Annotated in this window: 47 protein-coding genes, 4 pseudogenes, 1 riboswitch and 1 other annotated feature (1 of these 53 cut by a window edge); of the genes and pseudogenes, 27 read left to right on the forward strand and 24 right to left on the reverse strand. The window is 58.3% G+C overall.

Annotated elements, in window-relative coordinates; all coding sequences use genetic code 11:
* Positions 1 to 553 carry the start of a glycosyltransferase gene (locus CYG48_RS17920; protein WP_245450589.1) on the reverse strand. It extends 881 nt beyond the left edge of the window, so the window shows 553 of its 1,434 coding nt (coding positions 1-553); the start codon lies at positions 551 to 553; its stop codon lies off the left edge, out of view.
* On the opposite strand from CYG48_RS17920, the gene CYG48_RS17925 reads away from it, so the two are divergent.
* The 4 genes from CYG48_RS17925 to CYG48_RS22935 all read left to right on the forward strand — a co-directional run bounded on the left by CYG48_RS17925 (position 540) and on the right by CYG48_RS22935 (position 2,976).
* A complete protein-coding gene (locus CYG48_RS17925) occupies positions 540 to 1,592 on the forward strand; it encodes a glycosyltransferase (RefSeq protein ID WP_245450590.1) in 1,053 nt (350 codons plus the stop codon). The two genes, CYG48_RS17920 and CYG48_RS17925, sit on opposite strands and share 14 nt — an antisense overlap.
* A gap of 139 nt (positions 1,593 to 1,731) precedes the next feature.
* Complete coding sequence (locus tag CYG48_RS17930) at positions 1,732 to 2,070, forward strand: VanZ family protein (protein ID WP_245450591.1); 339 nt, start codon at positions 1,732 to 1,734, stop codon at positions 2,068 to 2,070.
* 212 nt (positions 2,071 to 2,282) lie between these two features.
* Complete coding sequence (locus tag CYG48_RS22930; protein WP_445304363.1) at positions 2,283 to 2,480, forward strand: transposase; 198 nt, start codon at positions 2,283 to 2,285, stop codon at positions 2,478 to 2,480.
* 67 nt (positions 2,481 to 2,547) lie between these two features.
* Positions 2,548 to 2,976: a transposase gene (locus CYG48_RS22935; protein WP_445304372.1), complete on the forward strand. Its 429-nt coding sequence runs from the start codon at positions 2,548 to 2,550 to the stop codon at positions 2,974 to 2,976.
* 8 nt (positions 2,977 to 2,984) lie between these two features.
* Here the strand turns inward: CYG48_RS22935 and CYG48_RS17940 are convergent, their stop codons facing one another.
* Together CYG48_RS17940 and CYG48_RS17945 are read right to left on the reverse strand one after the other, a co-directional pair.
* A complete protein-coding gene (locus CYG48_RS17940) occupies positions 2,985 to 4,490 on the reverse strand; it encodes an O-antigen ligase family protein (protein WP_118851945.1) in 1,506 nt (501 codons plus the stop codon).
* 51 nt (positions 4,491 to 4,541) lie between these two features.
* Positions 4,542 to 6,197: a glycosyltransferase family 39 protein gene (locus tag CYG48_RS17945; RefSeq protein WP_118851946.1), complete on the reverse strand. Its 1,656-nt coding sequence runs from the start codon at positions 6,195 to 6,197 to the stop codon at positions 4,542 to 4,544.
* Positions 6,198 to 6,338: 141 nt separating this feature from the next.
* On the opposite strand from CYG48_RS17945, the gene CYG48_RS17950 reads away from it, so the two are divergent.
* On the forward strand, positions 6,339 to 7,457 hold the full coding sequence (locus CYG48_RS17950; protein ID WP_150132734.1) for a hypothetical protein: 1,119 nt from the start codon (positions 6,339 to 6,341) through the stop codon (positions 7,455 to 7,457).
* Between the two features lie 78 nt (positions 7,458 to 7,535).
* On the opposite strand, the gene CYG48_RS17955 is transcribed toward CYG48_RS17950, so the two are convergent.
* The 3 genes from CYG48_RS17955 to CYG48_RS17965 all read right to left on the reverse strand — a co-directional run bounded on the left by CYG48_RS17955 (position 7,536) and on the right by CYG48_RS17965 (position 10,304).
* Entirely contained in the window at positions 7,536 to 8,795 is a 1,260-nt protein-coding gene (locus CYG48_RS17955) for a glycosyltransferase family 87 protein (protein ID WP_245450634.1), read from the reverse strand.
* A 65-nt stretch (positions 8,796 to 8,860) separates the two neighbouring features.
* Positions 8,861 to 9,346, reverse strand: a complete 486-nt coding sequence (locus CYG48_RS22940) for a GtrA family protein (RefSeq protein WP_118851949.1) — start codon at positions 9,344 to 9,346, stop codon at positions 8,861 to 8,863.
* A complete protein-coding gene (locus tag CYG48_RS17965) occupies positions 9,273 to 10,304 on the reverse strand; it encodes a glycosyltransferase family 2 protein (protein WP_118851950.1) in 1,032 nt (343 codons plus the stop codon). The genes CYG48_RS22940 and CYG48_RS17965 overlap by 74 nt, the downstream gene beginning before the upstream one ends.
* 301 nt (positions 10,305 to 10,605) lie before the next feature.
* Between CYG48_RS17965 and CYG48_RS17970 the strand changes: the two genes are divergently transcribed.
* The 3 genes from CYG48_RS17970 to CYG48_RS17980 all read left to right on the forward strand — a co-directional run bounded on the left by CYG48_RS17970 (position 10,606) and on the right by CYG48_RS17980 (position 14,770).
* Entirely contained in the window at positions 10,606 to 11,739 is a 1,134-nt protein-coding gene (locus tag CYG48_RS17970) for a glycosyltransferase (protein ID WP_118851951.1), read from the forward strand.
* A gap of 162 nt (positions 11,740 to 11,901) precedes the next feature.
* On the forward strand, positions 11,902 to 13,410 hold the full coding sequence (locus tag CYG48_RS17975) for a hypothetical protein (protein ID WP_245450635.1): 1,509 nt from the start codon (positions 11,902 to 11,904) through the stop codon (positions 13,408 to 13,410).
* A gap of 121 nt (positions 13,411 to 13,531) precedes the next feature.
* Entirely contained in the window at positions 13,532 to 14,770 is a 1,239-nt protein-coding gene (locus CYG48_RS17980; protein ID WP_118851952.1) for a glycosyltransferase family 4 protein, read from the forward strand.
* A 256-nt stretch (positions 14,771 to 15,026) separates the two neighbouring features.
* Here CYG48_RS17980 and CYG48_RS17985 read toward each other — a convergent pair whose 3' ends face one another.
* The 4 genes from CYG48_RS17985 to CYG48_RS22805 all read right to left on the reverse strand — a co-directional run bounded on the left by CYG48_RS17985 (position 15,027) and on the right by CYG48_RS22805 (position 22,441).
* Complete coding sequence (locus CYG48_RS17985) at positions 15,027 to 16,367, reverse strand: HlyD family type I secretion periplasmic adaptor subunit (RefSeq protein ID WP_118851953.1); 1,341 nt, start codon at positions 16,365 to 16,367, stop codon at positions 15,027 to 15,029.
* 11 nt (positions 16,368 to 16,378) lie between these two features.
* Positions 16,379 to 18,529, reverse strand: a complete 2,151-nt coding sequence (locus tag CYG48_RS17990) for a type I secretion system permease/ATPase (RefSeq protein WP_118852833.1) — start codon at positions 18,527 to 18,529, stop codon at positions 16,379 to 16,381.
* 11 nt (positions 18,530 to 18,540) lie between these two features.
* On the reverse strand, positions 18,541 to 20,604 hold the full coding sequence (locus CYG48_RS17995; RefSeq protein ID WP_118851954.1) for a hypothetical protein: 2,064 nt from the start codon (positions 20,602 to 20,604) through the stop codon (positions 18,541 to 18,543).
* 118 nt (positions 20,605 to 20,722) lie between these two features.
* Positions 20,723 to 22,441: a hypothetical protein gene (locus tag CYG48_RS22805; RefSeq protein ID WP_199925342.1), complete on the reverse strand. Its 1,719-nt coding sequence runs from the start codon at positions 22,439 to 22,441 to the stop codon at positions 20,723 to 20,725.
* Positions 22,442 to 23,061: 620 nt separating this feature from the next.
* Between CYG48_RS22805 and CYG48_RS18005 the strand changes: the two genes are divergently transcribed.
* From CYG48_RS18005 to CYG48_RS18015, 3 genes and pseudogenes are all read left to right on the forward strand, one after another.
* The gene (locus CYG48_RS18005; RefSeq protein WP_118851955.1) at positions 23,062 to 23,877 is read left to right on the forward strand and encodes a response regulator transcription factor; all 816 of its coding nucleotides are present in this window, start codon (positions 23,062 to 23,064) and stop codon (positions 23,875 to 23,877) included.
* The gene (locus CYG48_RS18010; RefSeq protein ID WP_245450636.1) at positions 23,822 to 24,355 is read left to right on the forward strand and encodes a hypothetical protein; all 534 of its coding nucleotides are present in this window, start codon (positions 23,822 to 23,824) and stop codon (positions 24,353 to 24,355) included. Before CYG48_RS18005 ends, CYG48_RS18010 begins: the two co-directional genes overlap by 56 nt.
* A gap of 421 nt (positions 24,356 to 24,776) precedes the next feature.
* Positions 24,777 to 25,334 (forward strand): annotated as a pseudogene (locus CYG48_RS18015) (IS66 family transposase); the annotation flags it as partial.
* Positions 25,335 to 25,761: 427 nt separating this feature from the next.
* On the opposite strand, the gene CYG48_RS18025 reads toward CYG48_RS18015, so the two are convergent.
* Positions 25,762 to 26,664: a methyltransferase domain-containing protein gene (locus tag CYG48_RS18025; protein ID WP_199925343.1), complete on the reverse strand. Its 903-nt coding sequence runs from the start codon at positions 26,662 to 26,664 to the stop codon at positions 25,762 to 25,764.
* Positions 26,665 to 27,468: 804 nt separating this feature from the next.
* Between CYG48_RS18025 and CYG48_RS18030 the strand changes: the two are divergent.
* Both CYG48_RS18030 and CYG48_RS18035 read left to right on the forward strand, forming a co-directional pair.
* Positions 27,469 to 28,542: pseudogene (locus tag CYG48_RS18030) on the forward strand (IS3 family transposase).
* Positions 27,597 to 27,713: a sequence feature (AL1L pseudoknot), on the forward strand. (Overlaps the previous pseudogene by 117 nt.)
* 208 nt (positions 28,543 to 28,750) lie before the next feature.
* A pseudogene (locus CYG48_RS18035) lies at positions 28,751 to 29,401 on the forward strand (IS3 family transposase); the annotation flags it as partial.
* A 123-nt stretch (positions 29,402 to 29,524) separates the two neighbouring features.
* On the opposite strand, the gene CYG48_RS18040 reads toward CYG48_RS18035, so the two are convergent.
* On the reverse strand, positions 29,525 to 30,217 hold the full coding sequence (locus tag CYG48_RS18040; protein ID WP_118851958.1) for a LysE family translocator: 693 nt from the start codon (positions 30,215 to 30,217) through the stop codon (positions 29,525 to 29,527).
* A gap of 108 nt (positions 30,218 to 30,325) precedes the next feature.
* Here CYG48_RS18040 and CYG48_RS18045 point away from each other — a divergent pair, with 108 nt between their 5' ends.
* The 7 genes and pseudogenes from CYG48_RS18045 to nrdF all read left to right on the forward strand — a co-directional run bounded on the left by CYG48_RS18045 (position 30,326) and on the right by nrdF (position 38,409).
* On the forward strand, positions 30,326 to 31,492 hold the full coding sequence (locus CYG48_RS18045; RefSeq protein WP_118851959.1) for a helix-turn-helix transcriptional regulator: 1,167 nt from the start codon (positions 30,326 to 30,328) through the stop codon (positions 31,490 to 31,492).
* Positions 31,493 to 31,662: 170 nt separating this feature from the next.
* Positions 31,663 to 32,445 (forward strand): annotated as a pseudogene (locus tag CYG48_RS22845) (HAD family hydrolase).
* Between the two features lie 399 nt (positions 32,446 to 32,844).
* Positions 32,845 to 33,714, forward strand: coding sequence for an urea carboxylase-associated family protein (locus CYG48_RS18055; RefSeq protein ID WP_118851960.1), 870 nt, complete (start codon positions 32,845 to 32,847; stop codon positions 33,712 to 33,714).
* Positions 33,715 to 34,169: 455 nt separating this feature from the next.
* Positions 34,170 to 34,389, forward strand: a riboswitch (cobalamin riboswitch).
* Positions 34,390 to 34,643: 254 nt separating this feature from the next.
* Complete coding sequence (nrdH, locus tag CYG48_RS18060; protein WP_118851961.1) at positions 34,644 to 34,868, forward strand: glutaredoxin-like protein NrdH; 225 nt, start codon at positions 34,644 to 34,646, stop codon at positions 34,866 to 34,868.
* Between the two features lie 11 nt (positions 34,869 to 34,879).
* Complete coding sequence (gene nrdI, locus CYG48_RS18065; RefSeq protein ID WP_118852835.1) at positions 34,880 to 35,272, forward strand: class Ib ribonucleoside-diphosphate reductase assembly flavoprotein NrdI; 393 nt, start codon at positions 34,880 to 34,882, stop codon at positions 35,270 to 35,272.
* 17 nt (positions 35,273 to 35,289) lie between these two features.
* Entirely contained in the window at positions 35,290 to 37,416 is a 2,127-nt protein-coding gene (gene nrdE / locus CYG48_RS18070) for a class 1b ribonucleoside-diphosphate reductase subunit alpha (RefSeq protein WP_199925361.1), read from the forward strand.
* Positions 37,417 to 37,434: 18 nt separating this feature from the next.
* Complete coding sequence (gene nrdF / locus CYG48_RS18075; protein WP_118851963.1) at positions 37,435 to 38,409, forward strand: class 1b ribonucleoside-diphosphate reductase subunit beta; 975 nt, start codon at positions 37,435 to 37,437, stop codon at positions 38,407 to 38,409.
* A gap of 185 nt (positions 38,410 to 38,594) precedes the next feature.
* On the opposite strand, the gene CYG48_RS18080 is transcribed toward nrdF, so the two are convergent.
* Positions 38,595 to 39,464: an SDR family oxidoreductase gene (locus tag CYG48_RS18080; protein ID WP_118851964.1), complete on the reverse strand. Its 870-nt coding sequence runs from the start codon at positions 39,462 to 39,464 to the stop codon at positions 38,595 to 38,597.
* A 122-nt stretch (positions 39,465 to 39,586) separates the two neighbouring features.
* On the opposite strand from CYG48_RS18080, the gene CYG48_RS18085 reads away from it, so the two are divergent.
* Positions 39,587 to 40,477, forward strand: coding sequence for a LysR family transcriptional regulator (locus tag CYG48_RS18085; RefSeq protein WP_118851965.1), 891 nt, complete (start codon positions 39,587 to 39,589; stop codon positions 40,475 to 40,477).
* 117 nt (positions 40,478 to 40,594) lie between these two features.
* Here the strand turns inward: CYG48_RS18085 and CYG48_RS18090 are convergent, their stop codons facing one another.
* The gene (locus tag CYG48_RS18090) at positions 40,595 to 41,668 is read right to left on the reverse strand and encodes a phosphatase PAP2 family protein (RefSeq protein WP_118851966.1); all 1,074 of its coding nucleotides are present in this window, start codon (positions 41,666 to 41,668) and stop codon (positions 40,595 to 40,597) included.
* Between the two features lie 295 nt (positions 41,669 to 41,963).
* On the opposite strand from CYG48_RS18090, the gene CYG48_RS22945 reads away from it, so the two are divergent.
* A complete protein-coding gene (locus tag CYG48_RS22945) occupies positions 41,964 to 42,203 on the forward strand; it encodes a DUF6894 family protein (protein ID WP_118852836.1) in 240 nt (79 codons plus the stop codon).
* A 500-nt stretch (positions 42,204 to 42,703) separates the two neighbouring features.
* On the opposite strand, the gene CYG48_RS18100 is transcribed toward CYG48_RS22945, so the two are convergent.
* Positions 42,704 to 43,519, reverse strand: coding sequence for an SDR family NAD(P)-dependent oxidoreductase (locus CYG48_RS18100; protein ID WP_118851967.1), 816 nt, complete (start codon positions 43,517 to 43,519; stop codon positions 42,704 to 42,706).
* Positions 43,520 to 43,620: 101 nt separating this feature from the next.
* Here CYG48_RS18100 and CYG48_RS18105 point away from each other — a divergent pair, with 101 nt between their 5' ends.
* Together CYG48_RS18105 and CYG48_RS18110 are read left to right on the forward strand one after the other, a co-directional pair.
* A complete protein-coding gene (locus tag CYG48_RS18105; protein WP_118851968.1) occupies positions 43,621 to 44,514 on the forward strand; it encodes a LysR family transcriptional regulator in 894 nt (297 codons plus the stop codon).
* A 168-nt stretch (positions 44,515 to 44,682) separates the two neighbouring features.
* Entirely contained in the window at positions 44,683 to 45,399 is a 717-nt protein-coding gene (locus CYG48_RS18110) for a haloacid dehalogenase type II (RefSeq protein ID WP_118851969.1), read from the forward strand.
* A gap of 269 nt (positions 45,400 to 45,668) precedes the next feature.
* On the opposite strand, the gene CYG48_RS18115 is transcribed toward CYG48_RS18110, so the two are convergent.
* A complete protein-coding gene (locus CYG48_RS18115) occupies positions 45,669 to 46,460 on the reverse strand; it encodes a phytanoyl-CoA dioxygenase family protein (protein ID WP_118851970.1) in 792 nt (263 codons plus the stop codon).
* 494 nt (positions 46,461 to 46,954) lie between these two features.
* Between CYG48_RS18115 and CYG48_RS18120 the strand changes: the two genes are divergently transcribed.
* Both CYG48_RS18120 and CYG48_RS18125 read left to right on the forward strand, forming a co-directional pair.
* Entirely contained in the window at positions 46,955 to 47,179 is a 225-nt protein-coding gene (locus tag CYG48_RS18120) for a DUF2798 domain-containing protein (protein ID WP_199925344.1), read from the forward strand.
* Positions 47,180 to 48,307: 1,128 nt separating this feature from the next.
* Positions 48,308 to 49,267 carry a c-type cytochrome gene (locus CYG48_RS18125; RefSeq protein ID WP_118851972.1) on the forward strand — a complete coding sequence of 320 codons (960 nt, stop codon included), beginning with the start codon at positions 48,308 to 48,310 and terminating at the stop codon, positions 49,265 to 49,267.
* Here the strand turns inward: CYG48_RS18125 and CYG48_RS18130 are convergent, their stop codons facing one another.
* From CYG48_RS18130 to CYG48_RS18165, 8 genes are read right to left on the reverse strand one after another with little or no spacing between them, the layout of a single operon-like run.
* On the reverse strand, positions 49,268 to 49,594 hold the full coding sequence (locus CYG48_RS18130) for a c-type cytochrome (protein ID WP_445304365.1): 327 nt from the start codon (positions 49,592 to 49,594) through the stop codon (positions 49,268 to 49,270).
* A 58-nt stretch (positions 49,595 to 49,652) separates the two neighbouring features.
* Positions 49,653 to 50,546, reverse strand: coding sequence for a cytochrome c oxidase assembly protein (locus tag CYG48_RS18135; protein ID WP_118851973.1), 894 nt, complete (start codon positions 50,544 to 50,546; stop codon positions 49,653 to 49,655).
* Positions 50,534 to 50,815, reverse strand: a complete 282-nt coding sequence (locus CYG48_RS18140; protein ID WP_118852838.1) for a hypothetical protein — start codon at positions 50,813 to 50,815, stop codon at positions 50,534 to 50,536. Before CYG48_RS18140 ends, CYG48_RS18135 begins: the two co-directional genes overlap by 13 nt.
* Before the next feature lie 26 nt (positions 50,816 to 50,841).
* Complete coding sequence (locus CYG48_RS18145) at positions 50,842 to 51,444, reverse strand: cytochrome c oxidase subunit 3 (RefSeq protein ID WP_118851974.1); 603 nt, start codon at positions 51,442 to 51,444, stop codon at positions 50,842 to 50,844.
* The gene (ctaD, locus tag CYG48_RS18150; RefSeq protein ID WP_118851975.1) at positions 51,441 to 53,354 is read right to left on the reverse strand and encodes a cytochrome c oxidase subunit I; all 1,914 of its coding nucleotides are present in this window, start codon (positions 53,352 to 53,354) and stop codon (positions 51,441 to 51,443) included. The genes CYG48_RS18145 and ctaD overlap by 4 nt, the downstream gene beginning before the upstream one ends.
* On the reverse strand, positions 53,351 to 54,328 hold the full coding sequence (coxB, locus tag CYG48_RS18155; RefSeq protein ID WP_118851976.1) for a cytochrome c oxidase subunit II: 978 nt from the start codon (positions 54,326 to 54,328) through the stop codon (positions 53,351 to 53,353). The genes ctaD and coxB overlap by 4 nt, the downstream gene beginning before the upstream one ends.
* 8 nt (positions 54,329 to 54,336) lie before the next feature.
* The gene (locus CYG48_RS18160; RefSeq protein ID WP_118851977.1) at positions 54,337 to 54,930 is read right to left on the reverse strand and encodes a c-type cytochrome; all 594 of its coding nucleotides are present in this window, start codon (positions 54,928 to 54,930) and stop codon (positions 54,337 to 54,339) included.
* Positions 54,931 to 54,957: 27 nt separating this feature from the next.
* Positions 54,958 to 57,360, reverse strand: coding sequence for an FdhF/YdeP family oxidoreductase (locus CYG48_RS18165; RefSeq protein ID WP_118852839.1), 2,403 nt, complete (start codon positions 57,358 to 57,360; stop codon positions 54,958 to 54,960).
* Between the two features lie 82 nt (positions 57,361 to 57,442).
* Here CYG48_RS18165 and CYG48_RS22590 point away from each other — a divergent pair, with 82 nt between their 5' ends.
* A complete protein-coding gene (locus tag CYG48_RS22590) occupies positions 57,443 to 57,589 on the forward strand; it encodes a hypothetical protein (RefSeq protein WP_199925345.1) in 147 nt (48 codons plus the stop codon).
* Positions 57,590 to 57,671: the final 82 nt, after the last annotated feature.

Here is a 57,671-nt window from a genome sequence, read left to right on the forward strand (position 1 = left end):
CCGCGAGATAGGCAAGGTGGACGAGGAGCCGTCCCTCTGAACCTCTTCCGAAAGAGAAAGCGCTTGCGGCGGCTCGAAAGAATGACGCGGGGCGCATGCATAGCACGCGGATTAAGCTGAGAGCGGCAGAGCCGGGTGCGGTTTTCAACAGCTGACGGGTGTTGGCCGCCTCCCGGAGATCCTCAGGGTTTTTCAGTTCGCCTTTGAAAGGACGCACGGCATATCGCCGAATGCTATGTCCCCTCTCTTCCAAAGCCGTGATTTCACGCCGGATGAACGTGTGGCTCGGTGCTGGATATTGATTGGTGAAATACGCGATACGCATCTCCCTGGCGGCTCTCCTGTTCGGCAGTGTCGTTCTGCCATCCAAGTATAAGCCATGAGTCGCCACCCGCTCAGTTCCACAAACAGACATCGCGGGCGAAGCCGCTTCCACCAAAGGGGTAAGTTTACAGGTATGGCAGAGAAAAAGGACTATCCGGCTGGCCCGGCGACCTTCAGTAATGCCGGATTTCGAATGACCGCATCGAGGTAACGCAATGGATGCTCTCAAAATGCCTGCCTCACGGAAAGACGGTAGCTCTGCCGGCATCGGCATCGTGGTCATCGGCAGAAACGAAGGGAAGCGTCTGCTCAACTGCCTGCGATCCGTCAAGGATCACAGCCGCCATGTCGTCTATGTGGACTCCGGTTCGTCTGACGGAAGCGTCGACGCTGCCACATCGCTTTGCGCGAGGGTAGTTTGTCTGGACATGACGACGCCGTTCACTGCTGCGCGCGCGCGCAATACCGGCTTTCATGCTTTGATGCAGATCCGGCCGGAGACGGAGTTCGTCCAGTTCGTGGATGGGGATTGCCGGCTGGATCCGAAATGGCTTGATGAAGCGGCTACATTTTTGGCAGCCCATCCGGATCTAGCACTGGTCTTCGGCCGTCGCCGCGAGATCTACCCAAATGTAACCATCTACAATACCCTGTGCGACCGCGAGTGGGACGGCCCGGCGGGTGAAGCTATCGAATGCGGCGGTGACGTGCTGATCAGAACGAGTGCCCTGAAGGATGTCGGCGGCTACCTGGATGATCTGATCGGTGGGGAAGAACCGGAACTGTGCGTCCGGCTGCGAACCGCAGGCTGGAAGATCTGGCGGCTTCCGGTGGAGATGACGCGGCACGATGCCGCGATCACCCGCTTTAGCCAGTGGTGGCGCAGAAGCGTCCGTTGCGGACATGCTTATGCACAGGTCTCCAGCCTCCACAGTCGATCGCCGTTCCGGATCTGGAGTCGAAATGTCAGACGCAGCGTTGTCTGGGGCGGATTGATCCCTTTCATCGCCGTCGGCGGCTGCGCCCTGCACCCGGCAAGCCTCGCTCTCCTCGCAATCTACCCGCTCCAAGTGATCCGTCTTGCGAGACGCGCGACGGCAGAAGATCCCATACGGTGGCAACAGGCCGCGTTTGCGGTGGCGGGTAAATTTCCGGAGTTTCAGGGGATCGTCCAGTTCCACCTCAATCGACTACTCGGCCGTCACCAGATACTTATCGAATACAAAGAGCCTCTTCCGGCACTGGATCAGCCCTGCCGCTTGGGGTGAAGCCGCGTTCATTGCATCAGGCGGCCTCTGATGATTTCGAAACGTTTCGTGACGCTCTTGGCGAAGAAGATTGCGTGCCGGGCCCAACTCATCGCAGCACCTACAATTGGTTTAAATGGTGATAATAAGGATATTCAAATTGCTGGCGTGGGCCGCTTTGGCGTTGATCGTCTTCGTGACGGTCGCCCCCATCGAATTCAGACCACATGATCTCTTGCCCGTGGAAATAAACCGGGTACTGGCGTTTGCCGTTATGGCGATGCTCTTCGCTGTTGCCTATCCAAGACGTATTCCGCTCTTGGCCGTGACGCTGATCGCTTGCGCGGGGTTGATCGAAGCTATGCAGCTTCTTTCGCCGTCACGTCATGCTCATTTCAATGATGCCGTTGTGAAGGCAAGCGGAGCCGTACTCGGTGTCGGCATTGGCTGGGCGCTAAACCATCTGGTGAGGACACGGCGCCTCCGATTATCGCAATAGCGGTACCGCCAGCTCTCCATGCTGCTCTGATGGTTGACGTGGAACTTCGATCCACTGAAGCAGTGGTGCTAGGGTATGTACTCATAAAAGGGGTTCCTTGTGAGGACCGTTCACGATTCAAACTTCGAGGGAGGTTTTTGCATGGCACGGTTCGACCTTACTGATCGGGAATGGGTGCTGATGGCGCCGCTTCTTCCCAATAAACCCGTGGCGTGGCGCGGGCGGATGATAGGCGCGTTCTGAACGCGATCTTCTATATCTTGCGAACCGGCTCACCGTGGCGTGACCTTCCGGAGCGATACGGCCCTTACACGACGGCCTACAATCGCTATAACTGGTGGGCCAAGGCGGGCGTGTGGCTGCGGGTCTTTGAGGCGCTCGCAGCCACACGCCCCGGTCAATGTAGTTGATCGATTCCTCCATCGTGCGCGCCCACCAACACGCCGCCGGTGGTAAAAAGGGGGCCCCGATCACGCCATCGGCCGCTCTCGTGGAGGATTGACCACCAAGCTTCATGTTGTGGTCGACGAACGGCGCTTGCCGGTTCGGCTCGGGTTGACGCAGGGGCAGGCTTCTGACAAGGCCGCCGCGCCCTGCCTACTCGAAGGGCTTCCTTCGGCGTCTGTCGTCATCGCCAATCGTGGTTACGACTGGCAGCACCCTAATCGACCTCGTTCGACAACGCGGCGGCGAGGCCCACATCCCAACCCAGCGCGACCGCAGGGTCCAAAGGTCAGTCGACCCAAGCCTCTACCATCCGCGCAATCTTGTCGAACGCTTCTTCTGCAAACTGAACACTTCAGAAGGCTCACCACCCGCTACGACAAGCTCGCTGCTAACTTCCTTGCTGCAGTCGCTCTCGCCTCGGCAAGACTGTGGATGCGTATTTATGAGCCCACTACCTAGCGCATCGGCTATTGCCGGAAGCCGCTCAGGACCCGCATTTCGAGAGCGGGAGTACGAATAACCTCTCTGCGCAGCCTCGGCAAAGCTGCGCAAATCCCCGCGAATGCCCAGTAGATGGACGGAATGACCGATACGCTGCTGACCGTCACGATCGTGAACAACATGGCTACCAGCAGAGCAAAGAGACCCGCGTAGTTGATGCTTGGCTCGTGTGACGTCGGGCTTGCCGCCCTGGTGAAGAGTGAGGCGCCCAGTGTCAAGAAAAAGATGACGAAGAGAAACAATCCGACAAGGCCAAACTCCAGGGCGATCTGCAGATACGAGTTGACGACGTCGATGATCCCCTGCCCCTGAATCATCCTTTGCATCTCCGGCTCCTCCAGAAATGTCAGAGAGCCGAAGAAGGGGTACCGCTGGATGACGATCAATGCATTTGCCAGAAGGTCGGACCTATAGGCTTCGCTTCCCGGATCGCTGGAGCCGATGAATGGAAGGAGGTCGATAAAGCGGCTGAATCGCGCCGGCCAAGCATAAGCCGCGCCGGCAACCAGCGGCATGGCGCAAACTAAGACCTTCAAGGCAGTCTTGGGATAAGCCGCAAGCGCCACAAAGGCGAAAACCGCAGAGCCCAGCCAGGGGCCTCGTGAGAGGCTGGACATCAGCCCGACCAACAGAATACCCAGTCCTACGTAAGTCCATTTGGAGAAACTGAGCCTCGTCCTGAGGGTCATGAGGCAGCCGATGCCCGCCATGCACGCAAACCCAAACGCGATTGGCTCTATGGCCGTGGCGGAGGCGCGCAGCATGCTGTCTCGGAGAAGATACGGTGTGGCTACGATGACTTCCCATTGCTGGACGACCTGATTGTAGAGGCGCCATCCCTTCCGCATTTCGAAGGCTCCCACCGCAGCAAGCGGCATTGCCGCGACTGCGAACGCAAGAAGCGCCCTGTTCAGATCTTTGGCCGATCGGATCCCGCGGCTGAACACGAAATACGGAAGCAGGATCACTGTAAAATAGCCGAGCATCCCCCGGAGGACCGAGCTCAGCCCATAGCGCCAGGACAGCGCAGAAAGCAGGACGTAGTACGACACGATACATGTATCCAGGAACGTGGCCTGGCGGTTCTTGGCGTCCATCCACAGGTGGTGGGCAATGGGCAGGAGGATGAGTAGCGCGAGCAGTTTCGGCGGGTTGAGTTCGATGATAGAGTTGAAGACGCCGGGTATTCCAAGCCCCATCGACACGCATGGCGCGACAAACATCAATATGATGTAGAAAAAGATCGGCTGCTTGGCGCAACGATGGATATAGACGCTCACCAACAGGATCATGGCAACGAACGCCAGGAAGCTGCTCGACAGAAAGGTTGCAAAGGTCGTGGCGATCCAGCAATTCCGCCACCGACGGAATTCGTCCTTGTCGACGAGCGGCCCGGCAATTTTCTCGGCGACGAAGAAGACAGGAATCGAGAGCCCCAGGATGTAGATCAGCGCTCGCGCATATTCAGGCATCGTGAGACCCTTGCCCTGTACCACGGAAAGCGGCAGTCGCGTTGACGGGGATCAGAGCCCGGACCTTCGACACTGGATTGCCCGCTGACTCGAAGCCGAAATCTCATTCACGACATGATAGCGGGAGCCGTCCTCGCCTATTGAGGCACACCCGCCTTCCGCAGGATTGAGCACCCAGAACGCCGGCAGTTTAGACGCCGGCTCTCCAGCGAAAAACGGGTAGACGGTGCGATCGGCAATCCGGATGTGGTCCGTTTGGCCGAACAGCCCGAGGCTCGTCGCACCCAAATCCTCAAGCTTTTGCTTCACGCGCAGCATACCGTCGCGAACGGGCGGCTGAACCTCAAGAGCACTGCGTCTGGTGTGGTCACCATCGAGGTATCGGGTAACGGCCCAGAACACCGAGGGGCTTCCGGCCAGAATAACGTCGTTCTCAGAGGACGCAGTTTTCAGTTCGGTCACGATCTCTCGATAGCCGCGCTTCTCGAAGTTTATCGTGTAGTTTACTCCTCCTGCGAGCATCGTGAGGATCATCGCGGAGATCCAGACACGGGGCATCCTCGCTTTTCTGCGGAACGCCGTGTCGGCGCAGAGAGCCATGGCTATCGCGAGGAAGGGGAGGAAAAGGCCGATTGTCCGATAGATAAAGACGGGCTTGAAGAGCACCGAGATTCCAAACAGCGTGAACAGAGGCAGCAAGACGAGCATGCCGCAAAGCATTCGAGCGCGAGGTTCGACGAGGGGAACGAACACCAGCAGCGGAAGTGCAACAAGGCCGGCAACCGTCGGCCATGGAAACTCTGGCCCCAGAAGGGTCATCGTCAGATGGATACCGATGGTCGGGACATCGAAAACCGCTATCCCCTCTGTTCGCCTGATGGCACCAATTACCAGCGGGTAAATCGCCGTAAGTGCAACCGGCACATAGGACCCCACGAGAAATATAGCGTTTCTGCGGGACGTCTGGCCGTAGAACTGGATGAGGGCATGAAGGAAAATAAAGAAAGTCACGAAGAAGCCGAGCCCATGCGTAAGTGTCGTCGCGACACCAAGGCAGGCCACCGCAAAAAGTCTGGCCCTTGAGCTGGCGCCGTGGCGTACGATCGTCTGAAGCACGTACCAAAGCGTGATCGCCAGGATCGCGAACATCGGATACATGCGAACATTCTCGGCAAAAAACAGCTGCAGCGGCATCAGGGACTGTATCGCGGCCGCCCAGAGCCCAACCCTCTCGTCATAGATGCGCCTACAGCATTCGAAGATGACCACGACAGAGACGATACTCAGAAGCGTCGAATTGAGGATATACCAGCGGTCGCTGTTTGCTATTGCGCCCCAGAAATGCAGCTGCACGTAATAGAGTGGTGGATGCGTGTCGAAGCGCAATCCCGTCAGGAACAGGTCAGCCAGCGGACTTTCGGCAAGCGCGACCGAGAATATCTCATCTTCCCACAGTGACGCTTCGAGGAGCAGGTTGGCGATCCTGAGGATGGCGCCCGCCAAGAGCAACCCGACGAGGATGATGAGGGCGAGATGTTGGCTCGCGCCATCCTCCAGTGATGTCGCAGTTCTTCCAGCGACCGCGGGTCGATTGCGTCCCATCGATGTTCCTAGCCCTCGACCCGATGTCATACGGTTGATGATCGAAATCGGTCCGATATCATATGCGCGCTTCAGCATCCGCAGCCCCCACAGGTTCTGCGTCATCCTAGCCCGTCAGCGCCGCTTCTGCCCATTTATGCTTTTTGATGGATAGCCACATCCGAACGTACACCTTTTGAGCATGTCGTCGCTAGGTCTTCTGGCCTGTAGTCTTTCCTCATCTGAAGAGAGCCGACGGAGAAGGCCGTGACTGTTACCTTGATGAGTTTGCGAAGCTGCACGATGGGAATGGTGTTGGTGTGCCTTGCGTCACACGCGGCGCAGGCGCAGGACGGGAAGCCACAGAACTTCGCGCAGGTCCTCTTCACGGGTCACAGCCTGATCGACAACCCCATGCCTGATTGGGTGGAACTGATCGCCAGGAGCAAGGGCAAGACCCTGGCTTGGGAAGAGCAAATCGTCCTCGGATCGCCATTGAGGGTCCGCACCCGGGGCGACAACGCGGAAAGCTCAGGATGGGATGGGTACTCCTATGGGAAAAACCGCCACGGTGACGGGATGAACGTAGCCATGGAACTGCGGAAGCCGACACATGTGAAGACGGGGCGTCCCTATGATGCACTGGTGGTTGCAGAAAATCACGGTTCGCTGGGCTCCATCGTCTGGGAGAACGCGATCGGATATCTTCGCCATATCCACGACCGCCTGCTTGATGGAAATCCGAACGGAAAGACCTTCTACGTCCACACATGGCTGCAAATCGACACGAGCAATCCAGGGATCTGGATCGAGCACGAAACGAACTCTGCCGCCGCTTGGCAATGCATCACGGAGAAGGTGAAGCTGACGTTGGAGGCGGAGGATCGCCCGGCGAGGCTTTCTACGGTGCCGGCAGGTACTGCCCTGGTTGAGCTGGTGCAACTCGCCCTTGCTGGTGATCTGCCTGGCGTGAGGGGAACTGATGAGCAGAAACTCAGATCCATTTTTAGGGATGACGTCCATCTGACCGATGCGGGGATATATCTCGTCTCGGCCGTACACTATGCGACGATATACAATCAGTCGCCCGAGGGCGCAGCGGCCCCTCCAACCGTTCCCCGTGCGCTCGTGGCACCGTTGCAGAAGATCGCATGGAAAGTAGCACAGGATCTCGCGGCGAAGAACAAGACCAGAGCCCTAGACATGAAGGAATGTCGGCGCGTCATCTCCGAAAAGATTTGCAGGACCTACTGGACGATGAATCGCGAACCGCACGAAGTCCAGCCGTGCCAGTTATTCTTCGCAAAATCCTATCCCGAGTTCGGGGGCAATCCCTTTGTGTGGCCGGATCCTTATTGGAAGGCGCTGCCGAAGCCATCGCTATGACGGCGCTCTTCAAGTCCGACGCAACAGCGTGTTGACCGCGGCCGACCTGTCACTCCTGATTTTCATTCCAGAGCGATATTAGACATCCGGGCGCGGCTGCAGTCTGCTGGTCGCGCTCCAATATTCCCAACGGCTCGCGCCCAGCAGCATCTGGCGAAAAAACAACACGGTCAACACGGCGACAGGCAATGTCCGGAAGTGCGATGCTTCAGGAAACGGGAACGCCCTGGCCACGACCTGTTGTGGAAAACAGATGAGCGCCATCATGACCACGAAAAACAGAAGTTGGATAGGATGCGAATGCCGACTGGGCCAAAAGAGAGCAAATACAGGGAGGATGAAGGCAATGTCGATCGGACGCGAGAACACCATCATCTGCACGAGCAGAATGGTACCCAGTGCCATTGGCGCGAAGGGAGAGGCCTTGCTGAAGACCCGCAGATAGACCAACGCCAGTGCGCCAATCGCTGTCGCCACGGGTAGAGGAATATCGACGCCATACAGCGCGACTAAACTGGGCAAGCCCATGATCGTGCCGCTGCCCAGCATGTTCTCCGGATAGTGCTGGTAGGCCGCAAGAGCAGTGATCCATCCCGTGATGGATGGGGCAAGACCGACTTTAGCGAAGGCGTAGGCGCTCAGGAAACCAGCGGCGGCGGCGGCAACGGCAAGCACCTTCCATTGACCGTGAAGGAGTAACCAGAAGAAAAGCAGCGCCGCCATCTGCGGCTTAACCGAAACTATCGCAAGCAATACCCCCGCAAGAACAGTATTGCAACGGTCTAGGAAGCGGAAGGCAACCCAGACAAACAGGGCGATCAAGAGCGAGATTTGTCCTAGCCAAACGACTCCCCAAACTCCGGAACTTCCAAGCACGAGCGCGATTGCCCAGAAGTGGTTCAGTCCGACGTCACGGCTGTCTGACCCGCAAACACGGCGCTCGGTTTCGACAACCACGAATGCCAGCGCCATGGAGACGGCGATGTTGATAAAGACGAACAAGATCGACGATACCGAGAGCGACGGAATAGCGACCACGGCTGCGAACGGCGCGAAATGTGGCGGATAAGGAAGGCCAGCCAAAGCCTCGACGCCGGAAAGCTCCTTTATGAGCGGACCGAAGCACTCTAGGTCGTACATGTTGCCGCCGCTTAGCAAGCAGGTGCCTCCGGCATAGTACCAGTTGAAATCGCTCATCCAGGAGCCGCTTTTACCGAAGCCGATCACGGCTACGCCAATGAACGATGAAATTCCGAGCAGTGCGGCCAGGGGAGATAGCGCGTCCGCAATCGAGAACAGGGAGCCCTTTTGGATTGGGGGGACGGTGATCTTAAGCATCTTCAAGCCGACTCCTTGCGCCGCTTTCCGCCGGGCGGGTGGCGCCGCGGTGGTGCAAGCTGAATCTATGATCTCGGACTTCGGCTCGTTTCCGTAAAAACGATCAGGTTTGAGACCGAATAGTTCCAGGCGAACGTTACGAGCGTGGCTGCGATCTTCGCCGAAACCGTGCCCACAAACGGAAGTGATAGGACGACAACCAGGGTATTTATGGCGAGCCCGACGAGACCTGTTGCTAGGAAGATGATCGGGCCTACGACACGATGCGTCTGCCTGTCTCGGAACGTCAGGTGCCTGTTGATCACGTAGCTTAGAGCGATACCCGAGGCGTAGGAAACAATGTTGCACGCTGACGCCGGCAACGGAGAATAGCTGAGCAACAGGAAGAAGATCGTGAAGTCGGCGAGCGTGTTTAGCAGGCCGACGGCCGCGAACAATGTTAGTCTGATAGCGTGTTTCAACGTCAAAAGCCTGCAGCTAACTCGGGTTCCCGGAGACCAAGTTGATATCACGCCCAAAATCGGTCCGTTCGAAATGGGAAAAACTGCCATTCGTCTCGTGACCAAGCAGGTCTTGCACCACGTAGAGCGGGCGTCGCTTCGCCTCCATATAAAGGCGCCCGAGATACTCGCCGACGATGCCGATCACGAGCAGTTGCGCTGCGCCCAGTAATAGGACCACAGACATGAGGCTGGTCCAGCCTGTGATCGCATTCCCCATGAGCCAGCTTCCGATGGTGTAGATCAGGCTGGCAAACGCGAAGAACCCCGATACGAACCCGAAGTAGGTGGCCGTTCTCAACGGCAGAGTGGAGAAACCGGTGATTGCGTCTGCCGCAAAACGTAACATTCGCGAGAGCGGATATTTCGTCTCTCCGGCAAAGCGGGGCTGCCTTTGGTAGGCGATGGGTACCTGCCTGAAACCGATCCAGCTGACCATTCCGCGTATGAACCGGTTGTGTTCCGGCATGCTGAGAAGGACGTCGAGCGCGCGACGGCTGATGAGGCGGAAGTCTCCTGTATCAACGGGAATCTGCACGTCCACGACCTTTGCAAGCAATCGGTAGAACAAGGATGCAGTCAATCGCTTGAACCAGCTTTCCCCCAGTCGCTCGGTACGGACACCATACACCACATCCGCCCCGGCACTCATGATCTTCATCATCTGGGACAGAAGCTCCGGCGGATCTTGCAGGTCGGCATCGATGATCAGAACCCGGTCGCCGCAGCAATGTGACAACCCGGCGGAAAGCGCGATCTGGTGCCCGTAATTCCTGGAAAGGTTGACCGCCACGACGTGAGGGTCGATCTTGTGCAGGCGCGAAATCACGTCCCAGGTCTCGTCATGGGATCCGTCGTTCACCAGTAGAATCTCGTAATCCTGGGTGACTGCCGCACATACGTCGGTCAGTCTCCGATGAAGCTCGAGGAGATTGCCGGATTCATTGAAGCAGGGGATCACTACCGATAGCTCAAGCTTTGGTGGTCCCACAATAGATTGGAAGTTCATCGATCTACTCACCCGTTCCGATGGTCCTCAACGATGCCGGGAGGTGCTCGAAAGAGCGACTCAGCTTTTTGGTTAACCGACTAATACTATTGGGACGCCCGCAACCGGCCGTGGACGGTCTGGCGCGGACCAACGTTTGTGCAGAAGCTGGAGGTTGTCCGTCCGACGCGCGAGGCGTTGAACGAGCTCCTCCATCCAAAAGGCTAAATAGCTATCCCGGCGCCGGCCTATACTCTCGCACAGGCTGTGAGTGTGGCTGTCATACTAGGCGGACAGAGAGCGGCTACGGGAGACATCAGGAATGCGCGTGCTCATGGCTATTCCCAATCTCAACGGTGGCGGGGCGGAAAGGATGGCGATCGGGCTCGCGGCACGGTTGAACCGCAGTGACATCGAAGCGCGGCTGTTCGTGCATGAGCGGTGGGGCGACCTGATCGATGCCGTCGATCCTACCCTTCACGTCACGTACCAGCATGAGGGCCCCTATCGCCGGCGCGACCTGGTGTCGGACCTTGTGGGGCATGTCAAAGAGGCCAAAGACGCTGATATCATCATCGGGGCCAATGAAGGTCGCGCCGCATTTACGAGCCTAATTTCGGCGAAAGTCCATCGGAAGCCCCTGCTGCTCTGGGTCCACAACGATTGGACACGCTTCTCCAAAGCCGTCAGCTGGCGGCAGCGCCTCGTGTTGCAGAGCTACTCACGCGCCGATGTCATCGTAGCCTGCTCGAAAGGAGCAGCGGACGCGTTCGAAAGCTTGGTACCGGCTACCAACGGAAAAATCCGGACGATCTACAATGGAATTGCACTCGACCACGTCCGCCGGAAGGCTCAAGCCCCGCTTCCACAGCAATACGAGGCCATTTTTAACGGCTCGGTCGTCCTTGCCGCGGCACGTCTCGATCACCAGAAGGGCCTGGATTATCTCGTTTCTGCTCACGCCACTTTGCTTGGACGGGGCGTCGCACATCAACTTGTCATCTTAGGGACCGGCCCTCTGCGCGATGCCTTGCAGGAGCAGGCGTTGAACCATGGCGTAGGAGGCAGCGTCCACTTCCTGGGCTTCCAGGAGAACCCATTTCGATTCATCGCCCGCAGTAGTGTCTTCTGCCTGTCATCGCGTTTCGAGGGGCTCCCTTTGGTCATCGCAGAAGCGTTCGCTTGCGGTGCTGCGGTCGTCGCCGCGGACTGCCCCTCCGGCCCCGCGGAGCTATTGGAAGGGGGCAAGTACGGCGTTCTAGTCGAACCGGAAAACGCTGACCGTCTTGCAGACGGGCTGGAGAAGGTTCTGTCGAACGAGCAAGTGAGGCGTCGTCTACAGCAACTGTCCCGTCAGCGGGCTGAGGCTTTCGATCTTTCCTCCACTACGCTGGCTTGGATTGATCTGCTCAGGGAAGTTGAACAACGTTCGCCACGCAATGTAACGAAAGCCTGATGCCTACTACATTCAGACGATCTCCACCATCTTAAGGGCTCCTTGTTTCTGCGCGCCCGCTGCTCTTCGATGAAGTGGGGTTTCGGGTCGGCACAGGACAGGGCTGCAATGACGTGTATAGGCAAGACATCGCCACTGACACGACGAAAAGTCGTGCAGCTGATGGCCGGCGCGGGAACATTTACGCCGTTGTTCATGGCGTCTGCGACGTCAGCAGCAGAAGCTCGAACCGGCAAACGGTTGGCGCTCAACCTTACCGGCATGAGCTACTGGGCGACGGAGTATGTGTTCTCCAACCTGGCGCACAATGCCTCACGATGGCGTTTGCAGGTGGGCAATGATCCATTCACCTGGAACGCACCCCTTCCACCCATGACGCCCGATGGCTATCCAAGGGAAATACCACCGCACTCCCATCTCGAGAGCTTTCTGATTTTTTCTCCGGAACGGAGGGTGCTACCGGTTCAACTGTCGGTATTTTACGATGGCAGGGGAAAGCTCCATTACGCAGAAGGCGCTGAGTTTGAATCGCGTGCGGCTGGACGTGACGATGTCCGCAATCTGCGCAACGACGCACCTTTTACTGCACGGCTCAAAGAAACAGATCACGCTGATCCCATCCGCAACATCAGGATCCACGTACGCGGCCAGTTGAACGAGCCGACATTCCGAAAGCCGTTTTTGCAGCGCTTGAAGGGGATGTCGGCGCTGCGCTTCATGGACTGGATGGCGACGAATGATTCCACCGTCATTCATTGGAAAGACCGGCAGACGCGGGGGCAATTCGGTAGGTCAGAGCGCGGCGTCCCGCTCGAAGATATGATCGAGCTGTGCAACCAGGTTCGAAGTGAACCGTGGTTCACCATGCCTCATTTGTGCAGCAACGAGTTTGTTGCGCGTTTTGCCGAGCAGGTAAAACAGGATCTCGATCCGGATCTCGCAGTGCATGTCGAGTATTCCAACGAGGTCTGGAACACCATGTTCGGCCAAGCTGACCACGCGCGTGAACACGGACTATCTCTCGGGCTGTCGGATAGCGACTACGAAGCTCAGCTTCTTTATTATGCCCAGCGGACTACGGAAGTGCTCAGCATATGGGAGAACGTTTTCGCAGCTGACCGGCAACGGATTATCGGCGTCTACGCCGCACAAGCGGCCAACGCCTGGACGAGCACCACGATCCTTTCCTGGAAAGGCGTTGCGCAGCATGCGGATGTGCTCGCGATCGCACCCTACTTCGGCGGAAGCCTCGGCTCTCCCGAGCGCGCCGATGAAGTCGCGAAATGGTCGCTTGACCGGCTCTTTCTGGAGCTCGAACGGGAAGTGGAAGCAGAAAACAAGTCGATGATCCAGGAGCAAGCAGCCGTTGCCAGGCAATACGGCCTCAAGCTCCACGCCTACGAAGGTGGGCAACACCTTGTGGGGCAACCCGGGGCCGAAAACAACGAGAAGCTAACGGCTCTTTTCATCGCCGCCAATAGGGATCGCCGGATGGGTGGTCTCTACCGGCGCCATCTGGAAAACTGGTGGGGCGCGGGCGGTGAACTCTACGCCCTGTTCTCCTCGATGAGCAGCCCGGACAAATGGGGAAGTTGGGGACTGCTAGAGAACGAAACGGCGAGCCATCCAAAGTGGCAGGCCGTACAGGATATGTTGACCGCTCGATACTGATTACCCGACCGCACGTAAGATCTTCAATCTCTCGAAGCCCGCAGACGCCATCCGAGACAGGAACCAGACTCTCGCAACTTCGCCGACCAACCGTCCCACAAGACGAACCACGGGGATAGAAATGAGTGAAAGCATTTCCGATTTTGTAGTGGTTCCGGAAGACGCGGCGCGCAAGTTCAGGGAGCATCTTGGACTCCAGCCCAGCCAAACGCCTCGTATCGCTTTTTTGGCAGGCCCCGGTGATGTCGCCGGCACATTCGATCACTGGATCAGCGGAAGCTTCGATCCGCGGGTGCCGGTTGTCGCATATTCCACAATGTTCTACACGCTCATCGACAAGCTCCAGGCGATTGCCTTGCTGATTGCAGAACCGACGAACATCCCCGAGAACCGTGACCCTCGATTCCGCTTCGTCAGCATCCCTCGGCCTCGGCCCGTCGGCAGGCTCTCCTATTGCAGAGCCAATTTCGCGTTCAGCCGACGGGTGGTTCGCGAGTTGCAGTCTTACGAGCCTCATGTGGTGCTCGTCGGAACCGACACGCCTTGGTGGATCATGTCGTCGATCCCCCGCAGCACGAAGATCATCTTGACGGCACATAACAATTTCTGGGCGATGGGCAGAAAATCGCTTTCCTGGAAGCAGCGCTTGAAGCGCAGGATCGAAAGCTCCGGCTTACGACGTGTTACGGCCGGTGTCTGTACATCCGAAGAAACGAGGCGGCAGGTAATCGAGCTTAGCGGAAAGGACGGTCAGCGATTGTACACGGAGGTTCCACAAGTTCTTGCCAGGTTTCTTGCCTCCGCGCCTCGTGACGGCCAGCTGAGAACCATTCTATTTCTGGGGCGACTACAGGCCGAGAAAGGGGTGTTTGATCTTCTGGAAGCGTTCGAGGGAATTGCCGATCGGCATCCCGATACGACGCTCTCCTTCGCTGGTTCCGGTGAGGCGGAGGATGAATTACGGCGACGGGCAACCTCCTCCCGTTATGGCGATCGTATCCGACTGCTCGGGCGTCTCAACGCGGAAGATGTTCATCAGCAGCTTGCGGAAACGGACGTCCTCGTCTGCCCGACCCGGAGCGAATTTCCTGAAGGTCTTGCCCTGGTGGTGTTGGAGGCAGCTGTCCACGGCGTACCGACGATCTTGAGTTCGGTTGTCCCGGCGAAAGAACTGGTCGTCGATGGATGCCTGGAATTTCCTGCAGACGACACCGAAGCATTGGAAGCGTCATTAAAATCCCTGGCGGCGGATGTTCAGAAGCTGCAGCAGCTGCGGGCCAAGGTGACAGAGGGCCGCGAAAGATTCTTCAATCGCTCCTTGTCCTGGGGCACCATGCTTTACTCCGCCCTCTTATGGTAACCAACCCGTCGCTTTTTCAAACTCCCGTTCGCTTTTCGTCGCTGCTGCATCCAAAGATGGAGACGGATGTCTAGTCATGTGAAAGCGCTTCCGTAGCGACTAATTCGTTTGATTGAGTTGAATCAATACAAGCAATAGTTAATACTACTTAAGTCAAACAGTCTGATGGAGGCTCGAACGGGAAAAACGATCGAGCCTCTTCTTTTTGCATGGTAAATTTACCTGAAATGTCAAGTCCACCAATGGACTTGCGTGTTCAGCGCTCAGAGAAGGCTCTCGACATGCTGTCGGTCACAGGTTTCGCCAGATAGCTGAAGAACGTCCTCAGCGCGGTCTGTATCATGATCTCGGCCGGCATGCCCGGCTGCGGCGTGAAACCCCTCACCCGCGCGATCTCCTCCGGCGTGACCTGAATCCGAGCAAGGTAGACGTCCTGATTTGCGGGACCTGCCTTGCTGTCTTCCAGAGCATCGGCCGAGACGTAGAAAACCTCGCCCGTAAGAACGGGGGTCGTGCGCTGGTTCAGGGCTGTCAGGCGCACCGTCGCTTGTTGCCCCACCTTCACGTTGTCGATTTCTGTACGCGGCACCTTCGCCTCGACGATCAACGGAGCCGCCGCAGGCAGGATTTCCATGATCCCCTTGCCGCTTTCGATCACGCCGCCTGTTGTATGGTAATATGTGCGAACGACAGTTCCCGAAACTGGTGCAAGGATTGTCGTACGACGAAGCACATCGTCCGCCTCGCGAGATTGCTCCCGCGCGGCATCCCGCTCGCCTTGTATCGATTGCAGCCGATCAAGCGCCTCCTCGCGACATGCGTCCTCGGCGCGGGTAATCTCCTGCTGGCTCTTCAGCAATTGCGCTCCTGTTTCCGCAATTTCCGATCCGAGCCTGCCGATTTGTCCTTCCGCATCGGCAATGGCCCGCTGCAGCGACTTCACTTCGGTAGCACGCAGGAGGCCTTTGGCGAGGAGGGCGCGTTTAGTATCGTACTCGTCTTGCAGCAGCAGAAGCTGCGTCGTGATGGCCTGGCGGTGACGCACATAGCCTTCGCTTCGAAACTCCAGCGCCTTGTTGTTCTGCGTGAGAAGCGCGATCTCACCCTTCAGCTTCGCTCTCTGAGCTTTGAAGTTCAATTGCTGGGTCAGCAGTATGGCTGAAACGTCCGGATCATCCTTGAATTCATCGAAATACGGGGGTACGGCCATCGTCTCCGCGCCATCTGCTTGAGCGGCAAGACGTGCAGCCGTCGCCTCGAGCCTGATGCGCCGGAGAAAATACTCCCGCTTCTTCGCCAGCGCTGCGGTTTCATCGAGCCGGACAACCGGCTGGTTCTCCGCGACCTGGTCGCCTTCCTTCACCAGCAGCTCCCGAATTATACCGCCTTCGAAATGCTGGACGATCTTGTTTCGGCCGGTCGCGACGAAGCTTCCCTGAGCAATGACGGCGGCTGCCAAGGGCGCTGTCGCGGCCCAGGTGCCGAAGCCGCCAAATGCGAACACGGTGAGGGTAAGACCAGCCAGCGTCTGCTTCCAGACGGACCGCGGAACCTCCGCATACCATTCGAGGTCGTGAACCTTTGCTTCTTGAGACATGCTGCCCCCTCCTATTCGATCTGGTGCCCGAAAGAGCCGGTATTGATATCGATGCCTCGTGCCTCGATCGCTTTGAGAACCTCCATCCGCTTTCCGAAAAGCGCGATCGTGCCGTTGGCCAGGACGAGAATCTTGTCGACGGTTTGCAGCAAAGCCGGTCGCTGCGTTATGGTGACAACGGTGATCTTGTTCTCCTTTGCGTGTTGAAGCGCGCGCAGCAGTGCAACGTCACCAGCATTGTCCAGATTGGAATTGGGCTCATCCAGCACGACCAGATGCGGGTCGCCGAAGAAGGCCCTTGCCAACGCGATCCGCTGTTTCTGCCCGCCGGAGAGTGGCGAACCGTCGGCGGAAACCATCGTCTCGTAGCCGTAAGGAAGGCCCGCGATCATCTCGTGGACATCTGCCAGCATGGCAGCCCGGTAGATCATCTCATCGTCAACGTCCCGCCGCATGCGGGCGATGTTCGATTTTATCGTGCCTGGGAACAACTGCACATCCTGGGGCAGATAGCCGATGTTCTCGCCAAACTGCCGCTGATCCCAGTTGCGTAGATCCATAAGATCGAGCCGGACATTGCCTGACGTCGGCATGATCGAGCCGACCAGCATCTTTCCAAGCGTGGTCTTGCCTGCGCCGGAATTGCCGATGACCGCAAGAGAGTCGCCCGGCTGCAGAGAGAATGACAAACCATTCAGCACCACGCGCTTCGTGCCCTGCGGCACATAAAGAAGCCGCTCTACGTCCAATCGCCCTTCCGGCTTCGGGAGATTAAGACGTTCAAAGTTGAACGGAGAGGATTTGAGAAGGCTGGTGATCCGGCCATAAGCCGCACGAGATTGGCTATACTGGTTCCAACCCTCGATTGCGCCCTCGATTGGCGCCAATGCCCGTCCGGCGATGATAGAGGCCGCAATGACCATGCCGCCGGTTAGTTCGCCTTCGATCGACAGAAAAGCACCCCAGCCGAGCATGCCGATCTGTGTCAGAAGCCGACAGGCCTTCGAGATCGCCGCAATTGTGATGTTGCGGTCCTGGGCGATGACCTGCGCCTTCAACGATGTTGCCGTATCCTTTCCCCACAGGTGAACAGTTTCGGGGATCATCGCGAGCGCGTTGATGATCTGCGAGTTGCGGGACATGGCTTCGAGGTGAAGGTTGGCCTTCACCTGTGCAGTGTTGGCTTCCCCGAAAGGCTCTGCCGTCATCCGCTGGTTGATCTGCGTGAAGGCCAGCAGCATGATCCCGGTCAGGATGACGATCATCCCCAGATGCGGGTGGATCAGGAAAACCGCCAACACGAAAAGCGGTGCGATCGGCGCATCAAGGAAAGAGAGAAGCGTCCGGGAAACGAGAAACGCGCGGACCTGCTGCAGGTCACCCAGCACCTGATACTCCTTGCCATTGCCGTGAAGCGAGGCGCGGGCGGCGGCACTAAGGATAGGCGCTCCCAGTTGAGCGGCAACTTCGACCGCGGTCCTCATGAGAATGAAGCGCCGAAGCGCATCGAACGCAGCTTGCAGGATGACCGCACCGACAATGACAATCGTGAGCATGATCAGGGTGTCGATGGAGCGGCTCGTCAGCACGCGGTCGGAGATCTGGAACAGGTAGATCGGGATTGCGAGCACGAGGATGTTGCTTGCGATCGTAAACAGCATCACGATCGAAAGATTGACGCGCACGGCTCTGACGCCTGCCCTCAGGCTTTCGGAAAAGTCGATCGGGGGGAGACGCTTGTGAAACGATCCTCCGCCGGAACCGGAGCCCGAAGTCGGAGATTTGCCGAAAGCCCTGGTGTCCGACCGCTGCGGTCCGGTGTCTCCATCTATGGTCACCATGCCTTCCGGTGACTTGGCTTCCGTTGCTCTGCGCCCATCCGGTTTGGAGCGCGCTTCGAATGCATGGTCGATAGCTGGTTCACCGGTCGGCAGCGGGACGATCTCGGCTGTGGCGGATCCTTCTGGACCAGGTGGGTTCCCCTGTGTCTGCCCCCTCGGTTCAAGCTTCGATATCGTTGCGGAGCGCGGAGCGTTCTCGATCGTCAGCTTCAGGCATTCTTCCACGGCGCGCTCCAGCGTAGCATAGATTTCCTCATCGGTTGGTTGATTGCGGGGCTGATGGTCATCAGCCTGCATCGTCGCTCTGTTCGTTTCCGACATGATCGCCCCCATCATCCCAGCATGTGCTGCATTCCATCATGCTGATACTGCGCGTCATGGAGAGGCGGCGTGAAATGGTCCGTGGCATGGGCGCCGTCGTTGAGCATCGCATCATCGAGGAAGAGGACTGCTTCGTTGACCAGAACGTTTGGATCGAGTCCGAGAAGTTCCGGCCGGTGGGTGATCAGTTCAGCCTGAAACAGTGTTTCCTGCGAATATTGCTCACCCCCCACATAGGTCCGACCGAACGAGTCGAGGTCGACGATGGCAGCAGCGTTGATCAAAGTGTTGCCGCCTGTGGCTATGGACCACTCAGCATCGCTGTCAGGCCGAACCGCCTTCATGGCAAGGGCGATCTGATCGCTGTCGCCCAGGATTGCTGTCTGCTTGATGTACTGGATGTTGACCAGATCCCCGCTGACATAGAGGACACTCAAGGCGCCGCGGCCAGCGAAGGAGGGATCGGTGAGAACGTCACTATGAAGCCGGTAAGCGCCACTGGCGAAATCTTGCGCCGTCTCGGCGTAACCCTCCGACATGTCGCCGAAACGATCGCCTCCGCCGACGTTGCGGATCAGCGCCTCGTTCCACAGCAGGTTGCTACCATGCGAAACAGTCCCATGACCCGCGGTTTCGAATCCCGCGACGGCACCGACGACGTCGTTGTCGAACAGTATATTTGTTTGGTGGATGATGCTCGCATCGTAGAGCGATCCGCCGACGATGATCAGATCGTACCTCTTCGACAGCTCGAAGATGGACGTGTGATTGGCGCTTGTATTGTCGCCGGCGATCACGTTTGTCGTCACACCCGAGGAAGACAGGATGCCGATATCGTTGTCGGACATGAATATATACTGCTCGAGCCAGTTCGTGATAACGAGATCGCCCTTGATCTCGGCGACGGCCCAGGCTGAGGGGAAACCGCTCGTCGCCGCTGCAACGTCCGCGTTGTCCTCCAGAGGATCTGTTCGTTCGAATGTCGCGATGTTGAACAACTCGGTCGGCACGTCGCCCTTCGTCCAGTCTTCCAACGCCGATGTGATCGCGTCGCTGTCCTGGATGACATTCGTCTGGACGATGGCATTGACTTCAACATGGTTGCCGACCACGGCCGTGACCGTAGCCCCAGTCCACAGGTTGTTGACGACCGCCTCGTTGACCGCCACGTTGTTGCCTCCGACGAACTCGACACGATCATCTATGGTGATCGAACCGTCAGGTGAGACAACGACATTCGGCTCTGGGCCATCGTCCTCCCAGTTTTCGTTTCTCGGTTCATCCTCCGCCGCAGCTGCGTCCTCCTCATCCGTCTCGTCTTCAGGTGAAAAGTAGTCCTTGAGCACGGGAGCAACTGTCACGATCTGGCCGTTGACATAGGTTCCGGTAAGAACGTCCGACTGCTTAACAAAAAAAAGGGGCTGGTTTCCCGCATCCTCTGGCGCGACGAGAGGTGCTGCAGCAAGACCCCTCAGCTCCGCCGCAATCGAATCGATCAGGTCGATGATCTCGGTGGTCGACCCAGGTCTCGCAAATTCCCGAAGTGGCGACGCGTCAAGAGCGTCGCGCGCGGCCTCCAAGATTTCGGCCTTGTCGATAGCCTCCGGACTAAACACCATTCCGCTGCCGCCGACACTGAAGGTATCGTCATCGGACAGAGACGCGGCTTGAACAAGGTAGTTGGCGACTGAGCCAGGCGGCTCGATGGTCCGGACTAAGGACGCGCGCCCAAGCTGTGCCGATAAAAACAGATGGTCAGGATGATCGATGACATCCTGGCTGTCATCCAATCCCACAGTTGGAATCGGTGGATGGGCAATGTCACCGGACAGTTTGGGATGCCAGAGCGGCGCCGTATAGCTTGGCGCCTTGTAATTAACTTCAGGGTCAAATCCCACAAAATCGTACGGAGCTTCGAACGCATCCGGTACGAAAGGTTGCGAGTTAAGATGATGTTTGGATGCATAATATGAGAAGTCACCATAGGCATTTCTGAGCTGTGCTTCTTCGACCGCTAGCTGGAAAAGACCGATGAAATGCGAGATGTCTTCGGTAATCTTGTCCATGGTCGTCATGACACGGACCCCTTGTCGATATGCCTGCTTGGCGATTTGCAATAGTGGACTGCGCAGCGATGCGCAGTCCGTTCGTCATAGCTTCGCTCCCCGGAAGCGGTCCCCCTTGATCTGGCCCTTATGAGGTGCCGTCGCTGGTGTCTTCGCCGACAGACGTGCTTGTGAGATCGCCGCCGACGATGGTCATGTCGATTGCGTTCTGCTGCAGGTTGGCGCCCATGACGATTTCCTGGTTGAACGCATTGGTGTCGACGAAAGCATCCGCCGAGGCATGACTTGTGCCGGTGACATATCCGTCGTCGCCATTGTCAGATCCCCAGGTTCCGCCGGCGCCGCCGGCTCCGCCGGAGCCCGTGGATGCAAAGCCGCCGGCACCGCCCGCAGCACCCGCACCACCGATTGCCCAGCCGCCGTAGGCTTCGCCGCCAATACCGTCGGCCCAAGCGCCGCTCAACGCTGCACCGCCGTCGCCACCTTCTGCCCAGGCATCGCCACCCATGGCGTCGCCGCTGATAGCATCGCCACTTGTTGCGGCTCCGCCCGTGCCTGCACCACCGGCGGCTCCGTCGCCGGCCGTTCCGATGCCGGCGCCAGACCCGAAACCTGTTCCTGTCCCAGTTCCTGTTGCTTCACCACCAGCACCACCGGCACCTGCTCCAGATGCGCTGCCGCCTGCCCCACCGGCACCACCAGCAGAATCTCCTGCAGCGCCGCCTGTGTTCGAGCCGCCACCGCCAGCGGTACCTGCACCGCCACCATCGCCGTCATTGAACAATGGATTGATGAGGCCGAGGCTTCCCATCAGTGTACCGACGTCGCCGCCGACGGAGTTGCCACCCTCGCCAGCTGCGGAGGCATCGCCCCCGTTGGACTCGCCCGCTCCGCCGCCTTCGGCACCGTTGCCAGCGGTGCTATCGCCACCGTTAGCCCCGTCACCAGCCACAGCAAGACCAGCACCTAGTCCAAGGCCAAGACCGAGGCCCAAACCAAGGCCATCACCCCCGTTGCCACCGCGGCCACCAGTGCCATTACCGCCGTTATTGCCGCCATTGCCAGCGTCACCGCTGTCGCCGTTGCCTCCGTCGGAGTCGCCGCCGTCGCCGTCGCCGGCATCCGCGAGACTTGCAGCAAGCCCACCAAGGCCGATGCCTCCGAGCGCAGCACCGCCGATAGCACCGCCGCCGGCGCCGCCGCTGCCACCGTCTGCGTACGCATCTCCACCGCCATCACCGCCGGCACCGCCACCAGAGATGCCGTCGCGGGCAAAAGCGAGACCACCGCTTGGCGTCGCTGTGAGGCTGAAGTCTCCGTCGTTGCTGACGGTCGCGTTGTCGAGCCGGTCGTTGTCCTGAATGTTAGCGACTTGTGACAGGACATTGCCGACATTGTTGCCGTCGCCGGTAAAGGCATCGTTCAAGATGTTGTTCATGTGAATGTTGAACATGCCGTCGATGGAGCTGTCGGCCATGTCGATGTCGGCGAAATCATTGTCTTCCGGCATGTAGTCCTCAAGACCAACGCCCACGTCCACCGCCACTTCGACCGTCGTCGTGCTGGTGTTGTCGTTGATGTTGCCGTTGAGATTGGCGTTTCCGTTCCCGTTGAGGTTCAGGTTGCCGTTGCCGTTCCCATTGCCGTTTAGGTTGCCGTTACCATTCCCATTGAGATTGCCGTTGCCATTCCCATTTAGGTTGGTCGACTCGCTGCTCTGATCCTGGTTCTGCTCAGAACTTTGCTGTTGTTGCTGTTGTTCCTGCTGCTGTTGTTGCTGTTGCTGCTCCTGGCTGTCCGGATCTTCATCCAGCGAGGTGTCGAACGTTGTGCGTCTGTCTACCATTTCTCTCGTTCCTTATGGTCGCGACGCCGAGGCCACCCTTCATCTTCTGTGGAGGCCACCGGTCATCGTTGATTGAAGTCAAAGTTCGTCTGATGCGATAAGTGCGCGTCAGCGTCACCTATCGCCAGTCATTGCTGTCGATGTCTAATTGTAGCCGTCCTCCCATGCTTAACCGAAAGCCAGCGGCAGCGAACGCAGGGTGCGGGATCGGTTACATCGCACCCTCGGTACTATGCGCTACGGCAAGTGCTTCGGAATGGCTGTCACTGTGTCCTGATCGAGCAAAAGAAATAAGCTGCTATTTCGATCTAAGTGCCAGCTACTGTTGCAGAATAGAGCATGCCTCTTTGGTGGTAGAAGCTTAGTCAGGAGGAGGTAGGTCTCAACTCGGTCCACCGCCCTTGAGCGCGCTCTAATCGCCCATGGTGATCCTTGGAAAGATCGGGAAACTCGCGCTTCTTGGTGTCACTAAACTGAACCGCCTAAAGGATTAGCTTTTTGAGCTAGGCGCTAGACCAAGTGGTCTATTCTCAGGTTTCCGCACCTGGTTTACGGTCTCACCCTCGGAACAAGGGAGCTTGTTTTCTTCGATTGAATTCAAGAGAGGGAGGGGCCTGGTCATGCAAGCTGCCCATAACACCGCAGGACCTGTTGGTGTGGATCTTGCCGTCTGCGCCTTTGAAAGAATGAATACTATCAAGACGCTACTCATTATCTGCTCACCAGGAACAATCTCCGCTGCCATGACGGCTGCCATAGAAAGTGAGTTTCCGTGGCTTTCCGTTGAGATCGTATACGATCTGCCCTCTGCTTTGAACGAATGCGAGCACCCGGTGCAACTGATCTTGGCAGATGCCGTTTTCGCGTCCGGTCTGTATGCAAACTGGCCATCATTATCATCGGTCCATCAGGAGGCGACGCCCGCATTGCTGTGCCATGACGACGGAACAAATCCACTGCAGCACCCATGTATGCGCGACGCGGAATGGGTTCAGGGCATCGTCCCGTTCAACGTCAATCTCGACGTTTTCCTTTCCGCGCTCAGGATCATACTTAAAGGCGGGCGCTATTTCCCTACAACGGGCTCTCGCGCACCGGCGGCAGATACCGCCCCTGCCTTGCAGGAGAAGTCTGAGGCGAATTTTCCTCCAACTACGAACGGACAAGTGCAGGGGATCGAGAAACTCACGAAGCGTGAGAACGAAATCTTGGCCTGTATGGCAATGGGCAATCAAAACAAGATCATCGCGGCTACTCTCGGTCTTTCGGAGCACACGGTGAAGATCCACATCCACAATATCATCACCAAACTTGGCGTTCATAACAGGACGGAAGTCGTCGCGCGCTACTTCGAGTACAAGCGCAAGGAAGGCCTTGATCATGCAAATAAGCTCTATCAGAGCGACGCAAGCAGATCGCTCCCGCGCAATCAATAGCCGGCTGAAGGCGATCCTTCTCCTCATCGGTCAGCTGAACTATACATGGACCAACACCGAAAGCCTTCTGATTCACATGATCGCCGGCCTGGCGAGAGTGGATAAGGAGACAGCGATCGTGATATTCCTGACGCTCAACACGACGCGTGCGAGAATTGATGTGGTCGACAGGCTCGCCAAGATGCAAAAAACGCCTTCTGCATGCCGTCATGACGTTCTAGGCGCGACTCAGCGGCTGGCGGACGAGGCAAAACTTCGCAACAAGTATAACCATTGCATATACTCGTTCGACCCCGACAGTGGGCAAGGCATCACGCAGTCAATGCGCATCTTCGAGAGTCGCGAAGAAATCAAATATGGGAAGGTAGAAAAGCTCGATGGTGCGGAGATCGAGCGCATCCGCGCAAGCATCGACGCCTTGGTCGCCATCAATCGCACATTCTGGGACATCACGGAGCGCTACGGCTTCCCAAACTAGGCTCCGGGTCGAGTGTATCTGCCATCAGCTCTTAAGCGAGAACATAGGCCTCGAGGACGGCAGCAACGAAGACTTCCCTTACCTCCTCCGCAGACCCATGTCGCGTTGCGGCGGCGGCCCATTTTAGAGTTGCAAGTTCCCTGTAGACGCCAGCCTCTGGCTAGCGGGTCGTGAGGAAGGCAACCGCTTCTACAGGTCCTCTGACAGCCTCGGAGGCACCATAGCCGATCCTGACAAGGACAGGCCTGCTCCAACTCTAACAACAACACGCTATTCTCGACCTCGGCGAATATCATGATCCCTCCTCTAGGTGACTTAACATGCCATAGCCCCTGGATCGCGGGCAACCGCCGCGGTAATCCCCCCGTTCTTAACGGGGCTCCGGAGTAGCATTCACGCGGCTGTCAATCGGCGGGGAATGTACGTCGGCAAACAGAAGGTGCTGATTGGAGAAGACCTCTCGGAGCGGCTGGACGTCGTACCCGCGAAGTTCCGCGTCATCGTCACCCGCCGGCCGACATATCCCTTCAAAAACGAAGACGGTGTCATCAGGCTCTCGCGCCCGCGCACGTCATCGAGGGCGGCATTCCAACGGAAGCACTCCTGGCCTAGATTGCGGTCTCGAAGTACGTCGACGGTCTGCCACTCTATAGGCATGCTCCAGACAAGGTCGATCTTAACCGCAAGCTGATGGCGCAATGGATGGGCAAGCTCGGCTTCGAGCTCGATATCTTAGCTGACTACATTCTCGCCGAGATCAAAAAGGCTGAGCGGATCTTCGCTGATGAGACGACGCTGCCAACGCTCGCACCCGGACCCGGATCGTCCAAGACGGCCTCGCTATGGGCTTATGCGCGGGATGACAGACATTCGGTGGCAGTGCCCCCCGGTGGTCGACTATCGCTTCGAAGATAGCCGCGCGTGCGATCGCGTCGCCCGGCATCTGAGTGGCTATCGCGTTATTCTGCAGGGCGACGGGCGACCTCATGCGCTCATGCCGTGGAACTGCGCCGCCTGAACGGCCTCAGCTTGCCGTTTACTGTTCATTGGACGTCGCGCTACTTGTAGTGGGAATGCACGTGGGGCGTCGAAAGACTTGGGAAGATGATGATTCCGAGCTAGACTCAAACTAGGCCGATTTACCAGTTCTGGTCTCGGCAAAAGCAAAGCAGTCATGCAATTAGGCACACCGAAAACCTTACCGAAGCTCTTGCTACCTCTTTGGCCGTTGGTCCATCTTAAGGGCGCGAGTGCCGAGACGGCGAAACCCATCTGCGCCATGGTCTTGAGGCGCGAGGCAAAGATCAAAGATGCGTGCGCGTCGCTGCAGCGGTGGACACGCAGACTTTTCAGCCTGAACATCTTGCCTGCGGAGAGAACGTAAAACCACCCGTTCGCGCGACTGCTTATGGCTTCCTCGCCACCCAGGCCACTGCACCCGCCATCTGAGCTATTGGATGCATGAGCGCCTGTTCGTCCGGTCTCCGCCGTTCATGGAGCCAAACCTGCGCAGCCTTAGGGGCAAGATACCAGCCATAAATCAGCCAGCACAAGCCACCCACGAGACGTGTTGCCTTGTTTCCCATTTCCAACATAGCGCGGAAACCCGGCCATTTCGTCTCGGGCCAAATCTGGATCGGGCTAAGACCCGCAAGACTGAGGGTCATGAAGATGCCATAGGGCGTCATGTGATAGTAACTTGAGTCGTGCCAGGGTTCCAGGAAGGACGCTGAGCCAAGGCACAGGCCTCCAGGCTTTAGGACCCGCGCAACCTCTTTAGAGGCAAGCTGCGGAAAAGCTAGGTGCTCCCATACGGCTGATGCATAGACGACGTCGAAGGTTTCATCCTGGAAAGGAAGGACATGAGCGTCACACAGAAGGTCGGGGCCGCCATGCATCTGAAGCCAATCATGAACGCGGTCTACAGCGACGTCGACCCCAATGTAGTGGATACCACGCTCCTTCATCCAGCGGCGCATCTGCGCGCCGCCACAGCCAATTTCCAGAACTTTACTTCCAGCGGGGACGTCGCTCAGGCGGTCTTCATGCGCGCGGTCGAGATGATAAATCCCGCGGCGTGACTGTCCCCGCCTCGGTGGAAACCGGAGGATCTCGGCCTCCGAGATTGCCGCCGGAGTCAGGCTACCGGCAGGCCACGAGAAACTGACGGTTCCGCCGGCAAGCGGCATGAGCTTCGGACGGCCATCTTCCTGAGCAAATTGGCGCCCGCATTCCTCACATTGCTCCAACGAGGACAGATTGCCGCGGCAATCGGGACAGGCTAGGCGATCATCGGCGACCGAGATCATGCCGACCTCCCACAGTGGCATTCGCGAGCACGATTCTGCATTTGAAAGAGCACCTCCACACGCCAAGGTGGTCGGGATCAGTATCCTCGTCCAGACGCTAGTAGCAGAGACCGACGATGATCAACTCTGTTCTTTGGCGAGTTACAAAGGTGGCGTTACGCCAAACGGCTTAACCAGACCGCCTGGTTCCAGAAAGGGGTACTCGCTTTCCCTTAAGTCGATGTTGCGCTACGACTTATTGATCTTCCACTGCTGTCGCACAGTTGGTTCGTTGTCAAGCTTGGAAACCGGACGCCTCAGGTCATTGGAGTGGTCGTCCCCACTTCACCGGACATGTCGGTTAGTTTGATCTAACTCTGATGAACTGCCGAGGGGAAGCCATCTTGAGCTCAGAATGGAGATGGATTTCGTTGTAGATGCTATGGAAGAGCCCCCGGGTCGTCCGCTTCATCGACAACGAGAGGCCTCCGATGAACGAGAACGCCAAGTCCAGCGTGTCAGTGTATGCAGCCATTTAGCTGAGCAAATTGACATGGCTAGTTACAGTGCTTTCCCCAAGCTCAGATCGCGTAAAGCTTCGGCAGCTTCGTGGCAGCGATATGAACCGCGCCGGGTTGCCGGAGACCCAACTCGTGAGAAGTAGGGTCTATGACAAGCAAGGCGACGAGCACGTTTTCTCCTGAAGTCCGCGCCCGCGCCGTTCGGATGGTGACGGAACATGAAGCAGAACACCCATCGCGCTGGGCAGCGGTATCATCGATAGCGGCAAAGATCGGCTGCTCGGCGCACGCCCTCCGTTAATAGGTGAAGAAGGCCGAGGTCAACAGCGGCAAGCGTGCAGGTTTGCCGAGTGACGTGGCGGAGAAGATGAAGGCTCTGGAGCGGGAGAACCGAGAACTTCGTCAGGCGAACGAGATTCTGCGCAAAGCCTCGGCGTATTTTGCCCAGGCGGAGCTCGACCGCTCACTGAAGCGATGATTTCCTTCATCGACGAACCCCGCTCGGTGCTCGGGGTCGAGCCGATCTGCAGACTGCTGCCGATTGCCCCGTCCACCTATTATGAAGTCCTCGCCAAGCGCACGGACATGGATCGCTTGTCGGCCAGTGCCCGGAGCGACATGGCCATGAAGATCGAGATACGCCGGGTGTTTAATGAGAACTTCCAGGTCTATGGCGTGCAGAAAGTCTGGCGGCAGTTGCAGCGAGAAGGTTACGACATCGCCCGCTGCACCGTCGCTCGGCTTATGAGAATGATGGGGCTTCAAGGCGTCATTCGCGGCAAGCCAGTCAAAACCACTGTGACGGACAAGTCCGCTCGATGCCCGCTGGACCGGGTGAACCGACATTTCTTCGCTCCAGCGCCAAAGATGCTGTGGTTATCCGATTTCACCTATGTCGCGACCTGGCAGGGCTTCGTTTACGTGGCCTTCGTCATTGATGCCTTCGCCCGCCGCATCGTCGGCTGGCGGGCAAGCCGGACGGCGCACGCGAGTTTCGTGCTCGATGCCTCGACCAAGGCGCTTCATGATCGGCGGCCTGTCCAACGCGGCGGGCTGGTTCATCATTCCGACCGCGGCTCGCAATATGTGTCCATTCGCTTTCCGAACGGCTGGCGGAGGCAGGCATCGAGCCGGCGGGCGGTAGCGTTGGCGGTTCTTATGACAACGCGCTGGCCGGAACGATCAACGGCCTTTAGAAGGCCGAGATCATCCGTCGCCGAGGACCTTGGCGCAACTTCGAAGCCGTGGGGTTCGCACACTCGAATGGGTTGACTGGTTCAACAACAGGCGTCACTTGGAGCCCATCGCAAATATTCCGCCAGCCGAAGCTGAGGAGCGATCCTACCCCATCCTGAACGCGCCAGCCATGGCCGCATAACTTAAACCAAACGGTCTCCGGTAGACCCGGCGCGGTTCAGGCGCGCCCCAATCGAAGTTCTGAAAATCGCCATCACAGACCAGCCTTCGAAGCCCAGGGAGCTTCTCCTGCGGATGCCGCATCGTGCACTTAGTTCAGCTAGGCCCGCGGACTAGTGGTCGCGGTCTGGTTCTAAACTCGAGGATTTGGGCCTGCAGAAACAACGAACCGTCTGCACGACGACCTCCTCGATCAGGGAGAGATGTGCTGCCCGAACCGGGTCACGCGTCTGACCCGTCTCGCCGGGATCAAGGCGCAGATCGGCTACAAACGCCGTCCCGGCATCTATGGCGGCAGGCCTGCCGTCGCTATACAACACGCTCGACCGGCAATTCGATGTAGCGGCTCCTTCAAGGCCTGGGGTGAGGCCGGAAGCGCCACCGGTTCGAGTGCAGGCCGAACGACATCACCTACATCCGAACCTACGCGGGTTTCGCTTACCTTGCGGTCGTCATCGATCTCGCGCCGGGTGTTGCAGGCCCTGCTCATGGCGGTGTGGCGACGCAAGCCGAAGGACAAGGTGCTGATCCACTCGGACCAGGGTTCGCAGTTCACGAGCATGGATCGGGCCTCGTTCCTCAGGCACCACAATCTGGTTCACTCGATGAGCCAACGCGGCAACTGCCATGACAATGCGGTGGCCGAGAGCTTCTTCAATCTTCTGAAGCGAGAGAGTATACGTCGCAGGGTCTACCGTTCAGGTGATGAAGCTCGCCAGGACGTGTTCGACTACATCGAGATGTTCTACAACCCGAAGCGCAAGCACGTCAGAAACGGTATGCTGTCGCCCGTAGAGTTCGAGAAGCAGCAGAAAATTTAACCCGAAGGTGTCTACGAAACTCGGGGCTATTCAGCAGGCGTTAAGGTCGGGATCAGCAAACGGTTCTAACAGACGCCTAAATTCAAGACCTGAAGGGAGCCAGTGGCTCCCTTCTTTTTAGGATCATTCAACCACAACGGTATGCTGGACAAATGGATGCTGCGAATGCTGAGCCAGGTTGCTGAATGAAATGGTGCACAGCAATCCAGCGGCAGCCCGTCTAAATAGACCGAGATGCCGCGTTGCGAATGCTCTAGGTCTCGGCATCGCAAGTGCGGTCGCAACAAGAGAATACCAAAGTAGGTTCATCGCGGTAATGGTGAGAGCCAGACCAGTGACCGCGGGGGCCTGCCGAGAGGCTGCTTCGCTCGTCAGCAAGTTTAGAGCGAAGATGGGTGTCATCGGTGATGAGATAGCCGTGGCAACACCTGCTGCCAGAAGCGCTACCATAGACACTCGGCTAGACTTGGATCCGGCTTGCCCCATCGGTGCTCTTAGAAGCACGAAGGCCATCATGAGCAGCGCCAAAGATCCGAGTTGCTGAAGTGTCGCCAACGGGATGGCTGAGATGGCATTGGTGGTGATTGCGCCGATCAGCACCACCGTTGCGCCTGCTCCAGCGCTCGCGCCGACAACGAACGGTGTGGCTTTTGCAACCCCGCTCTCGGCAGCGAGGCTGGCCGTCGTAATCATGATCGAACCTGGGACCATAAGCACGGCAAAATAGGCCAACAGGAGCTGAAGCGTTACGCTCTGGATCGGAAACATGCCCGCATCTCCACCATGTCTGCGCAGCAGATCCTGATCCAACCACATCCCGTTTCCTGAGGCATCATACGTTCGGGTGAGGCAGCAAAATTGTCTGCGGCATGCTCTGGTGGTAATGTCGGCCATGCGAGGCGATATGGGGTCTGGGAGACTTCCATGGGTGAGACGCTGTCCGATCATCAGCTCTCTGAACTGATCGGGTTGATCTACGACTGTGCGCTCGAACCATCCCGATGGGTTGAGGCGATGGAAGCCATTGGTCGCGCCTTTCGCAGCGACGCCCTTATCCTTACACTCAATGACCTCAAAGATGGTCGTGCACTGATCGATTATTCTCTCGGATGGACGCCAGAGTGGAGACAACGACGCGATCAGCATCTGCCGGAAGTGAATGCCTGCCTGATTGAGTGGTTCTCTAATGGCTCGTCTCTGGATGAACCCTTCGTGGCGTCGCGCCACCTCTCAAGCGAATATATTGCCCAGTCGCCTTACGTGCGGGAAGTGCTAGACCCGCTGGGTTTTTCGGACGTCATGCACCTTTTCCTGATGAGAACTCCGGAGCAGGTCTCAGAACTTGTCGTCATGCATCACCAGAGCTTCGGGACCGCGACCGACCATGAGATCCGGCTAAGCGCTCTCTTGCTGCCGCACCTGCGAAGGGCGGTGACGATTAGCGGTTTACTGGAGGCGAAGGAGTTGGAAAAAGACCGTCTCGTTGAAGCGCTTGACCAAGTCGATATTGGAGTAATCCTCGCCTCCGAAGACGGCTCGATCCTCCACTCCAACAGGATGGCAACAGAAACTTTGAGGGAGGGAACTACACTCGTGGATGACCGCGGAACCCTTGCCGCGACCAATCCCTCAGCTACTCGAGAGTTACGCAAGGCAATCAAATGCGCTGCCCATGATCGCGCCAGCTTGGGTCATGCAGGCATCTCCGTCAAGCTGGGATCGGGCAGCTTGAGGTCGCTATCTGCCCACGTGCTCCCTTTAGAGCGCCGACATCTCGGCAACGGCAACCTACCACAGGCGGTCGCCGCCGTATTCATTGGGAAGCCGCCAAGGTGGCAGACCGCAGCAGAAGCGGTTGCTGTGGAGTTCGGCCTCACCGTGGCCGAGAAGCGGCTTTTGTTCGTGTTGTTATCCGGGAGCCCGCTTGCGGAAGCCGCACGTGCGCTTGGCGTTTCCCCCAATACCGCAAAGACCCACTTGAGCAGCATCTTTTCCAAGACAGGCGTTCATCGACAGTCGGAGCTACCGAGATTAGCGATGCAAGTTGTCGCCTCATACCCAAACATTGGCCGCCAAGGCGACGGGTGCTGATGTCCAAGCTGCGTGTGGCGCAGTCCCACAATCCCTGCGACCGTAGCGGTGGTTGTCTGCGGATGTCGTCAGATGAGTGCGTCGTCATCAAATCGCCGCCTGAGGCTACCTTCTTGCTTCTCCATTGGGTTGCGCTAGCTGAGTGAGCCTACCTAGCTCAAGGTGTTTCGATGTCCTCACAGAAGCCCTCGCTGTTCAATCTCGACCCGGCACCCAAGGTAATCACCTTCGACTGCTACGGCACACTCGTGCAGTGGTACGAGGTGCTTCTTCGCGAGATTGAAACCACGCTCGTAGAGCATGGAGTTCAAGACGTGGATGCTCCGGCAATTCTCGATAGCTTTTCAGCACAAGGGCGGCGCTTGACGGCCGGGAAGCCGCACCGCCTCTACAAGGACATCTTGCGGAGTGGTTTCAAAGCAGCCTTTCGTGAGCGCGCGGTGCTGCTGAGCGAAGGCGACCTCAACCGTATTGCCGCTTCACCGATAACGATGGAACCTCATCCAGATGTTCCGGATGCCCTGCGGCGGCTGCGGGAGCACTACAAGCTGGCAGTCTTCACGAAGTCGGATAACGATCTCATCGCGCCCACAGTGGCGCGGATTGGTGTCCCTTTCGATTACGTCAAAACCGTCAAGTCGACCAGCGTCGACGCATCCTACAATCAAACAACGTTCTACGAGGCTTGGCGCTTGGCCATCCAGCGGTACGGCATCTACAATCCGTATACGGGCCGTGCCGCGATCAAGGGCCTGCTGCCGCATGGCCCAAACAATGTTCGAGACGTTCTCGCCGCTCACATATTGAAACAAACCGGGTCATAAGAGCAAGCAAGCTACGCAATCCCGGACACGCCCGACATCGTGCAGCAGCACTATGGGCGCTTCCTGCCGCAGGGCAAGGCAGCATTGGCGGCGCGTATCCTCAACCAGGTTTGGGAGGCTGCCGCTTAGCAGTTGGACGTATCGCCGATCAGCTTCAGGCGGAAGGATTCCGCCTCCGTCTGAACGATACCGGTTGCCTCTGCCTTGGACGGAATCGAAACGCCGGACTCTCTCTCGTCGTTTTTTTTCGCGCCGAGTATTTCTGCAGGGCCTGACTTTGCGCGCTCGATCGCGTCTCATCATCTAACCTGGCGCCACATTTTCGCGGTCCTGCCTGTTGTCGAACAGCGTCCGATATATTGCGGCACGGCTGGTTCTAGATATCAACGACCAGCCGCGGCAGTAGCGCTCCATTCTCGCCCTTTGCCAACTAAGTCATTGACGACACCGGCAATATGTTGTGCTGGCAGTGGAGCGTTATTGGATGACGCGTCGGCGCTGATTCATCCCCGCATAATGGAGCCCGTAATGAAAAACTTTTCGACCTCCACACCGCCATCCGATGCTGATGCGATGAAGGCGATCCCGCCGGTTGTCTGCTATCCGGTCGAGACGTTGCCCCGCCCCGATCTGGACCCATATTATGAAGCTCGCATGGACCTTGTCTTGGTCGACCGCGTCATCGTTCCACCTCGCGAAGCCGCGAGTTTTCGGGTACCAGCCGACCACTTCTTTCGCATCTCTGTTGAAGGACCGCAGGTTGGCGACCTCAATCTCTTCAACGCCAGCAATCTGTCCGAGCGCTTCTATTCAGGAAAGACGCGGGCGTTAAACGGCACACATGTCGGACTGGGCGACCAGCTATTCTCCAGCTTCCCGTTCCTGCGCCCGATGGCGACCATTACCCATGACACGCTTGACTGGTACGGCTTTGACTCCTTTGGTGGCGCGGTCCATGACGTGATCGGCACCCGTTGCGACCCTTACACCCACAACCTCCTCAGCCATGGCGACCAATATCACCATTGTTGCCATTCAAACCTTACGCGCTCGCTCTCCGCAGCTACCGGTCTGCCGCTTGCCGAGGCAGAGAGCCACGTTCATGACGTGCTCAACGTCTTCATGTGCACTGGCTTCATGCGTGATACCGGACAGTACTTCATGAAGGCGTCCCCTGTCAGGCAAGGTGACTATCTGGAGATGTTCGCCGAAATCGATCTGTTGGGTGTCTTGTCTGCATGCCCCGGCGGAGATTGCTCCGCAACCCACTCCTCTGATCAGGCCGTCTGCTATCCCATGTATGTTGACATCTATCGGCCGGCACAGCCTCCTAAAGGCTGGTCTACACCCCCGGTCAACGGATACGACCGTTCCCACGGCCTGCCTGCTGCCAAGTAGCAAAACAAGTGACACGCGCGCCTCAGCGATGCGCCTGTTCAAGACAGGACCGAAAGGCGTGGCCGGGCCGATGTCGGGCAAAGGGCGAGTGTGCAACACGATTCAGGTCCGTGAACCTCTTCTGATGCCGCTATTGTGCAGTTGGCGCAGAGGCGACACCTCGCCCCGGCATGCCGCTTCGGGGAAGACTACGCCAACTTCAGTGACCTCGCGACTCACATCTGGAAGTCTCATGTGCGCCCAGGCTGGGGGTCCAGAGTTGGTGAACCGCAGCTGCGAGGGATTGTTTCCGCTTTTGCCTCACAGGTCACGGTCTTTACCGTCGGTGATGAAGTCTATCCAAGGGCGCGGTTCCCAAAGCGGGCGCTCGGCCTCAAGGACAGCTCTCGCTTTTTCATCCCCAGCCTTTTTGGCTTCCCGGCAGCATACTCGTTGACGCCGGAAATGCCCTGTCTACTATATCTAGTGTTCGAGGTTCTTCCGATTCGCGTCGGAAGCTAAGACGGGAATACCGGTGCGCAGTGGCCAGAGGCCGATGCAATGCCGGAGCTGCCCCCGCAACTGTAAGCGGCGAGCATGCGATCAATCAGTCCACTGATGCGCCAACGCATTGGGAAGGTAGATCGGATGCACCGACCCGCAAGCCAGGAGACCTGCCTCGCAACGAAACGTCCACGGGCGGGGTGTCCGGAAGGTCGCGGGTATGACGCAGGATGATCCTGCGCGTGCCGCTTCCCCGAACATTCCGCATGAGCAACTTCGGGGTGAAGTCCAATGGTTTTGAGTTCCAGTTCACGTCAGCGCGAATGACGGGCGTCTAGCGTCCGGCACCGCCTTTTGCCGCCTTCATCTTTGCTTTCGATACGCACGGACATCGATGGATGTCCGAATGATCTCCCATGCGCTTTTGCCATCATCACGAGGATCACATGGCCATAACAGTCTACTCCAAACCCGCCTGCGTACAATGCACTGCCACCACCCGGGCGCTGGATCGCCAGGGGATCGACTATACCCTTGTCGATATCTCCGCTGACGCGGCCGCCTATGAACTTGTTCAAGGCCTTGGCTATCGTCAGGTACCGGTCGTGGTTGCAGGCGAAACCCATTGGGCAGGTTTCCGACCGGACATGATCAACGGGCTTGACGCCTGATGGCCAAGGCGATGGGTGAGATCGTCTATTTCTCCAGCCGTTCGGAAAACACCCACCGTTTTGTATCGCGCCTTGGTCTGCCTGCGCGGCGAATTCCGATCAGCGTGGGTGAGCGACTTCATGTGGCCGAACCCTTCGTCCTTGTCGTCCCGACCTATGGCGGCGAAGGCGGCAGAGGAGCCGTCCCAAAACAGGTTGTCCGCTTCCTCAACGACGCGGCGAACAGGAACAACATCCGTGGCGTGATCGCTGCGGGCAACAGCAACTTCGGTGCGACCTTCGGGATCGCAGGCAACATCATCTCGCAGAAGTGCCAGGTGCCGTACCTCTATCGGTTCGAGCTTCTTGGCACGGACGAGGATGTGTTGAACGTCAGACACGGATTGGAACGATTTTGGACGTGAGCACCCTCGAACAGCGGATGAAAACATCGGAGTCGGACCTCGACTACCACGCTCTCAATGCGATGCTGAACCTTTATGACAAGCACGGTCAAATCCAGCTCGACAAGGATCGATTAGCGGCTCGGCAGTATTTCCTGCAGCACGTCAACCAGAACACGGTCTTCTTCCATAACCTGCGGGAGAAGCTCGATTACCTGGTGCGCGAGGGCTACTACGAGCAGGAGGTACTGGATCAGTATTCCTTTAACTTTGTCCGTGACCTGTTCGATCACGCCTATGAGAAGAAGTTCCGGTTTCCGACCTTCCTCGGTGCGTTCAAATACTACACCAGCTACACGCTGAAGACCTTTGACGGGAAACGGTACCTGGAGCGCTACGAAGATCGTGTCTGCATGGTAGCCCTGGCTCTCGCTCGGGGCGACGAGGTTATGGCACGCGATCTGGTTGACGAAATTATCTCCGGCCGCTTCCAGCCCGCTACACCGACCTTTCTGAATGCCGGGAAGAAACAGCGCGGCGAACTGGTGTCCTGCTTCCTCCTCAGGGTCGAAGACAACATGGAAAGCATCGGCCGCTCGATTAACTCAGCACTGCAACTTTCCAAGCGCGGCGGCGGGGTCGCGCTGTGCCTGACCAACATCCGTGAAGCCGGTGCACCGATCAAGCATATCGAGAACCAGTCGTCCGGTATCATCCCGGTGATGAAGCTGCTTGAAGACAGTTTCTCCTACGCAAATCAGCTTGGTGCGCGTCAGGGTGCAGGGGCTGTCTATCTGCACGCCCACCACCCGGACATCATGCGCTTCCTCGATACCAAGCGCGAGAATGCCGACGAAAAGATCAGGATCAAGACCCTTTCGCTTGGCGTCGTGATCCCGGACATCACCTTCGAACTCGCGAAGAACAACGAGGACATGTACCTGTTCTCGCCCTACGATGTAGAGCGCGTGTATGGCGTCGCCTTCACAGAAATCTCGGTGACGGAAAAATATCGCGAACTGGTAGCCGACAGCCGCGTCCGGAAGAAGAAGATCAAGGCTCGCGACTTCTTCCAGGTGATCGCCGAAATCCAATTCGAGAGCGGCTACCCTTACATCATGTTCGAAGACACGGTGAACCGTACCAATCCGGTTGCAGGGCGCATCACCATGAGCAACCTCTGCTCTGAAATCCTGCAAGTCAGCGATGCCAGCACGTTCAACGACGATCTGTCTTATGATCACATGGGCAAGGACATTTCCTGCAATCTCGGGTCCCTGAACATCGCCGCCGCTATGGACTCTCCCGACTTTGCAAAGACCATCGAGACATCGATTCGAGCACTGACTGCCGTCTCCGACATGAGCCACATCGCCTCGGTTCCGTCGGTTGCCAAAGGCAATGCAGCGAGCCACGCCATCGGGCTTGGCCAGATGAACCTGCACGGGTATCTCGCCCGCGAGCGCATCTTCTACGGCTCTGAAGAAGGTGTCGATTTCACCAACATCTATTTCTACACCGTCACCTATCACGCAATCAGGGCTTCCAACCGATTGGCGGTCGAACGAGGCCAGAGCTTCGAAGGCTTTGAGAAATCAAAATACGCGTCCGGCGAATATTTTGACAAATACATCGAACAGGAATGGAAGCCTGCGACTGAACGGGTGGTTCAATTGTTCGAGAAGGCCGGGATCGCCATCCCCACCCAGCACGATTGGCTGGAGTTGAAGCGGGCCGTCATGATCGGCGGTCTCTATAACCAGAACCTGCAGGCCGTGCCGCCTACCGGTTCCATCTCCTACATCAACCACTCGACGTCCTCGATCCACCCCATCGTGTCCAGGATCGAAATCCGGAAAGAAGGCAAGATCGGTCGCGTCTACTATCCGGCGGCTTTCATGACCAATGACAACCTCGACTACTACGAGGATGCCTATGAAATCGGCCCAGAGAAGATCATCGACACATACGCTGCGGCCACCCAGCACGTCGACCAAGGCCTTTCGCTGACGCTCTTCTTCCGTGACACCGCAACCACCCGGGACATCAACCGGGCGCAAATCTACGCGTGGAAAAAAGGCATCAAGACCATCTACTACATCCGGCTCCGCCAGGTGGCACTTGAAGGCACGCAGGTTCAGGGCTGCGTTTCCTGCGCACTCTGACCAATCGAGGACATAACAATGAACATCGCCATCAAGCCGATCTCGCGGGTCCGCGCCATCAACTGGAACCGTCTGGAGGACGACAAGGACCTCGAAGTCTGGAACCGTCTCACCGGAAACTTCTGGCTACCTGAGAAAGTGCCCCTGTCGAACGACATCCAGTCTTGGGCGACGCTGAAGCCGGAAGAGCAGCAACTGACGATCCGCGTCTTTACCGGGTTGACCCTGCTCGACACGATCCAGAACGGTGTTGGTTCGGTGAAGCTGATGGCGGATGCGGCTACGCCTCATGAAGAAGCTGTGCTCTCAAACATTTCCTTCATGGAGGCGGTACACGCCCGATCCTACTCATCGATCTTCTCCACGCTGTGCCTGACCCCTGACGTCGACGACGCTTACCGCTGGTCAGAGGAAAACGAGTTCCTCCAAAGGAAGTCCGCGCTGATCATGGAGCAGTATACATCCGGCGACCCGCTGAAGAAGAAGGTTGCTTCGGTCTTCCTGGAGAGCTTTCTATTCTACTCGGGCTTCTACCTTCCCATGTACTGGTCGAGCCGAGCGCGTCTCACCAACACAGCCGACATGATCCGCCTCATCATTCGCGACGAGGCCGTTCATGGCTACTATATCGGCTACAAGTTTCAGCGGGCCGTTGAAGTCTTGCCGGAGCAGGCCCGCCAGGCGATCAAGGACTATGCCTTCGATCTGCTGCTCGAACTCTATGACAATGAAGCACGCTACACCGAGGCGCTCTATGACGGCGTCGGGCTAACGGAGGACGTCAAGAAGTTCCTCCATTACAACGCCAACAAGGCGCTGATGAACCTCGGGTATGAGTTGCTTTTTCCGGCGGAGGCCTGCAAGGTCAATCCGGCGATCCTGTCGGCGCTATCACCGAACGCCGACGAGAACCATGACTTCTTCTCCGGCTCTGGATCGTCCTACGTGATCGGTAAAGCCGTTGCCACGCAGGACGAGGACTGGAATTTCTGATGTCCGCTGTCGGCGGCGCAAAGGAGACTGCTTTCGCCGACTTGGCAGATGAGGCGCATCGCGCACCTCGGGTTCAGGACCTGTCGATGCCTGCCCACGGGCCAGATGGAAACAGCTCCCGAGTGTCTGGTGTGATGGTGGGAGAGATCACCTAACCTCTCCCCTGTACAAGTGATGCACGCACGTTAGGCAGATGCCGCGAGCTTGGATGCGAACTCGCGATAGCTGTGCAGGGGGCGGCCGAGGATTTGTGTCATCCGCGCGACATCACCCACTTGCGGAACCATGCCATCACTTACCCAGCGTTCGGCCATCACTCGCATCTCATACGCCATCCACCTGGGCATCATGTTCGCGAAGTTCTGCTCGAAGCCAGACGGATCATCACCGCCATAGGCAATGGGACGCCCCAATGTTTCCGACCAGATGGCAGCGAGTTTCTCGCCAGTCAGCGTATCCGGGCCAACCAGGTTGATGGTCTCGCTTGGCAACTTTTCCGCCGCCCGGTCGCGCCGGATGAGTTCGATCGCTGCGACCTCGGCGATGTCTCGGGCATCTATCATCGCCACACCCTTGCTGCCAATCGGCATCGGGTAGACGCCGTGGGAGAAGATGACGTCCTTTACCATTACGTCATTGTCGATGAAGTAGGCTGGACGCAGGATCGTGGCACTGAAGCCCATGACGTCCAGCATGCGCTCTGCACCGAACTTGACTGCGAAGTGCGGAACGTTCACGGCCTTATCGGCATCGAAAACCGAAAGGTAGACGACCCGCTCGACCCCGGCTTCACGCGCAATGTTCAAGGCGATGATCGCCTGAGTGAATTCATCACCCGCTACCGCGTTCAGCAGGAACAACGTCCTGATGCCTTTGAAGGCTCGCCGCAGCGCGTCGATGTCGAGCAGTTCTCCCTGAACAACCTCAACGGCGGAAGGGAAGCCTGCCTTGGCAGGATCACGCACGAGAACGCGAACATCGGCGTTGCGTGCCACGAGTTGATCGACGAGATGGCGGCCGACGCGCCCGGTTGAACCTGTGACGAGAATGGTCATGGAGGGTCTCCTTGGTTCGGATTGAAAGACTTCATTATTGAAGACATGCTCAATGTGGATGGTTCACATCGGAACCGATAGACGCCAAAATAAGACCCATTGTCTCAGAGGTGGAACAATCATTGGACCTGCTTTCGCTTAGTGATTTTGTCACCGTCGCCCGTCACGGAGGGTTCGGTCGGGCCGCGCGTGCGTCAGGTCGCCCGAAGGCAACGCTTTCGCGGCGGGTCGCTGAATTGGAAGCGAGCCTCGAGATAAGGTTGTTTGAGCGCGGCTCGCGGATGCTCAAGCTGACGGAGGAAGGGCGTGCGCTTCATGAGCGGGCGGGTGCTCTGCTGACGGAGCTTGAGGAAACTGCTGGCGCGATTGCCTCGGGTGGGGACAGGCCTCGGGGCAGGCTGCGCATGAGCGTGCCACTGTTGTTCTCACAGACAGCGATGGGGAAGCTGGCCGCCGGCTTTGCGCTCAAGTATCCGGAGGTGCGTCTGGAAGTGACGACCGAGGATCGCCCTGTCGACATGGTGGAGGAAGGCTACGATCTTGTTATCAGGGTAAATCCTGATCCGGATGAGACCCTTGTCGGACGACCTTTTCTACGCGACTCATTGGTGGTCGTAGCTGCGCCGGGGCTTGCGGCTCCTGTTGAAGCTGTTGTGCCGGGCGTCATACGCGGAACGCTTGGCGAAACGACGTCGTGGACTATGACGACGTCGACAGGTCAGACCCTTCTAAAGGTCGATCCGGTGCTCAGTCTCTCTTCCATGACGATGGTTCGCGACGCAGTGCGGATGGGCGTCGGTCCTGGCCTTCTTCCTTTGTCGCTGGTAAGCCATGATCTCGCTCAGGGTAAGCTGGTCCGATGGGGAGATGTCGATGGTCCGGAAACGGTACTATGGGCGCTTTATCCGTCGCGTCGCCTTCTCAGTAAGCGCGTGGCAGCGTTTCTTGACCATCTGAAAGAGGCTTTTCCTTCCGGGACTGCCGAAGAACTGGCAGCTTATGTGGGGGAGTAGTCGTCACGGCATGGCCTTAGGCAACGCCAGTGACGTCTTTCGGCCCAAACCCGTCATTCGATGTTGGCGAGGTGGGGGCAAATCAACTTGTGAACCGTAAATTGACGCAGCTTCGTTCTATGAAGGTGGGGACGATGAAACCAGGTTCTGGCCGCGTGCGGAGCTTACCTCATGATGTCTTCGCCCCGGCCCTGAGGGGCCTCTACGAGAAACGGCGTGGGAGTCACGGTTTTCAACCGGAGCCATCATTGGAGCCGACGAGATTGCTCTTAGAAGGTCGTGCTTTGCAGCCGTTCTCAAGTCGCTCGCGGTGGTACGAACATCATCGAACATCATTCCCAATTGAAAGAAAAAGAGGATGATCGCCAGGTTAGCTTGCCAGTGCTTCTTCTCCAGCACGTTAGCGAACAAGCCGATTAAACGGCTGGCGAGCCGGTAGTGCACGATAGCAGTTACTGAACTGCCGAGCACGAGGCCAAAAATAACGTCACTTAAATAATGCATTCCGGCGTAAACTCTGGGGAGCGAAACTGCAAGAACTGCCCAGGCGAATGCCGCTATTCCCCAACGTTTCGAGTAACAGAAGATTGCCGCAGCCAAGGCCGCAGCGAGAGAAGCCGTATCGCTTGGAAACGAACTCCAATTATGAAGTACATTTTCGCTCATCCCGTAGGGGATGACAAACCCAGGTATGTCCGCGTGGATTGGTCTCGGTCTTAATGGCATCAAGTTCTGCATTGCTCGGCTCAGCACCAAGGTGATGATCGCTGCTGCCGCGCATTCCACGAGGAGCGCATTCCTCTTTGCGTTCTGGGTACAAAAGTAGACGTACAATACAAAGACAACGAAGGGCATTATCTTGAACGACGGTCGCGTCAACACTGTGTCGAACAATATGTCCAGAAGCTCACTCACGTGGACGACTTTCTGGAGCATCATTAGCACAGGCAAGTCTATCCAATAATAAAGCACATCCAGCATAGGCGACCCCGAAGAAAATTGTTTCGAGCCTAATGCTGCTGTTGATATCAGCAAGTAGCTACCGTCGACATTAAAGCGGACTGCGCCTCCTCCATTCTTGTTACTCTGGCCGCCACTGTCATTTGATCCCACCTGTCGGTTATAGGCCTCACCGCCAATGGGGCACAGAGGAGAGCTATCCGTGCCGAGTAGCTCTCCTTTGCTTTGCATCCTTCCCCACCGCCCTGTTGAAGGGTGCTGGTCCGCTTTCGGGTCAACCCGTCATTCGACACCAGGGCAGAGAGAAAATACCGGCGGATCCTTACCATATTCAGCGCTTGCTGATCCTTGGTAGCGCAAGCTTGCCCATTTATGCAGAGCCCCACCTCGCCGCCAATCGAGGTACACAGGGGAGAGCTGCCGCCCACCGCCAGGTGGCTCTCCCCTGCTGGTTCACTCCCCTTCCTGCTATGGTTGGAATAGGATGTTGCGGGCATTGTTCTATGGCCGGTTCAGTGGAGTTGGCATGCCGGGATACTACTTTCATGTCCGCATAGATGGGGCACTCCAGGCCGATATAGAGGGCATGGATCTTCCGACGCACACTGCGGCGCTAGAGGAAGCCATTTTGGGAGCCCGTGAAATAGTCGCAGACAGGGTGCGAAACGGCGAGGAAATTGGCTCGGAGCAATTTAAAGTCGTCGACGAGGACGGGACGACTATCCACGTCCTACCGTTCCGGTCGGTCCTTTGCCTCAGGGATTGACCTGAACGTTCCACTGGACCGAACCACCGTACGTCTTAGCTGCCTCAAAGCGTCCAACCGCCCCCCATCCGCCCTTCCGGATGCTTCGCCTCAGAAAGGCTCGCCCTCACCCGGGCGGGCCTTTCTCTACTGGTCAACCTCGCAGATGCGACTGCGGCGAAAGGACCTGCTAAGTTTGAGGTATTTGAATACGCAGAAGAGGTGCTAAAATACCATTCTAGGCTACCCCTACAGCCTCGTCTGCACCTCCACCGCCTGGCGAAAATACTTGTGTAAAAGACATCAGGCGTCTTTTTATGATGCACTACATCTTGAGCGAGTGCCGAGGTAGCGGCTTTCAACTTTGCGGAAGCAGCGATTTCCGCCATAGTCCGTTAAGCAGATGCCAACGGGGGACAGCCCTCAGATGAGACGCGGGGGTGGTCCGGTTTCGGCCCAGAGCGGTCATTCCGATGGTCCGTACCGAGCGAACACTTCTTTCCAGTGGTCTGGCGTGCCTGCTAGCCGAGATCGGCAGACTGAGCGATCTCCTCTCGCAACTTGTCGATCTTCGCACCGGCCCACTGCGTGGCGTCGTTGCCAAAAAGGAGGCGCGCCGGCGTCTCGACTTGGGAGGCTAGCGCCACGATCCTCGCGGCAAGCAGCTTCGGATCGTTCGGCTGGTTGCCGTTCGCCCCTTCGACGAATGATCTATATTGCGCGACCGCCTCGGCATAGTCTGGAATGTCTATGCCGCCGAAACTCGCCGACTTCCGATCCATGAAGTCGGTGCGCAGCATCCCCGGTTCGACCAGGAGCGAGCGGACGCCGAACGGTGCCAGCTCCTCCGCAAAGCCCTCCATCCAGCCCTCGACTGCGAATTTGGACGCAGAGTATACCGACCCGCCGCTGTTGGAGACCAGGCCGCTGACAGATGATATGGTAACGATGAGTCCGGAGCGACGCCGACGCATGTGCGGGGCGACTGCCCGCGCGACGTTCATCGTGCCAAACACGTTCACTTCGAACTGACGCCGTATAGCGGCATCCGTGAAGGTCTCGAAAAAACCCAGTTCGGCGTAGCCGGCGTTGTTGACGAGCACGTCGATCGAACCGAACCGTTTAACGGTCTCGGAAGCGACTGCCCTCGCGGCTTCGGCGTCGGTGATATCGAGCGCCAAGGCGTGCAGGCGATCGTGGTAACCCTCAAGGCCATCGCGAACGGCGTCGGCGGACCGCCCCGTTGCCACAACTGTTTCTCCCGCATCGAGAGCCGTGCGTGTGATCGCGCGCCCCAGTCCCCGGCTCGCGCCTGTCACCAACCAAACCCTAGCCATAGCCGTTCCTCGCGTTCTTGACTGTCATTGGCTATGTAGGTCTGATAATAAATCGAGATAACAGGCTAATAAGTAATAAGGCCCATTAGCAGGATTAAACAATGCGGCCAGATCAGTTCAGCGACCTTGCCGTTTTCGCGGCCATCGCCTCAGACCGCAGCTTCACGCGCGCCGCCAGGCGGCTTGGCGTTACGCAGTCCGCGCTGAGCCAAACCATCAAGCGGCTGGAGGGCCAACTTGGTTACCGGCTGCTCTCTCGCACAACGCGGAGTGTCGCCCCGACCGCTGCGGGCGAGCGGCTGCTCGCGATCCTGTCGCCGGCATTGTCCGGTTTGGATGACGAGATTGAGGCGCTATCGCAGGCACGCGGGGCTGCGACCGGGACTGTCCGGATCACGACGGGCAAACACGCTGCGGACACCGTGCTGTGGCCGATGCTCACGTCCTTCATGCGCCGTTACCCCGGCATCGAAGTTGAGGTTTGCGTCGAGAGCGAGATGACCGACATCGTCGCGGGCCGGTACGATGCAGGCATCCGGCTCGGCGAGCGACTGGAGAAAGATATGATCGCGCTGGCGGTCGGGCCTCCGCTTCGCATTGCGGTGGTGGCCGCTCCTGGTTACCTGAGCAACCATCCGACACCGATGGAGCCTTCCGACCTCACGAGGCATCGCTGCATCGCCTATGGCAGTGCGCATGGCGACCTGTCTCCCTGGTCGTTTGAACGCGACGGGAATACGGTTACGGTCGTGCCAGGCCGCGGGCCGGTATTCAACGACGGTGACCTGCTGGTGGCCGCCGCCCTTGAAGGTTTCGGCATCCTTTACATACTGGAGGACCTGGTGGCGGCGCCTATTGCCGACGGCCGTCTCATCCGCCTGCTGGAGTCATGGTGCGAACCGTTTGCCGGCTATTACCTCTACTACCCCGAACGGCGAAGCACGACGGCCTTCGAACTGTTCAAGGACGCGCTACGAGCCCGCGGAAGGGCATAAGCTTCCAAGAGGCGCCTCCGTTGAGTGACATTAATTTGCAAGAGCCGCGCCAGACTCGCAAAAACTATGATTGAACAGCGTCTCCATCGACCATACGGGTAAGGTAGCTTCTTGCCTATCAAGTGGGTTGCGCTAGCTGACTGAGCCTACCTAGCTCAAGGTGTCTCGATGTCCTCACAGAAGCCTTCGCTGTTCAACCTCGACCCGGCACCCAAGGTCATCACCTTCGACTGCTACGGCACACTCGTGCAGTGGTACGAGGTGCTTCTGCGCGAGATTGAAACCACGCTCGGAGAGCATGGAGTTCAAGACGTGGATGCTCCGGCAATTCTCGACGGCTTTTCAGCACAAGGGCGGCGCTTGACGGCCGAGAAACCGCACCGCCTCTACAAGGACATCTTGCGGAGTGGTTTCAAAGCAGCCTTCCGTGAGCACGGGGTGCCGCTGAGCGAAGACGACCTCAACCGTATTGTCGCTTTACCGATGACGATGGGTCCTCATCCAGATGTTCCGGATGCCCTCAACCGACTGCGGCAGCACTACAAGCTGGCGATCTTCACAAACTCGGATGACGACTTGATCGCGCCCACAGTGGCGCGGATTGGTGTCCCTTTCGATTACGTCATCACCGCCGAACAGGCGCAGGCTTACAAGCCCTCGAAACAACTGTTCGAGTACGGCTACCGCACCATGGAAGTGGCTCCCGAGGAAACGGTGCATGTGGCGATGGGCATGTACTGGGACATGAAGGCGCGTCACGAACTCGGCTTGCGGGGCATCTGGGTGAACCGACGCGGTGAAAGCGGCAATCCGGAGTGGCTGCCTTACACGGAAGTTGCTGACCTGCACGGGGCAGCCGCACTGCTTCTTCCACGGGGACAGTGACTTCTGGCCCGCGAACCCACTGACAACGGTAGCGGCTCCTTCGTCTCAATTGGGCGAAGCCGATACCAAGGCCCAATTGAACCACGACGAGCGCCGAATAAATCTGTACCCAGCGTGGCGAGGCGGCTCGACGAAGTGGCTCATGATCGAAGCCTCGCTGCTCGACCTTCCGATCAAGGAAAAGCTCGACCAATTGACCTTGTGGCAGCGCGGGACATATCCACGCCTGGAGCTGCAATGGCTGCCGTTTGCTCGCGTTCTATGTCGGTTCAACCATTCACGCCGATGGCCCTGCGGATGGCTATCTGCACCGGAGAAGGTGGCAGAGAAGGGTCAAACTCGCCCTTCGGCAACAGTGGGGGCTGGGCCATGAAGCGAGGTTTGGTTCCGCGATGCGCTTGCGCTGAATGGACCAGGAATGGGTGGCACAGGTAGACCGTCCCGGCCTGTCCAGTGGCTAGCACCTCTTCACAGCCCGCAGTCGCTGCAAAGCCGTCGGCTGCGAGTTCGCCGAGCGTGAGACCATTTTCTCCATGTGGCAACAACTGCCTGGCGATCGAGCTGTGCGATCCCTTCCTGATCCGGGTCGGCGCATCCAGTTCGCCAACCTCCGAGAAAAGAAACAACATGAGCAAAGCCCCGCCGCGACTTTTCACGTTGACGCGCCATTGCATGAAGTCTGGGTTGTCGGTGCCGAAGCTGGCATCGACGTGCCATCCGACGTCTCCTGGATCGCCTGGCGACGGAAACCGCACCGGGAAAGTTCCCAGTCCATTGGGTTTCAGCCAACGCCCCTCGCCAACCAAGGCATCGTAGGCTGCGTGGAGAAGCGGTGTGTTGGCGGCGTCGATAAACGGCTTGCCCGGCATAAACCCCAGGCGGACGACGGGCTGTGTCCAGGTATCTGGCGCGTCAGGGGAGAGGCGCATGGCCTGCCAAAGCTGGTCTCGCCCCTGCCGGGCAAGCTCCCCATCGAAGGCACCCTCCAGCTTGATATACCCATGATCAATGAAGTGCTCGATCTGAGCCTGGCTCAGACCAGTTTGCGCATGTTCAGACATTTGATAAGTCTCCACACGACCCTACGCATGGCTCCTACACATGGCGGGCCATTTCTGATCTGACGGCACGAAGGTGCCGCTAACGACCTTGGTCGTTAGATCAGCGGGAAAAATGTGGATGTGAACATCATCATGGACTGAGGATACTCAAGAAGCCTAATTCCGGCAAGAACGAGTCATCCTCCCGCCACCTCGCATGTCGTGCATTGAAGGAAACATGCTTATTGCTCAACTCGCGTGCTCGATAGCATTCGCGTCCTTTTGGCAACCGTACTCTACGCATACCTCCCATCGCGTTGGCTAACTTGATGAAGCGCAATGATGCCGCTACAGAGTAGAGGCCGATAAGAGGTCGCCGGTTGGTATCCCGGCAGCCAAGCTCCCGCTTGGTACTCGTCGCGTTCAAGCGTCCCATCGGCACCAAACGCAATCTTGCGCGAATGGTGCTGACATGGACGTGGTGTTCCGTCAGCCTTCGCGCTTTCGGAGACCCCATGTTACCTAAAAAGACCACTCTTGTTCTTCAGCTTGCCATGACCTTTCTGATGGCGCTCACCATGTCCGGCACCATGGGCTTCATCACCGTTGGAGCCGCGTTCTTGCCGCACTGGCCGAAGACCTTCATCATCGCCTGGTCTATCGCTTTCATCTATACGCGCATCATCAACCCGATCGCCTTCAAGATTGCATTCGCGATTGCACCGCCGCGCCGCGCCTGAGTGGGCTGAAGATGCGCGGGGCCCGCTCGCCGTGCAGCCGCAGGCTGGCGGGCAACGCATGAGTCCGTTCTGAGAGAACAACCGGTCCGCCCTACGGTCGGTGTCGCTCTTTAAAGCTGGCACCGCCGGATCTTCCCACCGGTTGTCTGAATGCGTGATCCGACAACCGTCGGAGAATATAGACCGCTTGAGCCGGGGTTCGCGGCAAACTTGCCTCGGGCGCTGTCGTTTATATGGATGATGGAACCTGCGGGGAAGGCCAACCAAAAAGCTTGTCGGCTGCGACGAGTCGCGAGGTATCGGCAGAAGGTCAATCTGCGTGAGAACCACCGAATACGGCTTCTGTTGAGCGCCTCAGCCTTTCCGTGGGGAAAAGAGCGCAGCACAAGCCTAGTCGGCGCCCCCACCCTATCGGCTAACGCAGCGATTGTGCCAGCGCTATTGCGCCAGTCCTCGAACAAGTCGGCCCTCCCGGTAAACGAGAGGGCCGCTAGTTGGTCCGCCGTTCGTTGTGGGGATGTTAGGTGTTTTCCGGGGATACTGAATCCCCCAAATGGGGGAAGCTGCCCAGCAGTTGATGTACGTGGGTGTTGGCGACATTGATGACAAACGCGGTCTGACGCCGCACCATCTAGTGGGCCTGAACATAGCCCTCGCGAAATAGCTGCGGCGCGGGACTAATCCACTGGAAGTGTTTTAGGAGGACCGAATGCTAACCGGTGTAGGCTGCCGGATAGCCTCTGTTCGCGTATTCCGGTTAACACAGCGGCTTATATCGCCATAAGGCGCAGTATTGTCATGCCTGCCGTCGTTCAATGCAGGCTCCATGCCCAACGCACGCGTAGCATGTTTCTATTGCTGCTCTAGCGAAACGCCCCAAAACGGACGCTGCTTTCCTTGATTGGGCGGCCGCGGCGGGACGCGGTAAGGTCGTCGCGATGCGACCGCAAATCTGTCAGGCACAGGTATTGGGCACACCCTACGCACATTTCGCAATTCCCGTATCGCCCTGGACCGATGTCAGCTTTCAATGCAGAACCTAAACCTTCCCGCAGAAAGCCTTCCACAATCGACCACCTGCCCTAAGTGAGGAGGAGTCGATCCACCTAAGGGCGGCAGGAGCACTTCATGACCTCAGGCCTTCACACGGTTACGTCAGCGAGGCTCCATGCACCGAATTGGCGTTGGCTGCTGACAGTCGCAACCTTGATAGCCGCGCTTGTGGCGGCTTGGTTGATCTGGAAATTAACTGAAGCAGTTCCGAGCTTCAAACCCGGCGATCCTCGGCTGGAAGGAGGCGATGCTCTCCATGGTGCCGAGGTATTCGCAGCCGGCCAGTGCTCCTCCTGCCATTCAAGCCCCGGCCAAACTGATCGATTGAAGCTAGGCGGTGGCCTGGCGCTGGCATCCCCTTTCGGCACATTTCGGGTGCCGAACGTTTCCCCACACCCGAGCGATGGTATCGGATCCTGGTCGGCGGCGGATCTGGCCAACGCACTAATTGCCGGAGTTTCCCCTGAACAACAGCATTATTATCCGGCGTTCCCGTACCCAAAGTATACGGGAATGACGCTTGGCGACGTCCGCGATCTTTTTGCCTATCTCAAGACGCTCGAACCGGTTGCTGGCCGTGCGCCACCGCACGACCTGCCGCTGCTTTTCCGCATCCGCAGGGGGATCGGCATCTGGAAACTTCTGTTCTTCAAACAGGGCCAGCTCGACACAGTGCTAACCGGCGATCCTGTGCATGACCGCGGCGCCTACCTGGTTGAAACGCTCGGCCATTGTGCCGAATGTCATTCGAGCCGCAACCTGCTTGGCGCCATCAAGCCCTCGACACGTTTTGCTGGCGGTGTCGATCCTGAAGGGAGCGGTTTCGTGCCCAACATTACCCCCACGCGGATCGGCAACTGGACGGAAGCCGATCTCGCCCGGATGCTGAAGACCGGCGAAACACCCAACCATGGGCGGGTCGGGTCGTCCATGGCCGATGTGGTGACCAACATGGCGCAACTACCTCAAAGCGACCGCGATGCGATCGCCCGTTACATCAAATCACTGCCTGCACGACCGACGCCGAAACCCTGATCAGTGCGCATAAAGATATGCCGCCAGATGGCGCGCCTCGCTTTCCGTAACGCCGGTTGCAGGCATGGCCGAGTTGGGCGAGAACCGCTGAGGTAGAACTATCCAGGCCACGAGACGGTCTGCCGTATTGTTGGCGACACCGCCGATATAAACCTGATCCGACAGCCCGACGAGCCGTCCGCCCACTTTGCCGTCGGCGCCGGCAATACCCGGAATGGTGTGGCAGCCGGCACAGCCGTAACGGCGGAAGATGGGCGGAGCAAGCGATAGGTCGCCGCCCGTCAACGCCTCTGCCACTGCGTCCCGCTTCAGCCTCGCCTTGGCCAAGGTGACGGCAAGCCCCGTAGCGAGGGGGACGCCGATGAGGAGGGTCAGGGCGACGATTTTAGGCCAAACGGATTTCGTCGGCACCGGCCCCTCCCTTCTTGGCGTCTCGAATCCAGATCTTGAGGAACCACAATGCTGCCACGGCATAGATGAAGCCGCCGGGAACCCACATGATGATGCCGGCAAGTTGCTGATCCTCCAGCGGCGTCATGCCCCAGTCGAGCGCGTACTGCGTCTGGATCCGATACAGCACCGTCGGCATCAGGGCGATCAGGGCGCCCAGGATGCTGGTGTGAAGCATGGTGACGAACTGATGCCAAGCTGCAACGCCGCGGCTTGCCCGCCAGATGATCGCCCACCAGAACAGGACGGCGGTGCCGAAGAAGCTCAGGTGCTGCAGGCGGTGCATCAGGATGTCCGTCACGGTGGCGTCGAACAGTGGCGGGTAGTGCCAGATCCAGATTGCAAGCCCATGTAGGGAGGTCGCGACTGCGGGCAAGGTCAGAGTTCGCCACAGGGCACGACAAGCAATACTTCCCATTGCAGAACCCGCAGAGCGGCGGACCCGCTCCGGCATCCCCCAGAGCATCATCGCAGCTGGCCGTGCCAGAACGAGAAGCGGGGCGGCAACCGCCACAACCAGCTCGTGCTCGATCATGTGGATGGTGAAAAGATGCTCGCCGAGTTCATGGACAGGCGACACCAACGCCAGGACGAGAACCGCAAGCCCGCTCCAGAAGAACAAGGCTGCGCGCTTCGTCATCTCTGCAGTGCGTCCCCGCCGCAGCCGCAGCCGGATTACACCGAGGGCGTAGAGGAGTGCCATTGCGAACAACGGCACGACGATCCAGGGGTCGAAGGTCCAGCCCAGGACATCGTGGCTTTCGCTGCCATGGGCCAAGGCTTGGCTTGACCCGAGAACAAGCAGGAGGCTGGAGATCAATGCTGGCATGGGCTTAACAGCAGTGTGGCGGCTCCTTGCAGGAACAAGGCAAGCGCGAAGCTGAGGCCGGAAAAGGCCGCGACATAGGTCATGGCACGCTTCGGGCGGGAAATAACATACCCCTTCTGCTGCCAGGACAGTAAGCCGGCGCCCGTGGCAATGGCTGCCGCGGTGAGTGTTAAAAACGCGGTCCAAGGGGCGCCTGAGCTGCAGTCGCGGTAGGGCAGGATCTGGCCAAGTTGGGTGCTTGCCGCCCAGACACCCGGTGAAATGATCAAGCCTCCGTATCGAAACATTGTCCAGGTCATAGTCGTGCCAACCCGTAGATACAGCCGTAGAGGGGAAGCCAGGCGACGACGACAAAGTTCCAGTACATGCAATTATCCTGCACATCGCCGTAGCGGCGGGTGTTATCGGCGTGGCGCGAAAACATCAGGCAGGCCAGAACCACGGTGTCTACCACATCGGTTAGGATATGGGTCGTGTGCAGCCCAAGGAGCATCCACACGATCGAGCCGTAAGCATTATCATCCCAGCGAATGTGGAGCTTAGTGAACTCGAAGGCCCGCAACACGAGCGGAATGATGCCGAGCATCGTCATCACGACCAAGCCGACCTGCACTTTGCGCAGATCCCGGCGATGCGCCCATCGCGAGACGAGCACATTCGGCACGACGCTCGCGATGAGCATCAGGGTCAGCCAGGTGCCAGCCCAAAGATCCGGGGGTGGCGCTTCCATCGGCCATGAGGGGGCGAGACTCATCAGATAGAGGTAGACCGCGAGTGCCAAGGCAAAGCCGCTGCCTTCGATCAGCATAAAGGCGCACGTCGCCCACCAGGTGGGGCTGGCGGCTCCCATGCCGTGCATGGGCAAAGCGGAGGCATCAAGAACGATACGATCCTTCATGACTCATCCTCCGGCGAACCCTTGGGCCAGAACCAGCCGATCAGCGTGATCGCGACAGGGATCGACCCCCAGACCACTGCCCATGGCGTGAAGATTGACCAGACCAACATGACCGAGGTGGCCACCGCGGCCCAGAATGGCCAGACTGAATCGGTCGTGGACGATTCCCGTGCCTGTGGCAGCGCTTCAACCACGCTCGTGACCAGCAGTTCTCGCCTGTCCGTTCGCAAGCCGGCGACCACGGGAAGTTCATTCTCGCCCGGCGTCAGCGGATCAAGGCTGCTGACAACGGGAATGCGGCGGAAGTTGTAGGGCGGCGGCGGCGACGAAGTAGCCCATTCAAGCGTTGCGGCGCCCCAGGGATTGGAGCCGGCGGGGAGACCGTTTCTCCGACTGCGGATGGCGTTGACGAAGAAAACGAGGAAGCCGCCCGCGAGCACCAGCGCACTGAGGCTGACGAAGAGGTTGAGCGATGTCCAGGGCAGTTCCGGCTGGTAGGTGTAGATGCGCCGCGGCATGCCCCAAAGACCGAGGATGTGCATGGGGAAAAAGGTGAGGTGGAAGCCGCAGAAGATCAGCCAGAAACTCCAGCGGCCGAGCCGCTCGCTCATCATCCGCCCGGTCATCTTGGGAAACCAGTAGTAAACAGCAGCGATTAACGGAAAGACGGCGCCGCCGATCAGCACGTAATGGAAGTGCGCCACGACGAAATAGGTGTCGTGCACCTGAGTATCGAAGGGAACGGACGCGACCATGACCCCGGTCATTCCACCCATAACGAAGGTGACGATGAAACCCAGGATGAAAAGCAGCGGTGTCTTGTAGACCGGCTTGCCCGCCCACAGCGTCGCCAGCCAGCAGAAGATCTGGATGCCGGCGGGGACTGCGATCGACATGCTGGACGCGGTGAAAAAGCTCTCGCCGACCCGCGGCAGGCCCACCGTGAACATATGATGCACCCAAAGCCCAAAAGAAAGGACGCCGGTGGTGATGAGCGCCATGACAAGGAGCATGTAGCCGAACAACGGCCGGCCCACAAATGCGGGCAGGATGGTTGAGACCATGCCAACGGCCGGCAGGAAGATGATGTAGACTTCCGGGTGGCCGAAGAACCAGAAGAGATGTTGCCAGAGCAGCGCATCACCGCCTTCCGCCGGATTGTAGAAGTGGGTGCCGACCAGCCGGTCGAGAATCAGAGTCGTGCTGGAGAACATGATCGCCGGCATGGCCATGATGACCAGGAAGGACATCACCAGCATAGCCCAGACCAGCACCGGGATGCGATCGAGCGACATGCCGGGCGCACGCTGCTTGAACACGGTAACGGCAATTTCCACAGCCACGGCGAGTGCTGCCACTTCCGTGAAGGTGATCATCTGGGCCCAGAGGTCGGCGCGCTTGCCCGGAGCATATTGTGGACCGGCGAGCGGCACATAAGCGAACCAGCCGACATCAGGTGCGGTATCGAGCGCAAAAGCCACCCAGAGCAGGATGCCGCCAAACAGGAAAATCCAATAGGAAAAGGCGTTGAGCCGGGGGAAGGCGATGTTTCGCGTTCCCACCATCAGCGGAACGAGGTATGCCGCCATAGCCTCCATCACAGGCACAGCAAACAGAAACATCATTGTCGAGCCGTGCATCGTGAAGATCTGGTTGTAGCGGTCCGGGTTGATGAAGCGCGCTTCCGGCTGCGATAGCTGCAGACGCATGGCCATCGCAAGCAGGCCACCAAGAATCAGGAACACGAAGGCCGTCGCTATGTAGCGGCCAGCCACCACTTTATGATCCACCGTGGAGATGGCCCCCCATAAGCCAGGCTTGCTGCTCCACGTTTCCTTGAGCTGCCGCTCCAGTTCGGCATCGGAGATGTCTACGTCCAGCGGTACCCTAGCCCCTTGATCCCGCGTCATTTCAGTTCTTCCATATAAGCCGAGATCTGTCGAAGCTCGTCGCTGGTCAGAGGTACGAGCGGCATGTTGTTACCGGGTTTCAGCGTTTGTGGGTCAGCAATCCAGGCGGCAAGTGAGCCACGTGTCGTTTCAAGAAGACCGGCACCAATGGTGCGGCGGCTGGCGACATGAGTGAGGTCGGGACCGGACGTGCCGGTCGCCGACGTGCCGCGGATCGTATGGCAGGCCGCGCATGGCTTGCTCATGAATACCGCCTTCCCGGCGGAAGCTTCAGCCATGGCCGGCTCGACCGCTGGCGCGGCTTGCGCAGCTACCCAGCGCTGATAGGCCGCGCCCTCCTCTACCACGACAACAAAAGCCATATGGCTATGCTGCAGGCCGCAGAATTCGGCACACTGGCCGCGATAGATACCGGGTCGCGTTGCTCTAATGGTGATGATGTTTTTGCGCCCGGGGATCATGTCCAGCTTGCCAGCGAGGCTCGGGATCCACAGCGAATGGATGACATCGAGAGCTTCGAGCTCGAGACGAACGTCCTTGTTTACCGGAATGTGGAGCTCGTTCGCTGTCAGGAAGGGTGGCTCTTGATCAGAGGCCTGATAGGCGAACTGCCACCACCATTGCTGTGCCTTGACCCGCACAGTAAGCGACGCGCCGTTGCTGCTGTTCAGGTCTCGGGTCGTGTAGAAGCTGGCGATGGTGAGACCCGCAACAGTCAATATCGTGGCCGCGATCGCGAGCCGGATCGAGAGCGCCATCTTCCGTTCTGTGTCGCTGTCGCGACGCGGCACCTCCCGTCTACGGGCTAGAGCCCAGAGGAGGAAGCCGACTACCATCAACCAGACCACGGTGCAGACCACGGTGATGAGTATGATCAGGTCCCTCAGCGCGTCGGCGGAATGGCCGTGGGTATTAAGCGCCGACTGGTTGCCGCTGCATCCCGTAAGAAAAACAAGAAGGGAGGCGCTGAACATAACTCTTGTCACGGTGTCGGCCCCTGGTCCGGATGCAGTGGCTCGGGTCCCTGGTTGAACAGGAGTGCGGCAGGCGCACGGTTTTCGGCTGGGCGGCCCGTCTTCTCATCATTGCGGGCGGTGGCGGTGACGCTCGCCGTGTAGGCACCGAGCGATTTGATATAACCAGCGAGCTGCCAGATCTCGTCGGTGGTCATCCTGTTCCTGAAGGCCGGCATGCCGTGAGGGCGGCCATCGCGGATGGAGGCTACGATCGACACCATGGATGGGCCATAGAGCCACCAGCCGTCGATGAAAGATGGGCCTTTACCGCCCGTGCCCTCCCCATGGCAGGCGGAACAGCCGAACCAGGAATACAGCCTTTTGCCCTGGCTCAAATCGAAGGCAGTAGTCTCATAGGGTTTGCCCAGCGCGAAGTAGACTTCCGGTGGCGTACCACTGATGGCGTTGGGCATGAGGCGGAGCTGGTCTAGCGCAGCGGTGAGCGGAGGTGACGCACGGTACTGCCGGGGCTCACGCATCCAGCCGACAACGGCGGCCAATGCAGCGAGACCGGCTGCTGCTCCCCCAAACCAGATCCTTGCCGACATCTTGTTGCCCATGGCTCCTGCCGACTGAACACGCATTACTTATTGGATTGGCTCAGTCTGCGACCGAGTGAGGCGGATTGGCAAGAGTTTGTACGATGGCGTCTTTGCTTGCGGATCGTGATGGGCAAGCGGGAAAAGGGGGTTGGTTTCGGGATAATAGGCGGCACAGCAGCCCTTGGGAATGTCATAGGCGACGAGGCGCAAGCCCTTGACCTTCCGTTCCGTCTGCGGGTCGATCGCGGTGGTAAGGTCAACGATGTCACCTGGCGCGAAGCCCATGCTGATGATGTCGTGCTTGTTGACGAACACGACCTGCCGGGTACCGTTCACGCCGCGGAAGCGGTCGTTATAGCCATAGACCGTGGTGTTGAACTGGTCGTTGGACCGCAACGTCGAAAGGTTGAGGACATTGCTCCCGGTCGGCGCGTCCTCAAATACCGGGAACAGACGCGGAGGTGTGATGAAGTTCGCCTTCTTGTTGGGAGTAACCCATTTGCGCTCGCGGGCCGGCACCGGGCGGTGAAAGCCCCCGGGCTGCATGAAGCGCTTGTTGAAGTCCCTGAACGTTTCCGGGTAGGTGCGCTCGATTGCGTTGCGGATTTCCGCATAATTTGCGACCCAGCTATCCCAAGGCACCGTACCCGTGGTGAGAGTTGCCTTCGCCATACCCGCGACGATAGCCGGTTCCGACAAAAGGTGGGGGCTTGCAGGCTTTGCCCGGCCGCGAGAGCCGTGGAACTGGGCAACGGAGCTTTCAATCGATACCTCCTGGGGGCCGCTCGCCTGATGGTCCACCTCCAGACGACCGAGACATGGGAGCAAGTAGGCAATCTTGCCGTGGATGACGTGGCTGCGGTTGAGCTTAGTGGCGATCTGAACGGTCAAGGGGATCTCGCGCCAAGCTTCTTCCATGGCGGCGGTTTCCGGCACTGCCCGCAAAAAATTGCCGCCGAGGCTGATGAAGGCCTTCGTTTCGCCCTTGAGGATGGCCTTACAGGTGTCGACCGTCGTGTGTCCTTCCCAGCGAGGCGCTTCGAAGTGGTAAAGTTCTGACAGCTTGTCGAGGGGAACGAGCTCCGGCTTTTCGGTGATGCCGACTGTGCGCTGGCCTTGGACATTGGAGTGACCGCGCACGGCGCAGATATTGGCACCTGGCTTGCCGATATTGCCGCGCAGAAGCGCGAGGTTGGCGATCATCTGAACATTCTCGACGCCCATAATCTGCTGCGTCAAACCCATGCCGTAGCAGATGAGGACAGCGTCAGACGCGGCGTAGGTGCGCGCCGCCTCGATCATCTGACCACGGGTCAGACCGGATACCCGCTCGAGTTCGTCCCAGGAATAGTTACGTGCTGCAGCCGCGAACTCCTGAAACCCGGCCGTATGCTCGGCAATGAAGTCGTGGTCGAGCACATGTTTCTTGTCTGCAGCCGCCATCGAGGCGGCAAAGGCAACAGCTGCAGCATTGGCAGGATCCTTCGGCGCTGCATCGGATCCTGCAACTTTACTCAACGATGAGGCACGGAGCGCATCGTCGGCTTCGATAAGCGCCTTACTGACACCCATAAGCGCAGCAACATCGCCACCGTTTTTCAACTGGTAATAGTCGCTGGAGATCGGCGTTTCCTTTAGCGTCAACATTTCAGTTGGCGCCTGCGGGTTGGTGAACCGCTGAAGACCAGGCTCGCGCAGCAAGTTGAACGTGACGATTTTAACTCCGCGGTCGACGGCATCCTGAAGGTCGTGAAGAAGCCGCGGTGACGATGTGCCGACGTTCTGCGCGATGTAGAAAATGCAATCGCAATTCTGAAAATCAGAGAGTACCGCCGTGCCGACCGTTGCGCCGATGCTTTGAGGCAAGCCGACCGACGAGCTTTCGTGGCACATGTTGGAGGAATCCGGCAGGTTGTTGCTGCCGTAGATGCGGGCGAACAACTGATACATGTATGACGTCTCGAGCGAGGCGCGACCGGAGGTGTAGAACTCGACGTTCTTCGGGTCGAAATGCCTCAGCTCGCGTCCGATTTCGGTGAAGGCGCTCTCCCAGGAGACGGGTATGTACTTATCGCTGGCTTCATCCCAACGCATCGGATGGATCAGCCGTCCCTGCTCCTCCAGATCGTGATCGAGCCAGCCTTCCAGTTCGCCAAGAGTGTGAGACGCAAAGAACGCTTCATCGACGCGGCGAGCGGTGATTTCCCAAGCGGTTGCCTTGGCGCCGTTTTCGCAGAACTCCAGGGGGTGGGGTTTGGCCGGTTTGGCCCAGGCACAACTCACGCACATATAGCCTGCAGGTTTGTTCTGCTTGGCCAGCAGAGCAGAACCGGAAACAGGAACCTGTTCCCTAAGGACTATTTCGGTGACCGAGCGTGCTGAACCCCAACCACCTGCGGGCCCGCTATCAAAACCGATCTTGGGTTTGCTTTTTGGTCTTGCCGTCATCGCATCCAGCACCGCTCGGTAGATGCTGCATCCTTTCCTCATCCCGAACAGGCAACGAACAAGCTTTGTCTCGAGAAGTTCCTTGGACGTGATGCAGGTCAATCCATGGCTTTTCGCACAGCTATTCGCGCCTGTGTCTCGACACTGGAAGGTGATTGCCGACAGGTACATGCCGATGATGCCTCTCGACTACGCCGAGAACTTCCGCGGGGCTCTTCCCGAACGTTAAGGGCATCAAAAGATAGAAGCGAACCTCAAGCGCCCGCCTCTGAGGGGCACAATGATAACTGACCGAGCTCCGTCGTTGCCCT

It is taken from the genome of Neorhizobium sp. SOG26 (assembly GCF_003491345.1).
GTDB classification, from domain to species: Bacteria; Pseudomonadota; Alphaproteobacteria; order Rhizobiales; family Rhizobiaceae; genus Neorhizobium; species Neorhizobium turbinariae.

Excerpts from the sequence above, each read along its gene's own strand:
- coxB (WP_118851976.1), bottom strand. The coding sequence starts at position 54,328 with ATGTTCAGCGCCTCCCTTCTTGTTTTTCTTACGGGATGCAGCGGCAAC.
- CYG48_RS18040 (WP_118851958.1), bottom strand. The coding sequence starts at position 30,217 with ATGTGGTTGGATCAGGATCTGCTGCGCAGACATGGTGGAGATGCGGGC.
- CYG48_RS17985 (WP_118851953.1), bottom strand. The coding sequence starts at position 16,367 with ATGTCTCAAGAAGCAAAGGTTCACGACCTCGAATGGTATGCGGAGGTT.
- nrdE (WP_199925361.1), top strand. The coding sequence starts at position 35,290 with ATGAAAACATCGGAGTCGGACCTCGACTACCACGCTCTCAATGCGATG.
- CYG48_RS18120 (WP_199925344.1), top strand. The coding sequence starts at position 46,955 with ATGTTACCTAAAAAGACCACTCTTGTTCTTCAGCTTGCCATGACCTTT.
- CYG48_RS22940 (WP_118851949.1), bottom strand. The coding sequence starts at position 9,346 with ATGGCAGTTTTTCCCATTTCGAACGGACCGATTTTGGGCGTGATATCA.
- CYG48_RS18005 (WP_118851955.1), top strand. The coding sequence starts at position 23,062 with ATGCAAGCTGCCCATAACACCGCAGGACCTGTTGGTGTGGATCTTGCC.
- CYG48_RS17955 (WP_245450634.1), bottom strand. The coding sequence starts at position 8,795 with ATGCTTAAGATCACCGTCCCCCCAATCCAAAAGGGCTCCCTGTTCTCG.
- CYG48_RS17995 (WP_118851954.1), bottom strand. The coding sequence starts at position 20,604 with ATGACGACCATGGACAAGATTACCGAAGACATCTCGCATTTCATCGGT.
- CYG48_RS18010 (WP_245450636.1), top strand. The coding sequence starts at position 23,822 with ATGCAAATAAGCTCTATCAGAGCGACGCAAGCAGATCGCTCCCGCGCA.
- nrdI (WP_118852835.1), top strand. The coding sequence starts at position 34,880 with ATGGGTGAGATCGTCTATTTCTCCAGCCGTTCGGAAAACACCCACCGT.
- CYG48_RS18145 (WP_118851974.1), bottom strand. The coding sequence starts at position 51,444 with ATGAAGGATCGTATCGTTCTTGATGCCTCCGCTTTGCCCATGCACGGC.
- CYG48_RS18125 (WP_118851972.1), top strand. The coding sequence starts at position 48,308 with ATGACCTCAGGCCTTCACACGGTTACGTCAGCGAGGCTCCATGCACCG.
- CYG48_RS22945 (WP_118852836.1), top strand. The coding sequence starts at position 41,964 with ATGCCGGGATACTACTTTCATGTCCGCATAGATGGGGCACTCCAGGCC.
- CYG48_RS22805 (WP_199925342.1), bottom strand. The coding sequence starts at position 22,441 with ATGGTAGACAGACGCACAACGTTCGACACCTCGCTGGATGAAGATCCG.
- CYG48_RS18080 (WP_118851964.1), bottom strand. The coding sequence starts at position 39,464 with ATGACCATTCTCGTCACAGGTTCAACCGGGCGCGTCGGCCGCCATCTC.
- nrdF (WP_118851963.1), top strand. The coding sequence starts at position 37,435 with ATGAACATCGCCATCAAGCCGATCTCGCGGGTCCGCGCCATCAACTGG.
- CYG48_RS18160 (WP_118851977.1), bottom strand. The coding sequence starts at position 54,930 with ATGGGCAACAAGATGTCGGCAAGGATCTGGTTTGGGGGAGCAGCAGCC.
- CYG48_RS18100 (WP_118851967.1), bottom strand. The coding sequence starts at position 43,519 with ATGGCTAGGGTTTGGTTGGTGACAGGCGCGAGCCGGGGACTGGGGCGC.
- CYG48_RS17945 (WP_118851946.1), bottom strand. The coding sequence starts at position 6,197 with ATGACGCAGAACCTGTGGGGGCTGCGGATGCTGAAGCGCGCATATGAT.
- CYG48_RS18090 (WP_118851966.1), bottom strand. The coding sequence starts at position 41,668 with ATGCAAAGCAAAGGAGAGCTACTCGGCACGGATAGCTCTCCTCTGTGC.
- CYG48_RS17965 (WP_118851950.1), bottom strand. The coding sequence starts at position 10,304 with ATGAACTTCCAATCTATTGTGGGACCACCAAAGCTTGAGCTATCGGTA.
- CYG48_RS18025 (WP_199925343.1), bottom strand. The coding sequence starts at position 26,664 with ATGATCTCGGTCGCCGATGATCGCCTAGCCTGTCCCGATTGCCGCGGC.
- CYG48_RS17975 (WP_245450635.1), top strand. The coding sequence starts at position 11,902 with ATGGCCGGCGCGGGAACATTTACGCCGTTGTTCATGGCGTCTGCGACG.
- CYG48_RS18115 (WP_118851970.1), bottom strand. The coding sequence starts at position 46,460 with ATGTCTGAACATGCGCAAACTGGTCTGAGCCAGGCTCAGATCGAGCAC.
- ctaD (WP_118851975.1), bottom strand. The coding sequence starts at position 53,354 with ATGACGCGGGATCAAGGGGCTAGGGTACCGCTGGACGTAGACATCTCC.
- CYG48_RS18135 (WP_118851973.1), bottom strand. The coding sequence starts at position 50,546 with ATGCCAGCATTGATCTCCAGCCTCCTGCTTGTTCTCGGGTCAAGCCAA.
- CYG48_RS17925 (WP_245450590.1), top strand. The coding sequence starts at position 540 with ATGGATGCTCTCAAAATGCCTGCCTCACGGAAAGACGGTAGCTCTGCC.
- CYG48_RS17970 (WP_118851951.1), top strand. The coding sequence starts at position 10,606 with ATGCGCGTGCTCATGGCTATTCCCAATCTCAACGGTGGCGGGGCGGAA.
- CYG48_RS18055 (WP_118851960.1), top strand. The coding sequence starts at position 32,845 with ATGAAAAACTTTTCGACCTCCACACCGCCATCCGATGCTGATGCGATG.
- CYG48_RS17990 (WP_118852833.1), bottom strand. The coding sequence starts at position 18,529 with ATGTCGGAAACGAACAGAGCGACGATGCAGGCTGATGACCATCAGCCC.
- CYG48_RS17940 (WP_118851945.1), bottom strand. The coding sequence starts at position 4,490 with ATGCCTGAATATGCGCGAGCGCTGATCTACATCCTGGGGCTCTCGATT.
- CYG48_RS17980 (WP_118851952.1), top strand. The coding sequence starts at position 13,532 with ATGAGTGAAAGCATTTCCGATTTTGTAGTGGTTCCGGAAGACGCGGCG.
- CYG48_RS18110 (WP_118851969.1), top strand. The coding sequence starts at position 44,683 with ATGTCCTCACAGAAGCCTTCGCTGTTCAACCTCGACCCGGCACCCAAG.
- nrdH (WP_118851961.1), top strand. The coding sequence starts at position 34,644 with ATGGCCATAACAGTCTACTCCAAACCCGCCTGCGTACAATGCACTGCC.
- CYG48_RS18165 (WP_118852839.1), bottom strand. The coding sequence starts at position 57,360 with ATGACGGCAAGACCAAAAAGCAAACCCAAGATCGGTTTTGATAGCGGG.
- CYG48_RS18105 (WP_118851968.1), top strand. The coding sequence starts at position 43,621 with ATGCGGCCAGATCAGTTCAGCGACCTTGCCGTTTTCGCGGCCATCGCC.
- CYG48_RS18045 (WP_118851959.1), top strand. The coding sequence starts at position 30,326 with ATGGGTGAGACGCTGTCCGATCATCAGCTCTCTGAACTGATCGGGTTG.